The organism is Campylobacter sp. JMF_11 EL3, assembly GCF_027736965.1.
Taxonomy (GTDB): Bacteria; Campylobacterota; Campylobacteria; order Campylobacterales; family Campylobacteraceae; genus Campylobacter_B.
Genome location: NZ_JAOVTJ010000001.1, coordinates 1 through 57277 on the forward strand (window position 1 = coordinate 1; position 57277 = coordinate 57277).

The 57277-nt window shown below is 40.9% G+C and carries 60 protein-coding genes and 1 tRNA gene (1 of these 61 cut by a window edge); 42 read left to right on the forward strand and 19 right to left on the reverse strand.

From position 1 onward, the window contains the following. Positions 1 to 354: 354 nt before the first annotated feature. The 9 genes from OFN67_RS00005 (at position 355) to OFN67_RS00045 (ending at position 6916) form a co-directional block, all read left to right on the forward strand. On the forward strand, positions 355 to 642 hold the full coding sequence (locus tag OFN67_RS00005) for a type II toxin-antitoxin system RelB/DinJ family antitoxin (RefSeq protein ID WP_270868419.1): 288 nt from the start codon (positions 355 to 357) through the stop codon (positions 640 to 642). A gap of 1 nt (position 643) precedes the next feature. Continuing rightward, positions 644 to 826, forward strand: a complete 183-nt coding sequence (locus tag OFN67_RS00010) for a type II toxin-antitoxin system RelE family toxin (protein WP_270868418.1) — start codon at positions 644 to 646, stop codon at positions 824 to 826. Beyond that, complete coding sequence (locus tag OFN67_RS00015) at positions 790 to 918, forward strand: type II toxin-antitoxin system RelE family toxin (RefSeq protein ID WP_270868417.1); 129 nt, start codon at positions 790 to 792, stop codon at positions 916 to 918. The genes OFN67_RS00010 and OFN67_RS00015 overlap by 37 nt, the downstream gene beginning before the upstream one ends. 102 nt (positions 919 to 1020) lie before the next feature. Continuing rightward, positions 1021 to 1440 carry a hypothetical protein gene (locus tag OFN67_RS00020; RefSeq protein WP_270868416.1) on the forward strand — a complete coding sequence of 140 codons (420 nt, stop codon included), beginning with the start codon at positions 1021 to 1023 and terminating at the stop codon, positions 1438 to 1440. Beyond that, positions 1403 to 2827, forward strand: a complete 1425-nt coding sequence (locus tag OFN67_RS00025) for an AIPR family protein (RefSeq protein ID WP_270868415.1) — start codon at positions 1403 to 1405, stop codon at positions 2825 to 2827. The genes OFN67_RS00020 and OFN67_RS00025 overlap by 38 nt, the downstream gene beginning before the upstream one ends. 351 nt (positions 2828 to 3178) lie before the next feature. After that, positions 3179 to 3553 (forward strand): 30S ribosomal protein S12, encoded by a 375-nt coding sequence (rpsL, locus tag OFN67_RS00030; RefSeq protein WP_270859212.1) that lies wholly within the window; start codon positions 3179 to 3181, stop codon positions 3551 to 3553. Positions 3554 to 3627: 74 nt separating this feature from the next. Beyond that, a complete protein-coding gene (gene rpsG / locus OFN67_RS00035) occupies positions 3628 to 4098 on the forward strand; it encodes a 30S ribosomal protein S7 (protein ID WP_270859211.1) in 471 nt (156 codons plus the stop codon). 9 nt (positions 4099 to 4107) lie between these two features. Next, entirely contained in the window at positions 4108 to 6183 is a 2076-nt protein-coding gene (gene fusA, locus OFN67_RS00040) for an elongation factor G (protein WP_270868414.1), read from the forward strand. A 205-nt stretch (positions 6184 to 6388) separates the two neighbouring features. After that, positions 6389 to 6916 carry a hypothetical protein gene (locus OFN67_RS00045; protein WP_270868413.1) on the forward strand — a complete coding sequence of 176 codons (528 nt, stop codon included), beginning with the start codon at positions 6389 to 6391 and terminating at the stop codon, positions 6914 to 6916. A gap of 140 nt (positions 6917 to 7056) precedes the next feature. On the opposite strand, the gene fldA is transcribed toward OFN67_RS00045, so the two are convergent. The 8 genes from fldA to OFN67_RS00085 form a co-directional block, all read right to left on the reverse strand. Then, positions 7057 to 7548, reverse strand: a complete 492-nt coding sequence (gene fldA, locus OFN67_RS00050) for a flavodoxin FldA (protein WP_270868412.1) — start codon at positions 7546 to 7548, stop codon at positions 7057 to 7059. 3 nt (positions 7549 to 7551) lie between these two features. Next, complete coding sequence (locus OFN67_RS00055) at positions 7552 to 8298, reverse strand: hypothetical protein (protein WP_270868411.1); 747 nt, start codon at positions 8296 to 8298, stop codon at positions 7552 to 7554. 121 nt (positions 8299 to 8419) lie between these two features. Further along, positions 8420 to 10630, reverse strand: coding sequence for an endonuclease MutS2 (locus OFN67_RS00060; protein ID WP_270868410.1), 2211 nt, complete (start codon positions 10628 to 10630; stop codon positions 8420 to 8422). Beyond that, positions 10627 to 10968: a hypothetical protein gene (locus OFN67_RS00065; RefSeq protein ID WP_270859204.1), complete on the reverse strand. Its 342-nt coding sequence runs from the start codon at positions 10966 to 10968 to the stop codon at positions 10627 to 10629. The genes OFN67_RS00060 and OFN67_RS00065 overlap by 4 nt, the downstream gene beginning before the upstream one ends. 9 nt (positions 10969 to 10977) lie before the next feature. Then, positions 10978 to 12285, reverse strand: a complete 1308-nt coding sequence (murC, locus tag OFN67_RS00070; RefSeq protein WP_270868409.1) for a UDP-N-acetylmuramate--L-alanine ligase — start codon at positions 12283 to 12285, stop codon at positions 10978 to 10980. A 17-nt stretch (positions 12286 to 12302) separates the two neighbouring features. Further along, complete coding sequence (gene recR / locus OFN67_RS00075; protein ID WP_270859202.1) at positions 12303 to 12872, reverse strand: recombination mediator RecR; 570 nt, start codon at positions 12870 to 12872, stop codon at positions 12303 to 12305. Then, positions 12869 to 14113 carry an ArsS family sensor histidine kinase gene (locus tag OFN67_RS00080; protein ID WP_270859201.1) on the reverse strand — a complete coding sequence of 415 codons (1245 nt, stop codon included), beginning with the start codon at positions 14111 to 14113 and terminating at the stop codon, positions 12869 to 12871. The genes recR and OFN67_RS00080 overlap by 4 nt, the downstream gene beginning before the upstream one ends. Further along, positions 14110 to 14781 (reverse strand): response regulator transcription factor, encoded by a 672-nt coding sequence (locus OFN67_RS00085; RefSeq protein WP_270859200.1) that lies wholly within the window; start codon positions 14779 to 14781, stop codon positions 14110 to 14112. The genes OFN67_RS00080 and OFN67_RS00085 overlap by 4 nt, the downstream gene beginning before the upstream one ends. A 115-nt stretch (positions 14782 to 14896) precedes the next feature. Between OFN67_RS00085 and dnaJ the strand changes: the two genes are divergently transcribed. The 6 genes from dnaJ to OFN67_RS00115 all read left to right on the forward strand — a co-directional run bounded on the left by dnaJ (position 14897) and on the right by OFN67_RS00115 (position 20025). Further along, positions 14897 to 15991, forward strand: a complete 1095-nt coding sequence (gene dnaJ / locus OFN67_RS00090; RefSeq protein ID WP_270868408.1) for a molecular chaperone DnaJ — start codon at positions 14897 to 14899, stop codon at positions 15989 to 15991. 19 nt (positions 15992 to 16010) lie between these two features. Further along, positions 16011 to 16238: a FeoA family protein gene (locus tag OFN67_RS00095; protein WP_270859198.1), complete on the forward strand. Its 228-nt coding sequence runs from the start codon at positions 16011 to 16013 to the stop codon at positions 16236 to 16238. Positions 16239 to 16262: 24 nt separating this feature from the next. Then, entirely contained in the window at positions 16263 to 18641 is a 2379-nt protein-coding gene (feoB, locus tag OFN67_RS00100) for a ferrous iron transporter B (protein ID WP_270868407.1), read from the forward strand. 1 nt (position 18642) lies between these two features. Then, positions 18643 to 18804, forward strand: a complete 162-nt coding sequence (locus OFN67_RS00105; protein WP_270868406.1) for a FeoB-associated Cys-rich membrane protein — start codon at positions 18643 to 18645, stop codon at positions 18802 to 18804. Positions 18805 to 18844: 40 nt separating this feature from the next. Further along, positions 18845 to 19132: a hypothetical protein gene (locus tag OFN67_RS00110; RefSeq protein ID WP_270873909.1), complete on the forward strand. Its 288-nt coding sequence runs from the start codon at positions 18845 to 18847 to the stop codon at positions 19130 to 19132. A 137-nt stretch (positions 19133 to 19269) separates the two neighbouring features. Beyond that, a complete protein-coding gene (locus OFN67_RS00115) occupies positions 19270 to 20025 on the forward strand; it encodes a hypothetical protein (RefSeq protein WP_270866781.1) in 756 nt (251 codons plus the stop codon). 113 nt (positions 20026 to 20138) lie between these two features. Here OFN67_RS00115 and OFN67_RS00120 read toward each other — a convergent pair whose 3' ends face one another. Next, the gene (locus OFN67_RS00120; RefSeq protein WP_270873910.1) at positions 20139 to 21095 is read right to left on the reverse strand and encodes a M48 family metallopeptidase; all 957 of its coding nucleotides are present in this window, start codon (positions 21093 to 21095) and stop codon (positions 20139 to 20141) included. Then, a complete protein-coding gene (locus OFN67_RS00125) occupies positions 21071 to 22393 on the reverse strand; it encodes an MATE family efflux transporter (RefSeq protein ID WP_270868404.1) in 1323 nt (440 codons plus the stop codon). Before OFN67_RS00125 ends, OFN67_RS00120 begins: the two co-directional genes overlap by 25 nt. Before the next feature lie 124 nt (positions 22394 to 22517). Between OFN67_RS00125 and abc-f the strand changes: the two genes are divergently transcribed. Genes abc-f through OFN67_RS00155 form a run of 6 tightly spaced genes read left to right on the forward strand, consistent with a single transcriptional unit; the run spans position 22518 to position 29145 of the window. Further along, positions 22518 to 24470 carry a ribosomal protection-like ABC-F family protein gene (gene abc-f / locus OFN67_RS00130; RefSeq protein WP_270868403.1) on the forward strand — a complete coding sequence of 651 codons (1953 nt, stop codon included), beginning with the start codon at positions 22518 to 22520 and terminating at the stop codon, positions 24468 to 24470. An 8-nt stretch (positions 24471 to 24478) separates the two neighbouring features. Continuing rightward, complete coding sequence (locus OFN67_RS00135; protein ID WP_270868402.1) at positions 24479 to 25708, forward strand: M48 family metallopeptidase; 1230 nt, start codon at positions 24479 to 24481, stop codon at positions 25706 to 25708. After that, entirely contained in the window at positions 25705 to 26499 is a 795-nt protein-coding gene (gene prmC, locus OFN67_RS00140) for a peptide chain release factor N(5)-glutamine methyltransferase (protein ID WP_270868401.1), read from the forward strand. Before OFN67_RS00135 ends, prmC begins: the two co-directional genes overlap by 4 nt. Beyond that, complete coding sequence (locus OFN67_RS00145; RefSeq protein WP_270868400.1) at positions 26499 to 27143, forward strand: uracil-DNA glycosylase; 645 nt, start codon at positions 26499 to 26501, stop codon at positions 27141 to 27143. Before prmC ends, OFN67_RS00145 begins: the two co-directional genes overlap by 1 nt. Next, positions 27140 to 28312 carry a hypothetical protein gene (locus tag OFN67_RS00150; protein ID WP_270868399.1) on the forward strand — a complete coding sequence of 391 codons (1173 nt, stop codon included), beginning with the start codon at positions 27140 to 27142 and terminating at the stop codon, positions 28310 to 28312. The genes OFN67_RS00145 and OFN67_RS00150 overlap by 4 nt, the downstream gene beginning before the upstream one ends. Before the next feature lie 29 nt (positions 28313 to 28341). Continuing rightward, positions 28342 to 29145, forward strand: a complete 804-nt coding sequence (locus OFN67_RS00155; RefSeq protein WP_270868398.1) for a transporter substrate-binding domain-containing protein — start codon at positions 28342 to 28344, stop codon at positions 29143 to 29145. 169 nt (positions 29146 to 29314) lie between these two features. Here OFN67_RS00155 and OFN67_RS00160 read toward each other — a convergent pair whose 3' ends face one another. The 6 genes from OFN67_RS00160 to OFN67_RS00185 form a co-directional block, all read right to left on the reverse strand. Continuing rightward, positions 29315 to 29704 (reverse strand): hypothetical protein, encoded by a 390-nt coding sequence (locus tag OFN67_RS00160; RefSeq protein WP_270868397.1) that lies wholly within the window; start codon positions 29702 to 29704, stop codon positions 29315 to 29317. Positions 29705 to 29713: 9 nt separating this feature from the next. After that, positions 29714 to 29980 carry a colicin immunity domain-containing protein gene (locus OFN67_RS00165; protein ID WP_270868396.1) on the reverse strand — a complete coding sequence of 89 codons (267 nt, stop codon included), beginning with the start codon at positions 29978 to 29980 and terminating at the stop codon, positions 29714 to 29716. Then, complete coding sequence (locus OFN67_RS00170) at positions 29977 to 30135, reverse strand: hypothetical protein (protein ID WP_270868395.1); 159 nt, start codon at positions 30133 to 30135, stop codon at positions 29977 to 29979. The genes OFN67_RS00165 and OFN67_RS00170 overlap by 4 nt, the downstream gene beginning before the upstream one ends. A gap of 53 nt (positions 30136 to 30188) precedes the next feature. Continuing rightward, complete coding sequence (locus tag OFN67_RS00175; protein ID WP_270868394.1) at positions 30189 to 30581, reverse strand: adenylate kinase; 393 nt, start codon at positions 30579 to 30581, stop codon at positions 30189 to 30191. A 186-nt stretch (positions 30582 to 30767) separates the two neighbouring features. After that, positions 30768 to 31160, reverse strand: coding sequence for a YbgC/FadM family acyl-CoA thioesterase (locus tag OFN67_RS00180; RefSeq protein WP_270868393.1), 393 nt, complete (start codon positions 31158 to 31160; stop codon positions 30768 to 30770). Continuing rightward, positions 31150 to 31653 carry a DUF4149 domain-containing protein gene (locus tag OFN67_RS00185; RefSeq protein WP_270868392.1) on the reverse strand — a complete coding sequence of 168 codons (504 nt, stop codon included), beginning with the start codon at positions 31651 to 31653 and terminating at the stop codon, positions 31150 to 31152. The genes OFN67_RS00180 and OFN67_RS00185 overlap by 11 nt, the downstream gene beginning before the upstream one ends. A 170-nt stretch (positions 31654 to 31823) precedes the next feature. On the opposite strand from OFN67_RS00185, the gene OFN67_RS00190 reads away from it, so the two are divergent. Next, positions 31824 to 31899: transfer RNA gene (locus tag OFN67_RS00190), tRNA-Phe, on the forward strand. 29 nt (positions 31900 to 31928) lie between these two features. Further along, entirely contained in the window at positions 31929 to 32222 is a 294-nt protein-coding gene (locus tag OFN67_RS00195) for a hypothetical protein (protein WP_270868391.1), read from the forward strand. A gap of 113 nt (positions 32223 to 32335) precedes the next feature. Here OFN67_RS00195 and uvrA read toward each other — a convergent pair whose 3' ends face one another. After that, positions 32336 to 35152 (reverse strand): excinuclease ABC subunit UvrA, encoded by a 2817-nt coding sequence (gene uvrA, locus OFN67_RS00200; RefSeq protein WP_270868390.1) that lies wholly within the window; start codon positions 35150 to 35152, stop codon positions 32336 to 32338. A gap of 128 nt (positions 35153 to 35280) precedes the next feature. On the opposite strand from uvrA, the gene OFN67_RS00205 reads away from it, so the two are divergent. The 13 genes from OFN67_RS00205 (at position 35281) to tgt (ending at position 48162) form a co-directional block, all read left to right on the forward strand. Further along, positions 35281 to 36702, forward strand: a complete 1422-nt coding sequence (locus OFN67_RS00205) for a TrkA C-terminal domain-containing protein (protein WP_270868389.1) — start codon at positions 35281 to 35283, stop codon at positions 36700 to 36702. A 48-nt stretch (positions 36703 to 36750) separates the two neighbouring features. Next, positions 36751 to 37785, forward strand: coding sequence for a 3-dehydroquinate synthase (gene aroB / locus OFN67_RS00210; RefSeq protein ID WP_270868388.1), 1035 nt, complete (start codon positions 36751 to 36753; stop codon positions 37783 to 37785). Beyond that, positions 37782 to 39449 (forward strand): mechanosensitive ion channel family protein, encoded by a 1668-nt coding sequence (locus OFN67_RS00215; protein ID WP_270868387.1) that lies wholly within the window; start codon positions 37782 to 37784, stop codon positions 39447 to 39449. The genes aroB and OFN67_RS00215 overlap by 4 nt, the downstream gene beginning before the upstream one ends. Further along, on the forward strand, positions 39450 to 40688 hold the full coding sequence (gene mtaB, locus OFN67_RS00220; RefSeq protein ID WP_270868386.1) for a tRNA (N(6)-L-threonylcarbamoyladenosine(37)-C(2))-methylthiotransferase MtaB: 1239 nt from the start codon (positions 39450 to 39452) through the stop codon (positions 40686 to 40688). Next, complete coding sequence (locus tag OFN67_RS00225; RefSeq protein WP_270868385.1) at positions 40651 to 42441, forward strand: AAA family ATPase; 1791 nt, start codon at positions 40651 to 40653, stop codon at positions 42439 to 42441. Before mtaB ends, OFN67_RS00225 begins: the two co-directional genes overlap by 38 nt. Before the next feature lie 7 nt (positions 42442 to 42448). Further along, the gene (mog, locus tag OFN67_RS00230; RefSeq protein WP_270868384.1) at positions 42449 to 42979 is read left to right on the forward strand and encodes a molybdopterin adenylyltransferase; all 531 of its coding nucleotides are present in this window, start codon (positions 42449 to 42451) and stop codon (positions 42977 to 42979) included. 1 nt (position 42980) lies between these two features. Beyond that, a complete protein-coding gene (locus OFN67_RS00235) occupies positions 42981 to 43298 on the forward strand; it encodes an HMA2 domain-containing protein (protein WP_270868383.1) in 318 nt (105 codons plus the stop codon). Positions 43299 to 43516: 218 nt separating this feature from the next. Further along, positions 43517 to 43891, forward strand: a complete 375-nt coding sequence (locus OFN67_RS00240; RefSeq protein WP_270868382.1) for a hypothetical protein — start codon at positions 43517 to 43519, stop codon at positions 43889 to 43891. 9 nt (positions 43892 to 43900) lie between these two features. Continuing rightward, positions 43901 to 44200, forward strand: a complete 300-nt coding sequence (locus tag OFN67_RS00245; RefSeq protein ID WP_270859170.1) for a Cys/Met metabolism pyridoxal-phosphate-dependent enzyme — start codon at positions 43901 to 43903, stop codon at positions 44198 to 44200. Then, complete coding sequence (locus OFN67_RS00250) at positions 44197 to 44565, forward strand: hypothetical protein (RefSeq protein WP_270868381.1); 369 nt, start codon at positions 44197 to 44199, stop codon at positions 44563 to 44565. Before OFN67_RS00245 ends, OFN67_RS00250 begins: the two co-directional genes overlap by 4 nt. Further along, on the forward strand, positions 44555 to 46729 hold the full coding sequence (locus OFN67_RS00255) for a heavy metal translocating P-type ATPase (RefSeq protein WP_270868380.1): 2175 nt from the start codon (positions 44555 to 44557) through the stop codon (positions 46727 to 46729). The genes OFN67_RS00250 and OFN67_RS00255 overlap by 11 nt, the downstream gene beginning before the upstream one ends. Further along, the gene (locus OFN67_RS00260; protein ID WP_270868379.1) at positions 46719 to 47015 is read left to right on the forward strand and encodes a hypothetical protein; all 297 of its coding nucleotides are present in this window, start codon (positions 46719 to 46721) and stop codon (positions 47013 to 47015) included. Before OFN67_RS00255 ends, OFN67_RS00260 begins: the two co-directional genes overlap by 11 nt. Then, positions 47005 to 48162, forward strand: a complete 1158-nt coding sequence (gene tgt / locus OFN67_RS00265) for a tRNA guanosine(34) transglycosylase Tgt (RefSeq protein ID WP_270866759.1) — start codon at positions 47005 to 47007, stop codon at positions 48160 to 48162. The genes OFN67_RS00260 and tgt overlap by 11 nt, the downstream gene beginning before the upstream one ends. Positions 48163 to 48167: 5 nt before the next feature. Here the strand turns inward: tgt and OFN67_RS00270 are convergent, their stop codons facing one another. Together OFN67_RS00270 and glmS are read right to left on the reverse strand one after the other, a co-directional pair. Beyond that, entirely contained in the window at positions 48168 to 49064 is an 897-nt protein-coding gene (locus OFN67_RS00270; protein WP_270868378.1) for a hypothetical protein, read from the reverse strand. Positions 49065 to 49129: 65 nt separating this feature from the next. Continuing rightward, a complete protein-coding gene (gene glmS / locus OFN67_RS00275) occupies positions 49130 to 50953 on the reverse strand; it encodes a glutamine--fructose-6-phosphate transaminase (isomerizing) (protein WP_270868377.1) in 1824 nt (607 codons plus the stop codon). A 134-nt stretch (positions 50954 to 51087) separates the two neighbouring features. Between glmS and mqnE the strand changes: the two genes are divergently transcribed. The 6 genes in view from mqnE to OFN67_RS00305 are tightly spaced (at most 23 nt apart) and all read left to right on the forward strand, a layout consistent with a single transcriptional unit that may run on beyond the window. Beyond that, entirely contained in the window at positions 51088 to 52176 is a 1089-nt protein-coding gene (gene mqnE / locus OFN67_RS00280) for an aminofutalosine synthase MqnE (protein ID WP_270868376.1), read from the forward strand. Positions 52177 to 52178: 2 nt separating this feature from the next. After that, entirely contained in the window at positions 52179 to 53399 is a 1221-nt protein-coding gene (locus tag OFN67_RS00285) for a potassium/proton antiporter (RefSeq protein ID WP_270859162.1), read from the forward strand. Then, a complete protein-coding gene (locus OFN67_RS00290; protein ID WP_270866754.1) occupies positions 53383 to 54678 on the forward strand; it encodes an NCS2 family permease in 1296 nt (431 codons plus the stop codon). The genes OFN67_RS00285 and OFN67_RS00290 overlap by 17 nt, the downstream gene beginning before the upstream one ends. A gap of 12 nt (positions 54679 to 54690) precedes the next feature. After that, complete coding sequence (locus OFN67_RS00295; RefSeq protein WP_270859160.1) at positions 54691 to 55140, forward strand: phosphoribosyltransferase; 450 nt, start codon at positions 54691 to 54693, stop codon at positions 55138 to 55140. Between the two features lie 23 nt (positions 55141 to 55163). Beyond that, positions 55164 to 56318, forward strand: coding sequence for an MFS transporter (locus OFN67_RS00300; protein ID WP_270868374.1), 1155 nt, complete (start codon positions 55164 to 55166; stop codon positions 56316 to 56318). Continuing rightward, positions 56296 to 57277, forward strand: partial view of a hypothetical protein gene (locus OFN67_RS00305; protein ID WP_270868373.1) — the 5' portion only. Its footprint extends 227 nt past the window's final position; 982 of the gene's 1209 nt are visible here — the first part of the coding sequence; its start codon is at positions 56296 to 56298; its stop codon lies beyond the right edge, outside the window. Before OFN67_RS00300 ends, OFN67_RS00305 begins: the two co-directional genes overlap by 23 nt.

Genomic DNA, 57277 nt, shown 5'->3' on the forward strand with positions numbered 1-57277 from the left:
AGCGAATAAGAATTTAGAATTTATAAATTCTGCAAAATTCTCAAATTTCCAAATTTAAGCTATGGGTTAAATTTTAAATTTAGCCCGTAGCTTGAAATTTGAATTTTAAAATTTCACATATTTTGTTATTGTAAGGAGCTATGCAATGGGCGTGGTAATCCAATGTGGCGGTTTTTGTAGCCGAAATTCTATATCTTTATATCGGAATTTCGCTTTGTCTTTTAGCCACTGGCGGCGGACGCTTTGCGATTGTTAAAGACTGAATTTATAATTTATTTTGACATTTCTTATTTGTATAAATTAAAAATATGATATAATATAAAATCAATCAAATTTCATACAAAAGGATTTAAAATGGCTACAAGTTTAATACAATTAAGAGTAGATGAAAAATTAAAAAAACAAGCAGATGAGTTGTTTGCTGATTTGGGACTTGATACCACGACGGCTCTTAGAATATTTTTAAAACAAGCCTTAAAAGTAGGCGGTTTGCCGTTTAAGGTTTTGAAAGAGAAACAAGATGGCTATTCGCTAGATGAAGCCCCGAGTATCAAAGAAATAAGAGCCGAAATTCAAAAAATGCCAATATCGGAGCAAGAAGCATTAAGAGCAGAAGTTAGAGCTCAAATGTTTGGTGAATAAAATGTATAAAATCAGACTTGTAAAAAAAGCAGACAAACAACTTACAAAAATTAAAATTGGCGATAAAAAAAGTGCAGAGCGAATTGTGATATTTTTGGAAGAGCTTGAAAAAATAGAAAATCCATTTGCGTTGAAAACTGTGGCAAAATGGAAGGATACGAAAATCGCTGGAAATGGTATGTAGGAATTCATTACCGAGTAATCGGCGAAAAGCACGATGATATACTGATAATCGAAGTTATCGAAATCACAACAAGAGAAAATGCGTATAAGTAAATTTGTATCGATAAATTGACTTATGTATAGTATGTTAAATTTGTGATTTTAAAGATTAAATTTGTTAGAATAATGGTAATAAGAATTTGAAAGGAATTTTTTATGGATAAAATTGATAATTTTTTGGAACAAATTAAAGAAGATATATGTATATTGCAAGACAATTTTAAAGATAAAGATCCAAGAATTAATGATGAAGCATACGCATTTAATTATTGGATTTTATCTAGAATATATTCAATGGATGAAGAGCTGGTTGGCTCTAATATAACAGAAGGAAATGATAAAAATATTGATTGTTTTGTTTTTTATAAAAATAATAAAGAGTTATATATTGTTCAAAATAAATATTATGCAAAAAATGATCCAATTAAGCGAAATGATGTTTCTGATTTTCTTATTACCCCTTTAACACAATTGTTAGACGGAAAATATAAATCAAAAGAATTGCAAGAAGCATTCAATTCTATCGTTGATGATGAAGATGCAAAAAATTTTCTTGCATTTCAACGCTGCAAATGATAAGAAAAATACTGATAGCCAAAAGAATATTGATAGTTTTAATATTACTACTCACCCAAAAATAAAAGCTCACATAAATGCAAAATATCATACTATAAGTGATATTTATGATCTTTACTATGGAAAAAATTATAAAAACAATACAAAATTTACTTATAATTTAAAAACATTCAATAAAGGCACTTTTGCCGCATTAAAAGAAGAATATGGTATAGGAAATGGTATATGTGAACCATATTATATTATAGCCCCTATTACAGAAATTTATAAAATGTATAAAGAAGCTGGCGATTATCCATTATTTGAAGAAAATATTAGAGAATATTTAGGCGTAGGTTCAAAAACATCCGTTAATAATGGAATTATACGCACACTTCAAGATCCAGAAGAAAGAAAAAATTTTTTATATTACAATAATGGAATAACTATAACTTGTTCGGAAATAAAAACTGATAAAATGGAAAAATCTAAAAGAATTTTGCCATTAATCCAACCGCAAATTGTTAATGGGTGTCAAACGGTAAATTCAATAGTGCAAGTATTAGATAATTATAATGAAGAAGAAATAGAAAATGAATTTTCATCAACTTACATTATGGTTAAAGCATTGGTTATACCTAATTTGGAAGATGAAGTAAATAATAATTTTGCTAAAAATGTTGTTAGATATACAAATAGACAAAATGCAGTTTCCGATAAAGCTTTTGCCACAAATCATGATAAATTTTATAGATTACAGGACGAATTTAAAAAACGAGGATTTGTTCTGCTTGTTAAACCAAGTGATAAAATAAAATACAAAGATTTTTTAAAGAACAACAAAGATAAATTAATAAATAAAGCTAAAAAATATGCAGATGAAGTAGGTTATATAAATTTTAAATTTGCAGATTTATCAATTGATTTAGAAAAATTATTACAAGTTTATCTTGCTTTGCGAGAAGATGGATACAAAGCGTATGTATATAAGCCAGAAATTTTAAAACAAAGTAGCGAAATTTATAATAAATATTCTATTAATATTGATAGCGATTTATCTATTGATAATATGATTAAATTATACTTATTTTATAAAAAAGCCGAATTTGATCAAAAACAAAATGGTTTAGAAAAAACACCTATACCGTATTATGTAATAGGATTTTTAAATTATTTTCTTTCAAAGCAAAGTGTTTCATATAAAGATTTTTTTGAACAGGATGTAGAAATAATTAATATAGCTTATGATTGTTTAGCTTCAATAACAAGCGAATACAAAGAAGAATGTCGCAAAGCAGGCATTGAATATAATAATATGATAAAAACTGCAATAAAAATAGATGTTTTAGAAAAAGTTATATCGACTGGCGAAAGGTTTGGTAAAAGATTTCCGAAAATAGAAAAATGAAATTTTTTAAATAAATAAATATTTTTTAAATTTTCCATTTTTGATTGTGTATAATATACACAATCAAGAAGTTCTGCTTTGATATTAATTTTTTAAAAAAATTAAAAATAAATATAAGGCAAATTTTTCTTATATTTAACCATATTTAAAATGAGTAGGGTGGGGCATCCTTGCCCACCGAAAAATTTGGCAACCTTAATGGTGGGCGAAACGCCCACCCTACATTTAAATTTAATAAGTAAAATATCTACATTTCTTAGAAAAAGCATAAATTCATAGTAGTTTAAGTAATTTTTTTGTAAAATCAATCTCTTTTTTATTTAATAAATTTTTTGATGAAAGGAATTTACTGTGCCAACCATAAATCAATTGGTCAGAAAAGAGCGCAAAAAAGTGACTGTAAAGTCAAAATCACCTGCGCTAAAAGAGTGTCCTCAAAGACGCGGAGTTTGCACCAGAGTTTATACAACAACTCCTAAAAAACCAAACTCAGCTTTGAGAAAAGTTGCCAAAGTAAGGCTAACAAGCGGTTTTGAAGTCATCAGCTATATCGGCGGTGAAGGTCATAACCTACAAGAACACAGCATTGTTCTAGTTCGCGGCGGTCGTGTAAAAGACTTACCGGGTGTTAAATATCACATTGTTCGTGGTGCGCTTGATACCGCAGGTGTCGCAAAAAGAACAGTTTCTAGATCTAAATACGGTGCTAAACGCCCTAAAAAATAGTTTAGCTAAGACAGATTTAACCCTTAGTTTTGGTTAAATTTGAGTAAAATTTTCAAATTTGAAGGAATAATAAAATGAGAAGAAGAAAAGCTCCCGTAAGGGAAGTTATGCCTGACCCAATTTATGGCAACAAAGTAATCACTAAATTTATTAATTCACTTATGTATGACGGCAAAAAAAGCGTTGCAACTGAGATTATGTATGGTGCGCTTGATTTGATCGACAAAAAAGGCGGCGAAGCCAAAGGTATCGATGTTTTTAACGACGCTATCGAAAATGTAAAACCACTTATGGAAGTTAAATCTCGCCGCGTGGGTGGTGCAACTTATCAAGTTCCAATCGAAGTTCGCCCAGCTCGCCAACAAGCTTTGGCAATCCGCTGGATAATCACTTTTGCTAGAAAAAGAAGCGAAAGAACTATGATCGAGCGATTAGCTTACGAGCTACTTGATGCAGCGAATTCAAAAGGTTCTTCATTTAAGAAAAAAGAAGATACTTACAAAATGGCAGAAGCTAATAAAGCATTTGCTCACTATCGCTGGTAGGAGAAAACTATGGCAAGAAAAACTCCACTTAATCGTGTTAGAAATATCGGAATTGCCGCTCATATCGACGCTGGTAAAACTACAACAAGCGAAAGAATTCTATTTTTCACAGGTATGAGCCACAAAATCGGCGAGGTGCATGAGGGTGCTGCTACTATGGACTGGATGGAGCAAGAGAGAGAAAGAGGTATTACTATTACTTCTGCTGCGACTACTTGCTTTTGGAACGATCACCAAATCAATCTAATCGACACCCCGGGACACGTTGATTTTACTATCGAAGTTGAACGCTCTATGCGTGTTCTAGACGGCGCTGTTTCTGTATTTTGTTCAGTCGGTGGCGTGCAACCACAAAGTGAGACTGTTTGGAGACAAGCGAACAAATACCAAGTTCCAAGAATTATTTTCGTAAATAAAATGGACCGCGTAGGCGCAAATTTCTTCAATGTCGAGCAGCAAGTCCGCGATAGATTAAAAGCTACACCAGTTCCGATTCAAATTCCAATCGGCGCAGAAGACAACTTCAAAGGCGTAGTTGATTTAATCACTATGAAAGCCCTTACTTGGGACGATGCAAAAGGTCCAAGCGCACCAGAAGTAGGCGAAATTCCAGCTGAATTAAAAGAAAAAGCACAAGAATATCGCGACAAAATGATCGAAGCAGTTGCTGAGACTGATGAAGCTTTAATGGAAAAATATTTCGCAGGCGAAGAGCTAAGCGAGGCAGAGATTAAAGCTGGTATCAAAAAAGGCTGCCTAAGCCTAGCATTTTTCCCTATGATGTGCGGAACAGCTTTCAAAAACAAAGGTGTTCAACCACTACTTGACGCTGTCGTAGCCTATCTACCAGCTCCAAACGAAGTTCCAGCTATCAAAGGCGTTTATGAGGACGGAAGCGAAGCAGAAGTTCTATCTACTGACGACGGCGAATTCGCAGGTCTTGGATTTAAGATTATGACTGACCCATTTGTCGGCCAGCTAACTTTCGTTAGAATTTACCGCGGTATGTTAGAGAGCGGAAGCTATGTAATCAACTCTGGTAAAAACAAAAAAGAGCGTATCGGTCGTTTGCTTAGAATGCACTCAAACAAACGCGAGGAAGTCAAAGAGCTTTACGCTGGCGAAATCGGCGCGATTGTCGGCCTAAAAGATACACTTACTGGTGATACACTAGCTAGCGAAAAAGACAAAGTTATCTTAGAGCGTATGGAATTCCCAGATCCAGTTATCAGCGTCGCAGTTGAGCCAAAAACAAAAGCAGACCAAGAGAAAATGGGTATCGCACTTCAAAAACTTGCACAAGAAGATCCAAGCTTCCGTGTAGCAACTGACGAAGAGAGCGGTCAAACAATCATTAGCGGTATGGGTGAGCTTCACCTTGAAATCATTGTCGATCGTATGCTTCGCGAATTTAAAGTCGATGCAGAGGTTGGCCAACCACAAGTTGCTTACCGCGAGACTATCCGCAAATCTGTCGAGCAAGAATACAAATATGCTAAACAATCAGGCGGTCGCGGTCAATACGGCCATGTATATTTGCGCTTAGAGCCATTAGAGCCAGGTAGCGGATATGAGTTTGTTAATGATATCAAAGGTGGTGCGATTCCAAAAGAATATATCCCAGCTGTCGATAAAGGTTGCCAAGAAGCTATGCAAAGTGGTGTTTTGGCTGGATACCCTGTCGAAGATGTCAAAGTTACAGTATTTGACGGAAGCTACCACGAAGTCGATAGCTCTGAAATGGCGTTTAAACTAGCCGCTTCAATGGGCTTTAAAGAGGGCGCACGCAAAGCTGGCGCAGTTATCTTAGAGCCTATGATGAAAGTCGAAGTAGAAACTCCTGAGGAGTATATGGGCGATGTAATCGGCGATCTAAACAAACGCCGCGGCCAAGTAAATAACATGGGCGAACGCGGTGGAAATAAAATCATCGACGCTTTCTGCCCACTTTCAGAGATGTTTGGTTACTCTACTGACCTTCGTTCTCAAACACAAGGTAGAGCTACTTACTCAATGGAATTTGACCACTACGATGAAGTTCCAAAAAATGTAAGCGAAGAGATTATCAAAAAACGCAACGGCTAAAATTTAGCCCGTTTGATACTTCACACAGGGATTTGGCGAATTTGCCAAATCCCTTTTTTTTATTTCTGGAAATTTACCCTTTGAAATTTTAAACTCGTAGATTGACTTCGTTGCTTTGCTCCTTGCAATGATAATACTGCGTGAAATTTGCAAATTTAAACAAAAAACAGGTAAAATTCGGCGAATTTTAAAAAAAGGAAATTTTATGAGTTTTAAATTTAACGAGCCAGATATAAAAGCCCTAGATAGCGTTTTAAAGCCGTTTAGTAGCGTAGGAAAAGAGTGGATGCTAGTTAGTAGTGGCACTAGCGAAAAATATCCGCAGTATAACACAATGACCGCTTCATGGGGCGGTTTTGGCTATCTTTGGGAAAAGCCAGTGGCGCACATTTACATCCGCCCGCAACGCCACACCTTCAAATTCAGCGAAAAAGGCGAGCTTATGAGCCTTTCGTTTTTTGAGCCTGGACACAAAAAGGCTCTGGCATATTGTGGCAAAATCAGTGGAAAAGACGAGGACAAGGCTGCAAATTGCGGGCTAAATTCGGTTTTGTTAGAGCGGGATTTAATCGGTTTTGAAGAGGCAAATTTGATATTAAAATGCAAAAAACTCTACACTTCGTATTTTAAAGAAGAGAATTTCGTAAGCTCGCAAGAGCCTGAAATGTGGTACTCTAACAAGGATTTTCATAGAATTTACATTTGCGAAATTTTGGGATTTTACACAAAATAAATTTTAAAATTTAAAGCTAAAAGTGGCGAGATTTCGCCACTTTGGTTAAAATTGCGCCACTAAATTTCGCGGCGCAGTATTTAAAAAGGCGCGCAAAATTTTAAAATTTCGCGGCGCAGTATCCCACAAACCAGATAAATTTACGCCAAATTTGGCTTTATTTGCTCCACCCACGCGCTAATTCTAGAATCCGTCAAATCGCTTTGGTTGTCGTTATCTAGGGCAAGGCCCACGAATTTGCCCTCTTTGACAGCGTTGCTAGCGTCAAACTCATACCCCTCAGTGCTCACCGCACCCACGATTACGGCGCCTTTTGCGACGAAATTTTCGTATAATTCCGCCATTGCGTTGCAGTAGGCGTCCGAGTAGCTAGCGCTATCGCCCATGCCAAAGATCGCCACGGTTTTGCCCGTAACTTCAAGAGCGCTAAAATCGAAGCTCGCCCAATCGTCCTGCAACTCGCCGTCGTTCCAAGTCGAGCTTCCTACGATGAGCGAGCTGTATTTGTCAAGCTCGCTAGGGGCGATGTCGGCGACATTTATGACCTCGTTTTCAATGCCAAGTTGCGCTGAAATCGCCTTTGCAGCGTCCTCTGTGTTGCCCATAGAGCTACCAAAAATAATTCCTACCATGTTTTATCCTTTCAAAAAAATTTTATTATTTATGCTGTAAGGGACGAGTTTGAGAGTGAAATCCGGCGCGAAAGAGTGGGATTTGACCTCGATATGACGGCGAAAATGCTCGCTTCTAGGATAGACTAGATATAGCGTGTCTAGATTTAGGTGCGAATTTTGCGAGATTGCAAGGGCGATGTCGCTTTGAATACCTGCGCCGTTTGTGTCGCCAACCTGCCTAAAAAATGGCAAAATTCCAAGGCGAAATTCACCCCTTTGTATGACGATAACCTCGCCATTTAGCGAGATTTGGCAGTTTTTGTTTTTGTATGAAATTTTGTCAAACACGAAATTTTTAAAACCGCTTGAAGCGTCGAAATTAATGCCAAATTCGCCGTTGTTTTGGAGTAGGGCGATGATTTTGGCGACTTTGAGTTTTGGCAAACTCGCGCAAAGTGGAGCCTTTTTGCCCTGTAAAAATGAGTAAATGATTAAATTTGAAGTAAGGCAAAATTTGGTTGTTTTTTTGAAATTTAGGCTGTTTTTGGCGAGTGAAAATTTGATAAATTTATCAAAAATTTGGCGAATTTTGGTGCAATTACGGCTAAATTTATGCGGGATTTGATAAGCACTACCAAGATTTGCGTTATACAGCGTCAAAAAAATTTGGCAAACCTGCTCTTTGCAAAACGGCTTAAAAATATCTGGCACGAAATCTTTGTTTCCAGCAAAGCCGAAAATTTCGCTATTTGGTGTGAAATTTTTCATCGCTAACCTTTTATATTTTGATATTTGATATTATTATAGTGGATTGTAGATTAAATTTAACTGATACCAAATATCATAAAAGCAAAAATTTCACACTAAATTTTGAAATTTCACGCAAATTTTAGAGTTTGACGACCTTGCTTCCAAAACCCCCTTCGTTCGGGGCTCCGTCGCGGAAATCTTTCACGCTTGGGTGGGATTTGAGAAACTCTTTTACGGCGTAGGCTAGTTTGCCAGTGCCGATTCCATGCTTTACGATAACCTCGTCAAAGCCCATTACAAGGCTTTGGCTGATGAATTTATCAAGGCGCGTTATCGCCTCATCGGCGCGCAGTCCGTGCAAATCTAGCACGAGCGAGGCTTCGCGCGGTTTTTCGACCTTTATGCTGATTTTATTTGGCGCTGGGGCTGGCTGATTTCCGCTTAGTTTTAGCATATCGCGTGGCACACGAAGCCTTATTCCGTCGCTTTCAATCATCGCCATAGTTTTGTTTAGGCTTACGATTTCGCCCTTAATTTTACCGTATTTTACGCGATCGCCGACCTTGAAATCCACAGGCTCGCTGGCACTAAATTCCGGTTTAGAAATCGCCTTAACTAGCTCGTTTGCGTGGTTTATAGCGCGTTGCTTTTCTTTGGTATCGTTTAGCCTGATAGTGCGTTTGGCCTCGTTTATAGCGTGGTAATACTCGTTTTCTAGCCTAGAAATCGTGGCGGCTAGCTCGTTTTGCGCGTTTTCTTTTTGCTCTTTTAGCGTGGCAGTAAGGGCGTCTAGTTTGCGTTCTTTTTGCTCGGTGGCGATTAGTTTTTGCTTTAATTCTAGCTCTAAATTTATCGCTTTTGAGATTGCTTCGTTTAAATTCTCTTTATTTTCGCCGTAATTTTGGCGCGCGGCTGCGACTAAATTTTGCGCTATACCATATCGAAGTGCCGTCTCAAAAGCGTATGATTTGCCGATAATTCCCTTTAAAAACTCGTATTTTGGGACGCTGTTTTTCTCATCATACAGCGCGGCGATTAGCTCGACATTGGCGTCTTTTGCCAAAAGCATTGCGAGGCGTTTGTGGTGGGTGGTGATGATCATTTTGATATCGTTTTGCATGAGGCGCTCTATCATCGCGCTATACAGGCTCGCAGCCTCCTCGAAATCGGTGCCAAGCTCGATTTCATCGACACCTACAATCATCTCCTTGCGCCCAAAAAGCTTGCTAAATGCGACCATACGCCCAGCAAATGTGGAGATATCGTTTTTGGCATTTTGCGGATCTTCCATGATTAGCTCAAATTCCTTAAACGAGCCAATCTTGCTCTTTTGGGCGCAAATTCGCATAGGAAGCAGGTATTTGCCTAGCAGGCACGCACTCATTATGCTTTTTAAAAGCATTGACTTTCCGCCGGCATTTACGCCAGTAATCAGCAAAATTTTTCCCCTAAATTCCACGCTGATTTTTTTAGGATTTTTTAGCGCAGGGTGTGCAAATTCGCTAATTACTATATCTTTTGAACTATCAGCTAGCACGATTTCATAGTCATTGACTCTCATCATTTGCGCTCTTGCGATAAGTCCGTCGATTTCATCGAAAGCCGAGTTTATAAATTTCAAAAAGAGCAAATTTTTGGTGAAATTTGAACTAATCGTTTTACAATGCTCGAAAATGATTTCTTCTTTTTTGTCCAAAATCGCACTTTGAGCTGATTTGAGCGCGGTTACAGCATCGGGTGCGACATAAAAATACCCGTTTGCTGAGCGTGCTAGCACTGCGCCTTTTAGCGCGTGGTTAAATCCGCCACGCACCAAAAGCGTCTCGCTGTCGTTGATATAGTGAATCTGCGTGTCGGCTAGGTAGGGCGAAATGGATTTTGTATAGATTAGCTTTTTTAGGGTTTGATTAATCTCTTCGCGCTTGATTTTGTATGCCTCATTTAGCGCGATGAAACGCTCATCGACGCTGTCTTTGAAGGCGCCGTTTTCGTCAAAATAGTCTTTTATGGCTTTTATGCTATCTGGAATTTCGATTTTATCGAGGTATGCGCGCAGTTTTCCTTCGAAGTTTTGTCTTTTTAGATACAAAAAATATCGGATAATCTTGCTAAATTCGTAAATTTCGCTTATGTGAAGCACGGCGTGTTTGCCAAGGCGCATTAGCGCGTCATCGAGATTTGCGATAGTTTCGCAAGGATTTATGTCAAATTTGGCGAATTCATTTATTTTTTCGAAATTTATCTTGCTATCGCCGTGCAAAAATAGTGGTTTTTCGCGCGCCAAATATGAGTTAAATTTCGCCAAATACTCGCTTAAATCGAGTTTTTTAAACAGCTCGTCTATGTTCATAATTCGCACTCTTTAATCTCGTAAATTTTGCCGTTGTATGGGTGTGGGGCGTCTTTTTTGGCGATGAAGGAATTTAGCGAAAACGAGTAGGTAAAATGCGCGCTCTCCACGCTCTCGCCACGGCATTTCACGCTTTTTCCAGCGTTAAAGGCATTTACGATTTGCTGGGAATTTTTAGCAAAATTTGCGCTAAAATTTTCGTAAAAATATGCGCTACCTCCCACGCATAAAATAATTGCAGTAAGCAAAATTTTAAATTTTGCATTTAAAATTTTATTATCCACGAAAAAAATCGCCACTATGAATAAAAAAGCAAAAATAAAAATCAAAAATCGCACAACTTTTCCTTAAAATTCTCCACGCAACTGATATGTGATATCACCTGCGCCAAAGCCGATTACTAGGCCGTCATTGATGATATGGCGCACGCCAAAAATATCGCTGAATTCGATCTTTTCGCCGTTTCTAAATACTCTCTCGGCAAAAAGCGGATTAAGAGCTTTAAACTCTTCTTTTAAATCCACTCCGTTCGGGTTCTCGCCGGCTGCATACACAGGCAAAATCACCAAATCCACACCCTCGCCAAAGCACTCTTTAAACCCGGCTAAATTTGCCTTTAACCTGCTGTATCTATGTGGCTGAAAAATCGCCGTAATCTTGCTAATGCCTAGCAAGGCGGCGTATTCTTTCGCACTTTTTAGCGTAGCGGCGATCTCTGTGGGGTGATGACCATAGTCGTCGATTAGGACAAAATTTGGATTAGCGCAGAGTATGTCGAAACGCTTTTTAATGCCTTTGTAGTTTAATAAATTTTGGCGTATGTTTTCTAGCCCTGTCTCGCACGCAGCGGCTAAAATCGCAAGCGATGCGTCGATTGCGATATGCTCGCCAATCCCAAAAACCTCGAATCTGCCAAGCTCTTTGAGATTGAAGCTAAGATAGGGTTGATTATCGCGTAAAACCATTTTGAGATCCGTAATATCGCGCGAAGGGTAGAGTTTGATCGCGCTTAAATTTAACGAGCCTAAAAATTCGTCCTCGGCGTTGATAACGCGAATTTTAGCCCTTTCTAAAAATCCGCGATATGCGGCGTGAAATTTGTCTAAATCATTATCATAATAATCCATGTGTTCTGGCTCGGCGTTGGTTACCACGGCGACATAAGGGTTGGAGTTAAGAAAGCTAGAATCGCTCTCGTCGGCTTCGAAAATGATATTTTCGCTGTTTTCGTATTTCATATTTGAGCCAAACTGCTTGCTGATTGCGCCGATGATTACTGAGCCCTCGATTAGTGATGAAGCGATTGCGCTTGTTGTGCTTTTGCCATGCGCTCCTGCTACGGCAAATACATGCTTGTCTTTTAGCACATAAGGCAAGGCTTCTTTGCGTGATAGGCATTTGATACCGCGCCTTTTGGCTTCGACTAGCTCGATATTATCCTCTTTGATAGCGGCTGAATACACCACGACCTCTTGGTCTTTTATCGCCTCTGCGCTGTGCGGGGTGTTGATATCCATACCGCTTTCGCGTAGTTTTATCGTAGTGGGGCTTTCTGAAATATCAGAGCCTGAAATCGTGTAGTTTCGCTCCTGCAAAAATCTAGCTAGTGCGCTAATTCCTATACCGCCAATGCCTATGAAATGAACTTTTTTCACTATTTTTCCTTTTAAATTTATATATTCGTGCGCCCGTTGATTGCCTTCATAAGCGAAAGCATGTCTATATTATCCAAACTTACGCCAGTTGGCACGCCTTGGGCAAGCTTGCTAAAACGCAAATTTAAATCAGAGAGTTTATCCTCGACATAGAGCATAATCCCGTCTGAATTTATACTAGGCGTTAGCGCAAAAATCAGCTCATTTGCGCCATTTTGGATTATCATGGCGCGAAGTTTGTCGATGATTTCTTCGCTAGCGTCTTCTAAGACAAAATATTTGCCATTAAAAATTTTATTACTCTCAAAGATAAAAATATCTTTCGGGCTCTCTACAATGGCGATTTTCTCGCTCTCTCGCTCCTCATCGGCGCAGTATTCGCAGATCTCGTCCTCGCAAATCGCACCGCAAATTTCGCATTTTTTCAGTCCCCGCACAGCTTCTTCGATATTGTGAGCTAAATTTAGCCCCAAAGTTGAGTTTTGTACGCTGACATAATACGCAAAACGCAAAGCCGACTTTTTGCCCACGCCCGGGAGCTTTTCGAAGCTAGCAACTAGCTCTTCAAATTTATCATTTGCACTCATTTTTTACTGCCTGGATTGTTGAAAATTATAGAAAAATAATGTGTATTATCTGAATAATTATAAGTAAAGCTAAATTTGTGAAGTTCGCAAATTTTATCTATGATATACAGCCCAAGCCCCATGCCAGTGGCCTTTTCGTTTTTGTTGCGAATAAAGGCTTGTTTGTAGTGCTCGAAGGATTTTTCAAGCGCGGCTCCGTGGTTGGCTACACTGATTTTATTTTCGTCGCAAATCACGCTGACATGGTGATCGCTCGAATATTTTAGGCCATTGTCGATTAAATTTTTAATCGCCAAGGCAAAAAGCCCAAAATCGACATTGATAATAGCGTCATCTTCGATATTTTCAGCCACAAGGCTATCCCATTTATCTAGCATTGACATATCGCGAACCTGCTCTAAAATCAGGCTGAAATGGTATTTTTGGTAATTTAGCGTGTAGCTTTTCGATAGAAGTTGCTCGATTTTTGCAAATTCATTAATCAAAATTTCAAGCCGCTCAAAAACAGCCACAAGGCGCGTCTTTTGCGTCTCGTCATCGAGCATTTCAGTGATTAGTCTGCCCTTGCCAATCGGGGTTTTTAGCTCGTGCATTATGGTGCGTAAAAACAGCTGTCGAGAGCGGATAAGCTCTTGAATTTTAATAATCGCGTTGTTAAATTCATGCGCTACTTGGCCGATTTCGTCCTCACGGCGAATTTGTTTTAAATCAATCTCCAAATTTCCAAGTGAGAATTGTTTTATGTTTTTGCTAAGCTTTTTTAGTGGCGCAAAACTGCGTAAAATTGACAAATACAGCGAAAACAAAACCACAATAGTAATCAAAAATCCCACCCAGAGCGGATCGTTTAAATTTTTGGTGCCAATGCTCTCAAAAACCACGACCATTGAGTTGTTTTTGATATTTAAAAACAGAGTGTTGTTATACTCGATCGAGCTAATCTCGCCTATGGCAGTTTCTTGCGCGAAGTATTTTTTGCCTGAAATTAGGACATTTTGGACTAAATTTTTATCCTTGACAAGCTCCAAGCCAAAATTTGAAAAATAGCTTTCGATATCTTGTGGCGGGTTGTTTCGTTTGTAGGATTCTAGCAGGTAATTTACGGCGTTGATTTGGTTTGCTTGCATGCTACCTAGGGCTTTGTTCATTTGAATTCGCCCAAATGTGATAAACAGCACGCAAACCAAAATTATCGCAGTTACGAAAAATATCGTAATTTTCGTGATTAAAGAGTGCTTCATCCGATGAGCTTATATCCGATTCCGCGAACTGAAAAAATATGTTTTGGTGATTTTGAGTTGTCTCCGATTTTGGTGCGAAGGCGACCGATGATGACATCAAGGCTCTTTGAGTCTTTGTCTTTTAGGCTCTTGCAGTGATATACTAGCTGCTCGCGAGAAACAGAAAAGCTGTGTTGTTTGATGAGATATTCTAAAATTTCATATTCAGCCGGAGTTAGCACGAGTGCCTCTTCGCCAAAGTAAATTTCATGGCGTTTTTCATCTATGCGAAATACGCTATCAGCGACGGTTTCTTCTTTTTCGATTGTTTTTTTGTAACGGCGAATTAGGCTCATAATGCGCGCGTGCATTTCCTTTGGATCGTAAGGTTTAGGTAGATAATCATCTGCTCCGATTTGCAGTCCCACGACCTTGTCGCTGACATCAGATCTGGCCGAGCTAATGATGATTGGAATATCGTATTTTTCGCGGATTTCTTTGCATACTTCCAGTCCGTCCATGCCAGGAAGAGTTAAATCCAAAATTAGCAAATCATAGTTTTTGATTCCGGCACTTAGTCCGATATATGGGTCTTCGAAATTTGTAACATTGATATTAAATTTAGCCAAATATTCACTTAGCAAAGTAGCAAATTCGCTATCGTCTTCGATCATAAGCACATTTACCATGACGCGTCCTTTATAAAAATTTTGAAATTTTGCATTATATTGTAAAATAGTTAAATCTTAACTTGCATTTTAGCAAATTTAGATAAAATTGAGCCTTTTTAGTTTAGGAGAGATAATGGAAGAAGATTATTATGATATTTTAGGCGTGGCACGCGACGCGGACGCTGAAACGATAAAAAAGGCATTTCGCAAACTAGCCTTGCAGCACCACCCAGACCGCAACCAAGGTAACAAAGAGAGCGAAGAGCAGTTTAAGAAAATAAACGAAGCTTACCAAGTCCTAGGCGATGAAGAAAAACGCAAAATGTATGATAGATACGGTAAAGAGGGCTTATCTGGCGGATTTGGCGGTGGCGGTAGCGCAGGAGATGCCTTTGGGTTTGGTTCGATGTTTAGTGACTTTTTCGAGCAAGCCTTTGGTGGTGGCGGTAGCAGAGCCAAACGAAGCGTTGATCCGTATGGCATAGATACAGAATTAGCCGTTACTTTGGAATTTAAAGAAGCTCTACGCGGTGTGCATAAAGATGTCAAATACAAAATCAAAAAACCATGCCCTACCTGCGACGCAACCGGCTCAAAAGACAAGAAAAAACACACCTGCCAAACATGCGGTGGTTCTGGGCGAATCATGGCAAGGCGCGGATATATGAGTTTTATTCAGACATGTTCTGCGTGCGGTGGAAGTGGCGAAAGCATAAAAGAAAAATGCAAAGATTGCGGTGGCAAGGCATATATCGAGGAGGAAATCAGCGTCAAATTTGACATACCAGCAGGAATTGATGATGGACAAAGAATCCGCCTAGGGGGCAAAGGAAATGTCTCTAAGACAGGCGAGGTCGGCGATGTGTATGTGCTAGTAAGAGTGCGCGCTGATAGCCATTTCGAGCGCGACGGCGATGATTTGTATATCGAAGTGCCTGTCTTTTTCACCCAAGCGATTTTGGGCGAGAGTATCGAAGTGCCGACGCTTGATGGCAAGACCGAGTTAAAATTAAAAGTAGGAAGCAAAGACAAAGATAGATTTGTAATCCATGGCGAGGGTGCGCCAAATATCAGAACGAAGCAAAAAGGCGATTTAATCGTGCAAATCAGCGTCCAAACTCCAAAGAAACTAAACGACAAACAAACCGAGCTTTTGCGCGAGTTGCAAACTAGCTTTGGCGAAAATGACGAGGGAATTTTAAGCAAAATCAAAAATTTCTTTAAATAATGAAATTTATGGAGAATTTATGCAAAGGCTAAACGAGGTAAAAATCGGCGCAAGTGTCAAGGTGGTCAAAATCCACGGAGACGGCGCACTTAGGCGCCGTATTATGGATATGGGGATTACAAAAGGCATTGAGATAAAGCTAAAAAAAGCAGCCCCCTTAGGCGATCCTTTGGAGCTAGGCGTGAGAGGATACGAGCTCTCGCTACGCAAGGCCGACGCGTCATTGATAGAGGTCGAAAATTTATAAAATTTGCAAATTTAAAGAGTAAAAATGATAAAAATCGCACTTGTAGGAAATCCAAATTGCGGCAAAACGACATTTTTTAACGCCCTAACTGGCGCAAATGCCTTTGTCGGCAACTGGCCGGGCGTAACGGTCGAGAAAAAAGAGGGCTGTTTAATCGGCAAAGAAAATATCATAATCACCGATTTGCCGGGCATTTACTCGCTCTCGCCATACACGCCAGAAGAGATTGTGGCGCGCAACTACCTTTTGCACGAAAATCCAGATGTGATTTTAAATATCATCGACGGCACGAATTTAGAGCGAAATTTATACCTTAGCACGCAACTTTTGGAGCTTGAAATTCCAATGGTAATCGCTGTGAATATGACCGATATTTTGCGCAAAAGAGGCGATAAAATTGATTTAAAACTTCTTAGCAAAACCCTTGGCGCGCCGTGTGTGGAGATTTCTGCGCTTAAAAATATCGGCACGAATTTATGCGTGGAGCTAGCAATCGAGGCTAGCAAAAACCCTGCCCCGCACCCAAAACACGATTTTTGTGGCCCAGCCGAACACGCGCTAGCGCATATCGAAGACGCTGTTTTAAAGGGCGAAAAGGGCGATAGGTGGTATGCGGTTAAAATTTTCGAGCGCGATGAGAGCGTGCTAAAAGAGCTAAAAATCGAAAAAGCCAAATTTGGCCTAATCGAGGAAAAAATCAAATCCTGTGAAACCGAGCTCGATGACGATAGCGTGGGGATTATCGCAAACGAGCGATACAACTATATCGCGCGCGTAAAAGACGCCTGTTTTATCAAAAACACAGATTTTGTCGCCAATGCTAGCGAAAATATCGACAAGGTTTTGACGCATAGAATTTTCGCTTTGCCGATTTTTGCGGTGATTATGTTTATCGTGTATTACACTTCGGTTACGGGCGTGGGCGGGCTGATGACGGACACCGTAAATGACGGGATTTTTGGCGACGGATTTTTCGTAGGAAGTAGCGAAAAATACGAGCAAGCGCTTAGCGAGCATTTGCAAAGCAAAATTTGCACGAGCGAATTTGTGGGCGCGCTAGATATGATAAATCCTGAATTTAGCGCAGCCTCAGAAAATCTCAAAACTGCTTGCAATGAAGGCGATTTTGGCGCATTTAGCGAAAATTTTGACGCACTAAGCGGTGAAATTTCGCAAATTTCAAACGAAAATTTAAAAGAGCAAATTTCACTAGCTAGTGCGAATTTAGAGGCCCAAATTTTACCAAATCCTAGCGAGTATGGGCTGTATCTACGCGGTCTGCCTGTGGTAATGGACGAGTTTTTGGAGCGCATAAACTGCGCACAGTGGCTAAAAAGCCTCATCATCGACGGCGTTATTAGTGGCGTGGGAGCGGTGCTTGGCTTCGTGCCACAAATGGCGGTGCTTTTTATCTTTTTAGCGTTTTTGGAGGCGTGCGGATATATGACGCGCGTGGCTTTTGTCTTAGACCGCGCATTTCGCAAATTTGGGCTTAGCGGCAAGTCCTTTATCCCTATGCTAATCGGCACGGGCTGTGGCGTGCCTGGCGTGCTAGCCACGCGCACAATCGAGAGCGAAAAAGACCGCAAAATGGGCATTATGACGACCACATTTATGCCGTGTTCGGCGAAAATGCCGATGATTGCGCTCATTTCCGCTGCGCTTTTTGGCGGAGTGTGGTGGGTGGCACCTAGTGCGTATTTTCTGGGGATTTGCGCGATTGTGATTTCAGGGCTAATGCTTAAAAAAACGCCGATGTTTGCGGGCAAACCTGCGCCTTTTGTCTTGGAGCTTCCGCCATATCACATGCCAACCCTCAAAAATATTTACCGAAGCGTCAAAGAGCGCGTTAGCTCGTTTATCAAAAATGCTGGAACGATAATTTTCATCTCATCGGTGCTGATTTGGTGCGGATCGAGGTTTGGCTTCGCCGAGGGGGGCTTTGTCTTTGACATAGAGCTTGATTTAAACGATAGCTTTATCGGTAAAATCGGCGCGTTTGTGGCGCCAATATTTGCGCCACTGGGCTTTGGCGACGCAAAATCTGCAATCGCTACGCTTATGGGCTTAGTAGCCAAAGAAGAGGTTGTGGCGGTCTTTGGGATACTCGATTTTTCGGGGCTTGACACGCTTAGCGGATATGCGTTTTTGGCTTTTAACCTGCTTTGCGCGCCTTGCATAGCGGCAATGGCGACAATCGCAAAAGAGATGAGAAGTGCGCGCTGGACGGCGTTTGCGCTTGTGTATCAGACGCTGTTTTCTTACGCGGTCGCGCTTATGATTTATCAATTCGGCAGATTTTTTAGTGGCGCGCAAGGCGCGGGAGTGTGGCTTTTCGTGGCGTGCGCGTGCGCTGCGCTGATGATTTTAATGCTAGCAAAACCTTATAAAGAGAAAATTTGATATGCAAACTTTAACACAAAATATCGGAACAATCGCGGTTTTAGTGGTGCTTGGCGGGCTTTTGTTTTTGGCGGCAAGAAGCTTTGTGAAAAACAAAAATTCCTGCAACAAATGCGAGGGCTGCGGCTGCAACAACCCGCAAGAGTGCAAAAAAGACGAGTGAGGGTGATTTTGCCTTTGCAAGGCGCGCTTGGCGCGAACCTATGAACCCTGCGCCGATTTGCCGTTGCGCGGTAATCAAAGCGCAAATTTTGCCAAATCTGTCATTGCGAGAATTTTTGCGAAGCAAAAATTCGTGGCAATCTACGATTTTAAAATTCCAAAACGCAAATTTCGTGTTATTGCGAAATTTTAGTAATAAAATTGAAGCGATAAACTCGCTAATTGCTACCATAGAAGCAAAATCAGAGCTACAAGCTCACATACTAAAATCAAATTTCACACTTAAAAAACTTGGCTTAATCGCAGAACAGAGTAAGAAGTGTGAGTGAGGGAGAGATGATTAAAAATGCAAATTTAAATTTTACTAGTTGCTTGAATTTCAAAATTCAGAAGTAAGTTTAAATTTGTGAATTTAAAAATTTTAGTATCACAGATACTGACCGAGATTTTATAAAAAGGATTGAATTTGGAAAACAGAAATTTTAAAAACGATATTTTTAATAAAAATAAGAATTTGAGGGATTACGATAAAGAGCCGTTGATTTTGCGTGATTATAGCAAAGGAATAAAATTACACGGTGTTTTAAATTTAATATTTTTCTTTATTGCTTTTCTTTTCATTTCGGCAATACAAAGTCATATTGAATTTGGCGAATTTGATGAATTGATAAAAAAAATTTTTATTTTATGTTTTATTTTTGTAGGATTTTTAACTATCTCCTATATGATAACTATAAATTCAAAAGAACGCTATGTCTCACTAACATCTGACATGAAAGCAATATATTATGATAATGATTTACAAATACGCAAAATTTACAGCTTGTTGGGAAATAAAGAATTTTCATCGTTTTTATATCAAATAAATAGGCTTAAAAATATTTTTGGCTTTATATTGATAGGAATTTTTTTATTTACATTAGATGCAGAAATTATTTTTATTTTTATATTTGTTTCATTTTTAGCGGTCATATATGATATTTTATTTCGTATGTTTGTTTATAGAAAATCTAATAAAAATCTTACGAATTTTTGGAAATATTCGCAAAAATTTGTAATTGATATAGGTTGGATTGACGATATAAGATTTGTTACCGCTGGTGCAACAATTTGCTTTTTTAATCAAAAAGACCATGATTTGTTAAAAGAATATTTTCTTTCACTTTTTCATATAAATTTAGATACAGATATAAAAGGTATTGAAGCTATAAAAATTTTCTAATTTTGCACGCGTAGATTGCTTCGCTTTCTACGAAAGCTCGCAATGACAAATCAGAGATTAGTGAATTTCCCTGGATTGCTTCGCTACGCTCGCAATGACAACAGGGGTGCAAATTATCTATTTTTCACCAGCTTAATTCGCTCTTTGAAATCAGGCATAATCCCAGCTATGAAGTCGTAAAATTCGCGCCTGTGGTGCGCAAAGATGAGGTGAGTTAGCTCGTGAAGCACGACATAATGGACAAAGCGCAAATCTTTTTCGACCAATTTTAGCGACAAATTTATATAGCCCTTCGCGCTGTTGCAGCTGCCCCAGCGCGTCTTCATATCGCGCACGACTAGGCGATTGACGCTCTTTTGCACGAACGGCAAATAGAGTTTAATCAAATCTTTGTATAAATTTAACGCCAAAAATTTTTTAAATTTCGCAAATTCTATCTCGTTTGCGCAGTAAATTTTACTCTCCAAAACGGTGATTTTGCCGTTAAATTTCGCCAAATTTTGCGCCAAAATTTCGTTTGGCGTGGCTGGCGTGGCTGGCGTGGCTGGCGTGGCTGGCGTGGCTGGCGTGGCTGGCGTGGCTGGCGTGGCTGGCGTGGCGGACTGGGCGTTCGTGGAGTTCGTGGAGTTCGTGGCGTTCGTGGCGTTCGTGGCGTTCGTGGCGTTCGTGGCGTTCGTGGCGTTCGTGTTTGGCGTGGCGCTAGGCGCAGTATCACTTACAAAATTTGCGTCAAATTTTAGCGCACTATCACTCGCGCCACTCTCACTAAATTTCGGCGCAGTATTCCACAAATCCGCAAATTTCTCGCCAAATTTCAGCTCATAAATTTGCCCTAAAATTTCACTCTCGTTTTCTTTCAACGCCAAATTTTCGTATTTTTCTAAGGTTTTTTCAATCCATGCTTTGTGCGAGGCGATAAACTCTCTGGCTCGCTCCACGCTCCAAAACCACGGCACGCTAGCGCGCACAGCGCAATCAGGGCTAATGCGAATCCTAGCGTATTTTACGCGCTTGAAACTAGCCAAAACGCAAATTTTGCCCAAATTTAGACTAATCGTTTGCTCTGCCATTTTTTGCTAATCCACCGCCAAGTATTCGCCCCGCCTCTGAGCCACTCATCGCACAAAAACCCAATCCAAACGCCCAAAATCCCGATTCCAAGCGAAATGCCTAAAAAATACCCCACCGGAAGCGACACGCCCCACATAAAAATTAGCCCCATTAAAAACGGAAATCTCGCATCCCCGCTGGCGCGTAGAGCATTTACGAAAACGATATTAAAGGTGCGCCCAAGCTCCAAGATTATCGTTAGATAAAACAGCGGCCGCATGATTTCTTTGTGCGCCCCGCCCAGATTTAGCGCGCTCATGATTAGTTCGCGCGCGAAAAATACAACTGCGATAAAAAACGCCGTGACGATTAGACCGATTTTTAGCGCGTGAAAGGTGTGCGAATACGCGCGTTCTGGCTCTTTTGCGCCCACTAGGCGACCGACGATGACCTCGTTTGCCATGCTAATGGCACTTCCGCCAAAGAAAATAAAGCTTGAAATCTGAAAATAAATCGTCTGCACCGTAAGACTTGCCTCGCCCATACTCGCCACAAAGGCAAAAGCGACTAGATATTGCGTGATCCAAAGCAGATTTTCCCCCGCACTTGGCAGCCCCACGGATAAAATTTTGCGTAAAATTTCAAATTTTATTTTTAAAAACATTGAAAAGTAAAATTTCAGTTTTATGATTTTGACGGCAATTAGCGCGAAAAGTATCACGCCCACAATTCGCCCGATAATCGTGCTAATTCCCACGCCAAAAAGCCCATAAAATGGCAGTCCAAAGGGCTGGAAAAGTGCGATAAAATTACCCACTAGCGTGATGATATTCATCGTTACTGAGATGATGATTATGTAGTTTGCATAGCCATACACGCGGATTATCGCGCTAAAAACTATCGCCACAGCGTCGATTGCAAAGACAATGCTAATGATTTTTAGATAAATCGTGCTATCAGCGAGAAGTTCGCTTGGCACTTGTAAGGCACGGAGCAAAAGCGTGGCGCACGAAAATACAAAAACCCCGCTAAGTCCGCCGATTAGGGCGTTAAAGGTAATGCTAGTATGTATTGCGCGCAGGGCTAAAATTTTATTCCTTGCCCCCAGAGCTTGGGCGACCACGACCGAGCAACCCACAGCCAAAAACCCAAAAACCGTGATAAAAAGCAAAAATACCTGATTGCCAGCGCCCAGCGCGCCCACGAGCCTGACATCGACAAGGCTTATCATGTAGGTGTTAATCAGCGCGGTAACTAGGCGCAAAAACATATCCGCATAGATTGCTAGGCTTAGTTTTGTTAGTGAAATTTCCTTCATTAATTCTCTTTTTTTAAAATAAGAAGCGCATTTTAGCGAAAAATTCATAGATTAAATTTAGAAATTATTCAAATTTAATATTTTTTTTACTACAATCGACAAATTTTATCTATAAAGGCAAATTTTGGCATTAGTTGATTTGATTGATGTAGTTAAAAAATTCGGTTCAAACACTGTCCTTGACGGCGTGAATTTCAGCCTGAGCTCTGGCGAGAGAGTCGCAATCATCGGCAAAAACGGCGGCGGAAAATCTACGCTGATGAAAATCATCGCTGGTGAGTATGAAATCGACGGCGGTCGCGTCATCACGCAAAACGGCATAAATATCCAAATGCTAGAACAAAGCCCGAAATTTGACGATAATCTCTCTGTCAAAGACGCCCTAAAACGCGAACTCAAAGAAATCTACGATGCCATTGATGAATACAACCAAATTTTAGAACAAATCTCAAACGACCCCCAAAATGAAGCACTTCTAACCCGCCAAAATGAGCTAAATAAATTTATCGACGCCAAAGACGGCTGGAATATCGACAATAAAATCGAGCGAATTTTGGAGCATTTTGGGCTTAAAATTTATGAAAACCGCTCGGCTTGCACGCTAAGCGGGGGCGAAATTCGCCGCGTCGCCCTTGGTGCGTTGGTGCTAAAAAAGCCAGATATTTTGCTACTTGATGAGCCGACAAACCACCTTGATGTCTATATGGTGAGATTTTTGGAGGATATGCTTTTAAATTCGAAGCAAACCATACTTTTCATCTCGCACGATCGCTATTTCATCGACAAACTTGCGACCAGAAGTATCGAGATAGAGGAGGGCAAACTAAGCTTTTTTGATGGCGGATACGAAAACTATCTAAGGCGCAAACAAGAAATTTTAGCTAGCTTGCAAAAATCCCACGAAACGCTTTTAAAACAGCTAAAATATGAAGAAGAGTGGCTTCATCGTGGCGTAAAAGCTAGGCTCAAACGCGACGAGGGTCGCAAAGCCCGCGTGCTAGCCATGAGAGAAGAAGCCAAAAAAAATCCGGGCGTGATAAGGCGCGTGAAATTGGAGCTTGAACGCGCTAGTAGGAATTTCAACGGCACAGGTGGCGAGAACCGCAAAAAAATGCTTTTCGAGTGCAAAAATGTAAGCAAAATTTTAAACGGCAAGGACCTATTTAAGGGCTTTTCGGCTAGGGTTTTGCAAGGCGAGAGGATTGGCATAGTCGGCGCAAACGGCGCAGGTAAATCCACGCTAATAAAAATGCTGATTGGCAAAACCCGCATTGACGGGGGCGAAATCAAAAGAGGCGATATTAAAATCGGCTATTTCGATCAGGCTAGGTCTGAAATTTCAGGCGATAAGAGTTTGATTGAGATTTTTTGCCCAAACGGCGGAGATCACATTATGGTGCGCGGACATTATATGCATGTTTATGGCTATCTTAAAAATTTCTTATTCCCAAAAGAATTTTTGGATAAACCAGTAAGCGTGCTAAGCGGCGGCGAAAAAAACCGCGTCGCCCTTGCCAAGCTTTTTACCGAGCAATACGACTGCCTTATTTTAGACGAGCCGACAAACGACCTAGATATCGCTACAATCAACATTTTGGAAGATTATTTGCTAAGTTTTGAGGGGGCTGTCATCATTGTAAGCCACGATAGATATTTCATCGACAAAATCACAAACAAGCTCTGGGCGTTTGAAAAGGGCAAAATCGAGCAGATTTACATACCATACAGCGAGTATTTGGAGTATGAAGACGAGATAAAAGACCTTGAAATTTATGAAAGCGAAGTCGCTTCTAGCGTGGGAAATACTGCGCCCGAAATCAAAGAAAATAAAAAAGAAAAAACCGCCACGACTAAACTTAGTTATAAACAAAATAAAATTTTAGAAGAATACCCAGCCAAAATCGAAGAGCTTGAAGCTCGCATTAAGGAGCTAAATCATGCGCTTTCGACCCCTGAAATTTACCAGCAAATCGGGCTTCAACCGCTTTTTGAAGAGCTCGAAGAGAAAAAGGGCGCACTAAATCAAATGGAAAACGAATATTTCGAGGTGCTCTCGCTGGCTGAAAATTTAAAATAGGAAAATTTATGCTTTATTTTTTGATAATCATTTATATAATTTACACGATTTATAAAATTTCATTAGCCCTTTTACAGCTAAATTTCATCAAGGAAAACGCCAAAAAACCAGCCGTGATTTTAAGCGAAGCAGACTATCAAAAGGCTGGAATTGTTAGCATTACAAATCTGAAATTTGAAATTTTTAGCCTTGCGTTTGGGCTTTTGGTCGCGATTTTTTGGATTTGTTATGGTGCGGGTGCGTTGCAGGAATTTATCTATGCTAAATTTGGAGTGGGCGGCGCAAATTTGGAGGGCGGCGCGAGTATCTTTATCCAAAGCGTTTTTGTTTTGGCTTTCATTATACTTGGCGGGGTGATTGATTTGCCGTTTGAAATTTACGCCACTTTTGTCAAAGACAAAAAATTAGGATTTTCCACAATCACGCCTAAAATTTTCATCGCTGATAAGCTAAAAGCCCTTGCGCTAACGCTAATTTTTGGCTTTTTAGTGGTTTTTGCGCTAGTTTTTTGCGTGCAAAATTTGGGGCAGTTTTGGTGGATTTATGGATTTGTTTTTTCTTTTGGATTGATTTTGCTTATAAATTTAATCTACCCGACTATCATTGCGCCACTTTTTAACAAAATGTCGCCACTAGCTGAGGGCGAGTTAAAATCGCAAATCGAGATTTTACTCGCAAAATGCGGTTTTAAAAGTAGCGGGGTTTTCGTCATCGACGCAGGCAAGCGCGATAATCGCTTAAATGCGTATTTTGGCGGACTTGGGGCGAGCAAAAAGGTCGTGCTTTTTGACACCCTGATAAAAAAGCTAAGCCAGAGTGAAATTTTGGCAGTTTTGGGACACGAACTAGGCCATTTCAAACACGGCGACATACTCAAAAATATCGCGCTTGGGGCGTTTATGCTGATTGTGATTTTTGGCGTGTTTGGAAATCTGGCTACAAATGGGGTTTTTGACGCGCTAAATTTGGTGCGCGACGGCGGTGCGACGCTGATTTTTATCATGCTGTTTTTGCCGATTTTACAGAGTTTTTTAGAGCCAGTGATGTCGAAATTTAGCCGTATGCACGAGTTTGGCGCGGACAGGTTCGGCGCAGATAATGCGAGTAAAAATGATATGATTAGCGCACTTAAAAAACTTGGTAGCGAAAACAAAACTTTTCCGATTTCTCACCCGCTTTACAGCGCGATTTACCACTCGCACCCGAGCCTGTATGAGCGTATCAAGGAGCTAGAATGAAAATTTTCGAGGCGTTAAAATGGGCGCACGGCAGGACAAATTCTAGGTATGTTTCAAGGGAGCTTTTGAAATTTAGCGAAAATTTAAGCAACGAAGAGTTTGTAATGCTTTTTAACCACGCTATGCGAAATGAGGAAAAATTTCGCCAAAGTGTCGAAATTTACGCTTCTGGCGTGCCGCTTGAATACATCACAAACAAGTGCAAATTTTTCGATTTTGAGTTTTTCGTCGATGAGCGGGTGCTGATACCGCGCTTTGAGACTGAAATTTTGGTCGATAAGGCTTTTAGCGTGGCTCATCTTTTCAAAACTCCGCGCATTTGTGAGGTCGGCACTGGAAGTGGAATAATCTCGATTTGCCTTAAAAAATTTTTCCCAGACGCGCAAATTACTGCCACTGATATCAGTGAAAGTGCGCTTGAAGTAGCGCGCAAAAACGCCCAAAATTTGGGTGTGGATATTGAATTTGTGCATTGCGAATACCTAAGCGGGGTGCAGGGGGATTTCGATATCGTAGTATCAAATCCGCCATATATCGCCTCCTCGTATAAGCTCGATGAGCGGGTGCTAAAAGAGCCAAATTTGGCGCTAATCGGTGGCGAGAGGGGCGATGAGAAGCTAAAAAAACTAATCTTTTTAAGCGAAAATCGCACGAAATATCTGCTTTGCGAAATGGGGTATGACCAAAAGCAAAGCATGCAAGAAACGCTAAGCGAGCATGGATTTGCCTTTGAATTTTACAAAGATTTAGCTGGGTTTGATCGCGGCTTTGTCGCAAGGAAAATGAATTAATGCAGGGCTCGAAACTTCATAGATTGCTTTGCTACAAGGCGTTTGGTTACAGGTATATCGACGCTGGAATCCTTGCTAGTGGCGAGAGATTTTTTAGCGATATTGATAGCCTTTCGCATAGCGTGCAAAACTGCGCGCTGTGCGAACTATCCAAAACACGCACCCACGCTATGGTGCCTTATGGCGATAAAAACGCCAAAATAATGGTAATCTCTCAGTGCCCAACGCACGCAGAAGATGAGAGCGGTGAGCCATTTAACGGGAATTTGGGCGAGAAATTTAGGGCTAGTTTAAAGGAACTTTGTGGTTTGGAAATCGGCGAAATTTACGCGTCGTATCTGATAAAATGCGCCCTAAATTTAAATAAAAAACTCACCTCTGAAATCATACTCAAATGCGCTCCCTACGCTATCGACGAGATTAAAATAATCCGCCCCAAAGTCGTGCTATGCCTTGGCGAGCTGTGCGCTAAAATTTTGCTTAAAAACAACAACCTCCCAGATATCAGGCTGATTCACGGCACGCCATTTCGCGAGGGCGGGATTACCTTTATACCGACATTTGATCTAAATTTTCTAAGCCAAAACCCAAGCCAAATTCCACTTTTTCACGATGATTTGCGCAAGATAAAGGAATTTTTGTGAGAGCGATTTTTGCGCTTTTAATCGCTGTTTTTTGCCTGGCGCACGATGACGAAAATATTTCGCTAAAAGATCTAAATTTTACGATAAGCGATGATGAAAATTCTAGCACCCAGATTTTGTTTGAGAGCGAGGATTTTATCCAAAAAAGCCTAGATGAGGGATACACGCTCTGGGATCCAGACAGCGAGAAAGGCGAGGTGTATAATCTCGTGGCAAATGCGATGAGTGCGACGATTGAAAACTCGCAAAATTCGGGCTTTAAAGTGGGTGTTTTAATGGCGCAAAATATCCTTGGCTCGCGCGCAGATAGCATTGCAAATGCGCTTTTGGCATTTGTGAGTGAGAGAAATTTGCAGGCGAATTTGCGCTTTTATTACATAGGAAATGAGAGCGAAGAGGGCATTATAGCCTCACTTGAAGCTATGGAGCGCGATAATGTCGCCCTCATAATCGCTCCCTTAAATAGATCTGGCGTGGATATGGTAGATGAAAACTTGCAGTATAGTAGTATGGTTTTTGTGCCGACGCTAAATCAAAATTTAAGCGGGTTCGTGTCGAATAATATATATTTTGGCGGTATTGATTATAGCGAGCAAATGCAGTATCTGTTGGGGCGTTTCGCTGAAAATTTATACGCTATCGGCGATGAGAGCGCGCTGTCGCAGGTGCTAAACGATATGGCGTTTGATAGTCGCAATATCGAGGAGTTTTACACGATTAAAAGCAACCGAAATGCGGTCTTTGATTTTGAGGGCGAACTGCCACAAAATGCGAATTTTATCCTAAATTTGCCTAGTTCTAAAATACTCTCAGTAATCGGCGAAATTTCGCACAAAAAGCTAAACACGCAAAACCTGCTTGCCACGCAAGTGGGCTTTGACGGCGAGATTATCGGCGCGCTTCCAAGCGCGATTGGCGGGAAATTTTACCTTGCAAACTCCATTTCGCCGGTTTCAAACTCGCTTCTTCATCGCGCGCTTAGCCTTGGCGTGGATTTGCGCTACGAGTGGATTGCATACAGCGCGCTTAGCGGGTTTGACTATTTTTATTCAAATTTTGCATTAAACCGCTATGAGCGAGCATTTAGCGAGGAATTTTACGATAACGGCCTTAGGTTTGATACCAAAATTTACGAGGTCGGCGAGGGTAAATTTCAAAAATTAAATTAAAATTTCAAATTTTTTTAGAAAGGAATTGCATGAAAAAGTATTTCAAAACACTTTTTTTAGGGCTTTCGTTTTTGTTTTTGCTCGCTGGTTGTGCGAGTAATCAACCCGCGTTAAACCAACCTACGCTAGATCAAATCAAATCTCGCGGAACTATCCTAGTGGGCGCCACTGGGGATTATAAACCACTAAGTGTGCGCGAGCAAAACGGCACGCTATGGGGATTTGACATCGATATCGCAAAAGCTATCGCCGAGAAGCTTGGCGTGGAGCCTGAGTTCGTCGCTACTAGCTGGCCGACACTTAGCGATGATACGCAAGCAGAGCGCTTTGATATCGCTACTACCGGCATTACGATTAACGAAACACGCAAAAAAACTATGCTAATGAGCGATGGCTACCTTGCTAGCGGTAAGACGATTTTGTGCCGCAAGGGCGACGCAGCGAAATTTACAAGCTTAGAGAGTATCGATAAAAAGGGCGTTCGCGTGATGATAAATCCTGGCGGAACGAACGAGAAATTTGCGAGGGCAAATTTTAAAAACGCTAAAATCATCGTCCATAAGAAAAACGCCGAAATCCCAGCGCAAATCGCAAAAGGCGCAGCCGATGTGATGATCACAGAGACCACCGAAGCGCCGTATTATGTGGCAAACAACCCTAAACTAGCCGCTCCGCTGCTAGAAAGTCCATTTACGCGCGATGAAATCGGGGCTTTGATGTCGCAAAACAAGGGCGATTTGCAAAGCTTCGTAAATAAGGTAATCGCTGAAATGAAGGCAAACGGCGAGTTGAAAAAAATCACTGAAAAATATGGATTAGTTTATTCGTATTAAAATTTTAAAATTTCGGTTGTGAGGACTGCTTTTGCTTTTCGCAACCGCTTCTAAAATTCCACGCTGAGGCAATCTTGGATACTGCGCCGAAATTTTAGTTGCAGTGTGGTAAGTTGCCTAGCGAAAATTTTGGTAACATTATGGTGGGCAAGGATGCCCACATTACAAACTACGAACTCAAAAATTCAATGTTATCAAAATTTTCTAATTCCAAATAATTTTCACCGGCTGCATTAAAAATTTCAAGTTCTCGCACTTGGTTATCAGCAACATGCAATAAAAAGTCAGTAGGGTAATGGTTTTTACTATTTACATACATTTCCACAACTATTCTAGTTTGAAATTTGTTTATATCAAGCGGTGCAACATTTTCATCTTTTTCAAATATATATGCCAAAAAACCATCGTATTTTTCTATACATTTTAGCGAAAGAGCATTTAAATGTGCAATAAGTTCATCTTTATAGGCAATATCTTTTTTTAACATTACATTTAATATTCTATTTAAAATATCGGGAAACTTATCGTTGTTTATAAAATTATTTTGTTTCTGGCACATAGTAAGTTCTTATATTGATAACTCAGTGATTATTTTTAGTGCATTTGCTGTGTTATTTTTCAATCCAATCTCATCAATTTCTCTGACACTCCTTAATTTTGCATCGCAACAATATTCTTCCACATCATAAAACAAATTTTGCATAATATCATAGTATTTATCAAAAAATTCATTATCCTTATGTAGTAACTTAAAAAAATAAGTCTGATAGGTATCGGCATTTATTTTACTATCAACAAAATCTTTCATTAAAGCTAAAAAATTATTATATATCATAAACTACCCCTATTTATAACATTTTTCAATTGACTATCATTTAATTTCCAACCGCTTAAAAATTCTCCATTATTATCTATAATTACATTTAAACCAGCACCGTAGGGTGGGTATCCTTGCCCACAGAATTTTATATTTTTATCAAATTTCATCATTTTTAATCCTTTATTTAACCTTTGTGGTGGGCAAGGCGCTCACCCTACGATACTTATTTCTTTTTCCTTTCTTCTTTGATTTGTTTAATCCACTCATCTTGGAATTTCTCAGCTTCTTTAAATTCGTCTTGTTTTTCTTTTTCTTGTTCTTTTTCAAATTCGGCATAATCTTGGAGTTTGCCACCACATTTAGGGCAAATCATATCTTTTGTGTCGGAAAAATTATAAACTTTTTTGCATTTTTTGCAACGAGTGAATTCGGGATATTTTGTTTTGCATTTGAAACCAAAAAATACAAAAAACAAACCTACAATTAAATAAAATAAAGATAATTCACTAGATGGCTCACGCCAACCGCTCATTTTTGTATGGGTTTTAAAACCAAGTGATGAAAATATTCCAAGAATTAATAATATTATTCCGCCAAATATCATTTGAAATTTCATTTAGATTTTTTATCCTTATTTGTTTCAATCTCAATTAGCGCCGTAGCACCGTATGGTGGGTATCCTTGCCCACCGAATTTTATATTTTTATCAAATTTTATTTTAGCCCCTTTAATTTTTTAAAATTTCGGTAGATAAAAGCAAGTTTTTATATTTTAAATTTGCAAAATTTAGCCCTGCTAAACCTCACAACCCCTTGAAAAACTCCACGATTTCGTCTCTAAATTTCACTGGTTTGCCGTTTTGCAGGTATGCGACTCTGACATCTTGGGCGAAGATTAACTCGTCAAATTCGCGCCCATTTATATCTTTTAGTTTGTAGATTTTTTGCGTCAGCACTGCGCTTGCGTTTTTTAGCTCTTTGAGCGTGGTTTTGATTTCTAGTTCGTCGCCTAGCACCGCAGAGCGCAGGAATTTCGCCTGCAAATCGCTCACCACGAAATGCGAGTGCTCGCCAAAAAACCTCACGCCCGCGCGCATTAGCGCCTCGCTTCTAGCCCGCTCGCAAAATTTTATGTAGTTTGCGTGATAGACGATACCCTGCGCGTCGGTATCGTCGTAATAAATCCTAAATTTCATTGCCTCTGCCTATGCGCAAGTTTGGCACCATTTTTAGGAAAAACAGCACCGTTTGCGCGATTATCATTAGCTTGGCGCACCACTCGCTGGCTTTGTGGATTTGGGCGAATTCGGCTGTTTGCGTGCCTGCTTCGCCTAGCTTTTGCGCGTCAAGGATAAATTCCGTGAAATACAGCACGAAAAGTGTCGCTAAAATGAGGTTTATGAGCGCTAACATAAGGGTTGAAAATTTGAGATTAAACGGCTGGGATTTGTTGTTGTTGAAATTTACCATTTCAAAAATTAGGCAAATTATCGAAAACGGCATTAAAATGGCGTTGTATTTGACAAAAATCGCACTCATCATCTGACCGCTTTGGAAGTGGCTAAGCACGCCCTCGCCAATGAGGCTTTGCGGGTAAAAAATCGTCGGAGCAGTGAGTGCGCCAAGGCTAAGCTCGATACCGATGAGCGCGCCAAGAGCGAGGATATAAATCGAAAAAATCGCTTTCATAAAAATCCTTAAATTTGTAAATTTCGTAAATTTTGTAATTTCGCGCCATTATACCCTAAAATTTGTCTTTATTTGGAAATTTTGTGTAAATTCGGCTGAAATTTAGCCGAATTTCTCAAATTTTATCATTATTTAAGCAATGTTTAAATAAAATATTCTTTCTTTTTCGTGGTTGGATAGCTCAGTCGGTAGAGCAGCAGACTGAAAATCTGCGTGTCGGCAGTTCGATTCTGCCTCTAACCACCACTTTTATTCAAATTTAAATCCCAAAATCAGTGAAATTTAGAAAGTGGTATTTCGGACACTTTCACACAAATCGCAAGATAAACCAAAAATTTAGCTGTTTTTATAATAAAATCGAAAAGATAAATTTGAAGCCAAGGGCGAATTTTGTGCCGAAATTTGCGAATTTGCCAGGCAGGGTTACAGAGGCGATAGCGAAATTTTATGACGAGCCAAAATTTGCGGGTGAGTTTTTGCAAATTTTAGATAATGCCTGCAAAAACGGCGAAATTTCACGCGCGTGCAAAGATGAAATTTATCGTAGATTTTTAGCCGAGGAATTTTAGGCTAAATTTGAAAATTTGGGAAAATTTGCGCAAATTTCATGCAAATTTTAAACTAAATTTGTCAAATTTAACTCCAAAATTCACGCTAAATTTTCCCCAAATTCACCCGAATTTTACCCTGCAAATTCCTCGTTTAAAAACTCCCCAGTATAAGAGTGCGTTTTTTTGTAGTTTTTCGCCAGCTGTTTTGGTGAGCCTTGCGCTACGATTTTTCCGCCACCATCGCCACCCTCTGGCCCCATGTCGATGAGATAGTCGCAGTTTTTGATGATGTCCATATTATGCTCGATGACAAAGACCGAATTGCCCAAATCCACGAGGTGATGAAGCACCTGCACCAGCCTATCGACATCGGCGAAGTGCAGACCTGTGGTCGGCTCATCGAGGATATAAAGTGTGTTGCCAGTGTCTGTGCGACTAAGCTCTTTTGCGAGTTTGACGCGCTGAGCCTCGCCCCCGCTTAGCGTGGTCGCAGGCTGACCTAGCGCGATATAGCCTAGGCCTACATCTTGGAGGGTTTTTAGCTTTTGGTGTATTTTTGGCACAGCTTTGAAAAACTCCAACGCCTCGTCGATACTCATCGCCAAAACCTCGGCGATATTTTTGTTTTTGTAGTAAATTTCAAGCGTCTGGGCGTTGTAGCGCGAACCACCGCATGCGTCGCAAACTACGCTAATATCGGGCAAAAAGTGCATTTCGATTTTGATTTCGCCCTCTCCTGCGCATTTTTCGCAACGCCCGCCCTTGACATTGAAGCTAAATCGCCCGATTTTATACCCCCTCATCATCGCCTCTTTTGTCTGCGCAAAGAGCGCGCGGATCTCGTCCATGACGCCAGTGTAAGTGGCTGGATTGGAGCGTGGGGTGCGACCAATTGGGCTTTGGTCTAGGTAGATGACCTTGTCTAAATTTTGCAGACCTGAAATTTTGGCATTTTTTATAATTTTTACATTTCTGGCGCGGTTAAGTTCCTCCAATGCTGCTGGCAGGATTGTTTGAAGCACGAGTGAGCTTTTGCCACTGCCACTAACTCCGGTAATTCCGACTAAATTTCGCAAAGGAAATTTTGCGCTTAGGCCGTGGATATTGTTGATTTCGACATTTTTTATACTTAGCCACTCTTTTTGCGGGCGGTTTTTTTGGTAATCAATCGTTTTGTGATTGTTCATATACAGCGCGGTTTGCGTGTCGCTTTTAAGCAGATTTTCCACGCTTCCGCTAAATACGACCTCGCCGCCGTATTTACCAGCCCCTGGTCCGATATCTACGACGAAATCCGCTTGTTGTATGGTTTTTTTGTCGTGTTCGACGACGATTACGGAATTTCCCTTTTGCTGTAAATTTCTAAGTGTATTGATTAACTTTTGTGTATCGCGCTCGTGAAGCCCGATACTAGGCTCATCTAGGACATACATTACCCCGCTTAGTCCGCTTCCAATCTGGCTTGCGATGCGGATTCGTTGCGCTTCGCCACCGCTGATTGTGCGCGCATCGCGCCCGAGGGTCAGGTATCCAAGACCTACATCGTTTAAGAAAAATAGCCTTTCGTTGATTTCTTTTAAAATCGGTGCTGCGATTTGCGCCTCTTGCGGGCTAAAATGGGCGAAATTTTTCTCATCGCCAAAGAATTTGACATTTTCTTCTATGCTTGTCTTCACCACTTCGCCAAGGCCTTTGCTAGCGACTTTTACAGCTAAGCTTTGGGGTTTTAGACGCAGTCCGCCACAAGCAGAGCAGGTTTTTTCGCTCATATATTCGTCTAAATCGTTTTCGTTTTTTAGCAAATCATAGGCGTATTTGATTGCGCCCTCGAATTTACGCATTAGTTTGTGTGATTTCCAATAAAACGGCACTTCTTTCGCGCTTCCGTATAAAATGAGCTGTTTTTGCGCCTCGTCAAGCTCGGCGTATGGGACATCTGTGGGGATATCGTTTGAGGCGCAAAATCCGAGCAAAAATTTATAATAATAGCTTTTGTTAAACCCCGACATTACCTTAATCGCGCCGTTTTCGATAGAATTTGCCTCGTTTATGATTTTAGCTAAATCTAGGCTAAATTTAATTCCAAGCCCGTCGCACTCCTCGCACGCACCTTTTGGGCTGTTGAAGCTAAAAGTTAGCGGTTCGAGTGGAGTAAATGAAATTTTACAATCAAAGCACGCCATGTGCTCGCTGTAATGGATATGATCGTGCGCAAGCCCGAATTCATCGGCATTTGCGATATCTATTTCGACTTCGCCAAAGCTAAGTTTTAAGGAATTTTCGATGTCGCTTGCGATTCTAGTGGCGTTTTCTTCGCTGATACTCACACGGTCGATGACGACTTTGATTGTGTGTTTTTTGGTTTTGGCTAGTTCGATTTCTTCGTCAAGCCTAACCAAAACGCCGTCAATCTGGGCTCTGACATAGCCTTTGTTTCGCATATCTTCGATCAAATCGGCAAAAGTGCCCTTTTTTTCGCGCACGAGCGGGGCAGAAATTGAAATTTTCGCGCCGTTTGGGAGTTTCATAACCTCGGCGATGATATCAGATGAGCTCATTTTTGAGATTGGTTTGCCGCATTGGTGGCAGTGTTGCACGCCCGTTCTAGCGTAAAGCAAGCGCAAATAATCGTAAATTTCAGTTATCGTGCCCACGGTCGAGCGCGGGTTTTTGGAAGTGGTTTTTTGATCTATCGCGATCGCTGGGGTTAGGCCGTCGATTTTGTCGATATCTGGCTTGCCAACCCTGTCTAAAAACTGCCTAGCATACGCCGAAAGGCTCTCTACATAGCGTCTTTGCCCCTCGGCATAGAGTGTATCAAAAGCCAGCGTGGATTTGCCAGAGCCCGAAAGCCCCGTAAAAACGACTAATTTATTTTTTGGAATTTTCAAATTTATATTTTTTAGGTTGTGTTCTCTTGCGCCGATAATTGTGATTTTATCGTTCATTTTAGCCTCTTTTTTGTGAAAATTAACCTTTAATTATATCTTAAAATTCTTTGAAAGAGTTTGCAAAAACGCTTAAATTTCAGCCATGTTTGATATAATTTTGAAAAATCAAAATTTAATGGATAAAAATGAAAAAAGTTTTAATCATAGCAAGTGGCGATTTCGCGCGCCATTTTTTAAATAGAATTTACAAATCCAAAGATGTTATCCACGAATACTTTATCATCGCAAAAGACAGCTCCTGCGTGCCTGAGGGGATTTTGGGTATGCAAAATTTCAGCGTGGAGATTTTCGATCCTACAAGCATAGAAAGGCTAAAATTAGTAGTAAATCAGGGCGAATTCGATAGGTGCATAATGATAATGGACATTGAATTTGACGCTAGGGTGAGCCTGAATAATCTCAAAGAAATTGCGCCGAATTTGGAAATTTATCTCGCTGATTTTTGGGATTTGGTGCAAGAGTATAAAGAAGAAAAGCATATTAAAATTTTAAATGTTTTATCGCTAAATTCATCTCGTTTTATGGGTTGTTTGCCAGATAGCCCGGTTTTTGCGCAGTATGTAGGACTTGGCAGGGGCGAGATAATGGAGGTAAAAATCCCTGTGGGAAGCTCGTTTGCGTATCGCAAGGTAGGCACTCTAAGTTCGAAGCGATACAAAATCCCGATGATTTATCGCCACAACACCTACATAATCACCACGAAAAGCACGGTGATTTATCCAAACGATACGATTTTGGTCGTGGGCGAGCCAAGTGCCTTGCGCGCGGTTTTTGCGCAGGTCAAACAGCAAAACGGCCAGTTTCCATCGCCATTTGGGATAAATATTTATGCGCTAATTGATATGAAGGAAATGAACGAGAGCTCGATTTATAAGACGCTAAGAGCGGTGGAGTATCTAGATAGCAGGCTCCAAAATCACAAAATTTGCATTAGGGTGGTAAATCCCAAAATTGCGCCTAGTTTCGAGGAGATTAAGGCCAAAAGCGATGATGAAAAATTTGAAATTTTAATTGATTATAAAGAGAAAAATATATCGAATTTAAACGGCGATGTGAGCGAAAATAAGGCTGGTTTGGTCGTGTGTGTGAGGGAGATTTTCGAAAAAAATAAAGCCTATTTGCAAAGTCTTGGCGTGCCGATTTTAAGCCTAGGGCAGAGCGAGTTAGAGGCGATAAAACGCAGTGTGGTGGTAAATGGCGGAGTGAATATGGACGAGGAGTCAAGCGTGGTTTTTGATATCAGCTCGCAGCTTGGTATGAATATTCACCTGTATATTTTTAACGAAAACGGCGGCAAAGGTGGCGAGTTTGTGCAAAATTATCTAAATTTGTCAAAGCTTTTCTCAAAAGAGCTCATAATCCACGATGATATGAGCAAAAACCCATTAATCGAGCTTAGCGGAGAGAGTGATTTCTTGCAGTTTGTGCCATTTAGTGATAAAATTTTAGCTCCGAAATCGACAGCAATTTTCAAAAAAGACCTTGACAAAATGTATTTCAAACTAAGCCACAATCACCAAATTTTCCTTCCATGCGATATGGGGTAAAAAAATGCAAAATTTATGCTACAATAAGGCAAATAAAGGGGTTAGAATATGAAAATTGATATTGATTTGAAAGAGAAAAGTTACAGCGTTTTTATCGACGAATTAGCCAAAATTTCACTTCCTGGCAAGGTCGCAATCATCACAAACCCCAAGGTTAGCGGGCTTTGGCTCTCGTATTTGTTGGAGAGATTGGAGTGCGAGCAGAAATTTATCATCACAATTCCTGATGGCGAAGAGTATAAAAATCTATCCAGCGTCGAGCAAATTTTAGAGCAACTTTTTAGCTCCAAACTAGATCGCAAAAGCACGCTAATAGCACTTGGCGGTGGCGTGATTAGCGATATTACGGGATTTTGCGCGAGTATTTATGAAAGAGGGATAAATTTTATAAATATCCCAACCACGCTTTTAGCCCAAGTAGATGCTAGCGTGGGCGGGAAAACAGGCGTGAATAACCGCTTCGGCAAAAATTTAATCGGCTCATTTTATCAACCACGCGCCGTGTATTGTGAGAGTAAATTTCTCTCAACCCTGCCAGCGCGCGAATTTGGCGCAGGTGTGGCAGAAGCTGTGAAAATGGCGGTAACATTTGATAAAGAGCTGTTTGAGTATTTTTGCGAGCATGATTTGAAGAGCGATAGCGAAGTGGCCCATATCATCGCAAAATGCGTGGAAATAAAAGCCGGTGTCGTGGCGAGAGATGAGCGCGAAAACGGCGTGAGAGCGGTGCTAAACTACGGACACACCTTCGCGCATGTGATTGAGAATTTGACGAATTATTCTGTGTATTTACACGGTGAGGCTGTGGCGATTGGCATGGTTATGGCAAATGATTTGGCTGTAAGACTTGGCAAACTAAGCGCAAATGAGGCGGAGAAAATTCGCGCGCTGCTCGCTAAATTTGGACTTCCGCTAAGCTACAAAATCCAAAATGTAGATAAATTTTACGAAATGTTTTATCTGGATAAAAAAAGTGCCTCAGGCAAGATAAAATTCATCATGCCAAAGGGAATTGGTGATTTTTTCGTATCTGATGATATCGATGAAAATCTCGTAAAATCGACATTAAGAGCGTTTCAATGAATAGATTTTTAACTCTTTTTTTATTTTTTGTTTTTGCTTTTGGCGAGGGAAATTTAAGCGAAAATTTAGCAGAGCAAAATTTAAGCTTATCAGAGCAAAACAGCTCCGCCACTAGATTAAATAAAGAATATGTTTATTCGAGCGAAAGTGCCGATGTAGCGATGATTGCTCCGCTTGGCGAGCAGATTAGGGCGATTGATGAGGAGATCAAAAACAATCTTTGGGTTAGCAGATTTGCGAATTTCATCGGTTACCAAGAGCTTTTAAAACAGCAAAAAATCTTGCAAGATGAGCAAAAATCCCTAAGCGACGCGGACGAGATCAACGAAATAGGCAAAAAACTTCGCGCTGTAAATGAGCAACTCTCGCTTTTAAAAGAGTATGAAAAAAGCCCATTTTTGGACATTGTCGCTATGCCAGAGACCCCAGAACCAGAGCGTGTGAGCAATCCTTTTTCGATAATCACGGGCTTTTCGACGATTCGAAATCTGCAAGAGCAAAAATTAGAGCAAAAACGAAAAATCGAAAATTTAAAGGTTTTGATAGAAAAACTCGAAACCAAAGCCGAATTATACGCCAAAGTGGAGAAAATTTCCCCAGATGATAAACTCATCAAAGATTACGAAAATTTAAAATATGAAATCGGTGAATTTAGCTCTGCTTACGAGCTTGCAGGCACTACTTATGATGTGTATGAGAAAAAAATCAACTCCCAAATCACCGCGCTAACTGCCGATATCACGGCGCAAATCAAGCGCGCTGGAAATATCCTTATATGGATTGGTATAGTTTTGGCGTTGGCGTTTTTAGCCAAATTTATCGCCAAACGATATGTCATAAATGACGAAAATTTCTACCTTGTAAATAAAATCATAAATGTCATAAATTTCACCATTATCGTGCTGATTTTGCTATTTTCGTATATTGATAATATGACGCATTTTGTTACCGTGCTGGGCTTTGCTTCGGCTGGTTTGGCGATTGCGATGAAGGATATGTTTATGAGCTCGCTTGGCTGGCTTGTAATCGTATTTGGCGGCACATTTAGGGTAGGGGATCGCGTCAAAGTCTGCAAAAATGGCGTCGTGTATGTGGGCGATATCATCGATATTTCCGTGCTTAGAATGACAATTTTCGAAGATGTTACGATGACTACATGGCGAGAAAACAAACGCGCCGGCAGGGTTGTATTTATACCGAATAACTACATTTTTACAGATTTGCTGGCTAATTATACGCACTCTGGGTTAAAGACCGTTTGGGACGGCATCGATATCTTACTCACATTTGATAGCAATCACAAAAAAGCTATGTATATCATAAAAAACATAGTCAGGAAGTATTCGAAAGGCTACACCGATATCGCCAAAAAGCAAATGTCAAAACTCCGCTCTCAATACAGCATAAAAAACCCAAATGTGGAGCCTAGAATTTTTAGCTTTTTTGAGCCTTATGGTATCCAAATTTCGGTTTGGTATATGACGAATTCATACGCTACTTTGGGGCTTAGAAGCAATATTTCAAGTGAAATTTTAGAAAGCTTACAAAAAGAAGATGATATCAAAATCGCTTACCCGGCTTACACGCTTTACAACGGCAAAACTTATGGCGCAAACAAAGCGCCAAATTTCGAGTCAAACGAGCCACCTATGGGGGAAGTATAGGTGAGGGTGTATTTTAAGACCTTTGGGTGTCGCACGAACATTTACGATACTGAATTAATCAAAAAAATGGTGCAAAACGCGCAGATTGTGGGCAATGAGAGCGAAGCAGATATCGTTGTGGTAAATTCATGCACCGTTACAAACGGCGCAGATAGCGATGTCAGAGGCTATATCTCGCGTATGAATAGGGCTGGAAAAAGGGTGATTTTAACAGGCTGTGGAGCCAAATCTCAGGGGCAAAATTTGCTAGCAAAAAATCAAATTTTTGGCGTTTTTGGTATGAGCCAAAAAGCCAAAATCGATGAGTATTTGCGCGCAGATACGAAATTTTACGATATCGGAGATTTGGAATATAAAGAAAGTAGCGTGCTTGGCGATTTTGAGAATCACACGAAAGCCTTTATCAAAATCCAAGAGGGTTGCGATTTTTCGTGTGCTTACTGCATAATCCCCTCTGTAAGGGGGCGCGCGCGCTCTATCGATGAGAATTTGATTATAAATGAGGCGCGAAATTTAGCCCAAAATGGTTTTAGTGAAATCGTCCTAACTGGCACGAATATCGGAAGTTATGGCAAGGATAGTGCCACATCTCTTGGGGCTTTGTTGCAAAGGCTTGGCAGCCTTTCAGGCATAAAGCGCATTAGGCTAGGTTCAATCGAGCCAAGTCAGATTGATGAGAGTTTTCGCGAAATTTTGGGCGAGAGCTTTTTGGAGCGACATTTGCATATCGCTTTGCAGCACACTTCGCAGACTATGCTTAGCATTATGCGTCGCAGAAACACGGCGTTTAGGGATTTGGAGCTGTTTTTGGAGCTAGGCGAGAGGGGTTTTGCACTAGGCACTGATTTCATCGTCGCTCACCCTGGCGAGAGCGAGGAAGTATGGGGCGAGGCGGTTGAGAATTTCAAAAAATTCCCGCTTACGCACCTGCACGCCTTTATTTTCTCTCCACGCCGGGGCACAGCTTCTGCTTCGATGAGTGGGAGGATTAATGGCGAAGTGGCGAAAGCTAGGCTTAAAATGCTTAAAAATATCGTAGCGTTAAATAATTTCGAGTTTCGCAAAGCTCACAAATCGCCACTTTCGGTGCTAGTAGAGCGCAAAAACGGCGAATTTTTCGAAGGATACGATGAGTTTTATAATAAAATTTTGATAAAAAGCGAAAAAGATTTATCTAAAAAATGGGTAAGGATAGAAGATTATGAAGTCAAATTTGAGTCAAATGTGGCAGAAATTTAAGGCAAACAAGCTAAATTTAATCCTTGTGTTTTTGGGATTGCTTATCGTTTTGCTTAGTATTGTGTATTTCAAAGATGACGCGCAATACATCAGCGAGCGCGAATTTAGCGAGCTTATGCAAAGGGATTTGATCAAGCGAGCCCATATCGAGGACGGCGCGCTAAATTTCATTTACGAGGGCAAAAGATACCGCATTTTAGCCGATATCGTCGATCTTAAAGAGCTGGCAAATCACGCAGTTATCAGCAAATCGCACGGCAATAGTGGCGAAATGACAATCAGCGCGATTTTGGTGATTTTCACTTTTGCATTTTTTCTTTTTGTCTATTATTTCGAAACCGTGCTTTCGCGCCGTAAAAAAGGGCAAAATTTAGCTTCGCAAGCCCAAAATACTGCGCCGCAAAATTTCGCACCAAACTCATTTGAACCAGTTAAAAGCGATGTGAAATTTAGCGATATCGCAGGTATTAGCGAGGTCAAAGACGAGCTAATCCAAATCGTAGATTTTCTAAAAAATCCGCTCAAATACCAAAAATTTGGCATAAAACTTCCAAAAGGCGTTTTGATGATTGGGGCTCCTGGTGTGGGAAAAACGCTAATTGCAAAGGCCGTAGCCGGCGAGGCTGGCGTGCCGTTTTTTTACCAAAGTGGGGCGAGTTTTGCTGAGATGTTTGTCGGAGTGGGCGCAAAGCGCGTCAGGGAGCTCTTTGCTAAGGCAAAATCCTGCGCGCCTGCGATTATTTTCATCGACGAAATCGACGCTGTGGGCGGTAAAAGGGGCGTTGGGCGAAATGACGAGAGAGAGGCTACGCTCAATCAGCTTCTAACAGAAATGGACGGATTTGAAGAAAATAGCGGTGTAATGGTTATCGCCGCGACGAATAAAATTGATTTGATCGACGAGGCTCTGCTTCGCTCTGGCAGGTTTGATAGGCGCATTTTTATCTCGCTACCAAACTACAAAGACAGGATTGAAATTTTAAAAATTTATCTTGCGGATAAAAAATTTGATTTAAATATAACCAAAGTAAGTCGCCTTTGCGTGGGATTTAGCGGGGCAGGCGTGGCGACATTTGTCAATGAGGCTGCTATGAAGGCATTAGAGAGAGGAAGCGATAAAATCGAGCTAATAGACTTCGAAAATGTGCGCACAAAGGTCTTTTATGGCGTGCAAAAAAGCCAAATTTTAACCGAAAACGAAAAAGAAATCCAAGCCTTTTATCAGGCTGCAAAGGCGCTAATCGCGTATTGGTATTCGATGAATTTCGATAAAATCGAGCTTTTAAACGATAAATTTTTAAACGATGATTTCGAAATCCGCTCTAAAACCCAAATGCTAAATCAAATCAAAGTCTTACTCAGTGGCACAGCAGCCCTTGCGATACACAAAAACGACGCTTTTACGAACGGCTCAAACGATGTCAAAGAGGCCACCGAGCTGGCGCAAAAAATGGTCTATGAATACGCTATGGGGGATAGTTTCGTGCCAAATCCAGCCAGCGTCAATGAGATACTAAATTCGTGCTTTGAGGATGTGGGCGAGACGCTTCGCACTATGCAAGAGGCGCTAAATTTGATAGCGAAGCAAATTTTTGTTTATGAGTATATCACTCACTCTGGCGTGCGCTCGATCTTGCAACCAGAACTTGATGAGGACGAGGAAAATTTGGGCGAAGAGCAGGGAGAAAATCACAGCGAAATTCAGAGTGAAACACCTGCGCCTAGAAGTGATAGATTAAATTTCGATGATTAGGAAAAATATGCAAAAAAAGGTAAAAATAGGAATTTTAACCATTAGCGATCGCGCTTCAAGCGGGGTTTATGAGGATAGGGGCGGTCCTGAGATTAGGCGCATAATGAGCGAGTGGATAGAGGGCGAGGTGGAATTTGACTACCGCATAATCGCCGATGAGCGCGCGTTAATCGAGAAAAGTTTGCGAGAAATGTGTGGTAATGGGTGCGACGCCGTATTTACCACAGGTGGCACAGGTCCAGCCCCGCGCGATGTCACGCCAGAAGCTACCGAGGCAGTGTGCGAAAAAATGCTACCAGGTTTTGGCGAGTTAATGCGCGCTGTGAGCCTAAAATATGTCCCAACCGCCATTTTATCGAGGCAAACGGCCGGCATTTACAAAAACTCTCTTATCGTAAATTTGCCGGGCAATCCAAAGGCGATTTTGCAGTGTTTAGAGCCGATTTTCCCGGCGATTCCATACTGCATAGATTTAATCGGTGGCGCTTATATCGAGACTACGGAGAAAATCACGGCCTTTCGCCCAAAAAAGAGCTAAAATGCAAATTGAGAAAAACGATATTTTAAATTTTGCCAAATATTTCACCAAAATCGCCCACACAAGGGGGCGTTTGCGAATTCGCGTAAGTCCCAAGATTAGGGAGATTAGTGGGGTTAGCGAGGCGGAATTGAAGGCGAAAATCGCTAGTATTAGCGGGATAAAAGAGTATAAATTTAACCCGCTAATTGGCTCTTTGACGATTTTTTACGACAGCGAAATTTTTAAGCCCCAGCTGTGGGAGGAGTTTTTATCTGGGCAGATTTCGACTGAGTTAATTTCGCTTGTAAATTCTAAGGCTAATGATATTTGCTCTTAAAATTTTCATAATTAAATGAAAATCGTTTTTATAAATTCAGCTAATTTTATACAAAAATATTCTATTATTTCACACAAAAAATTTGATAAATTTATCGTTTAAAACGCCTTGAAAATTTGATTTTAAGGCGTTTTTGCGTAAAATCAAATTTTACTTTTTCTAATTATGATAGCAAAAATCATAAGTATGTAAATTTCAAAATTTTAAAAGGAGAAATTATGCCGATTAGATTTTTTTTAGGTTTAGTTTTTGGTGGGGCTAGTGTCTATGCGCTCACAAATCGCAAAAAAATCGCACAAGGTCTTAGCGAGCTTGCCAAAAGCGAGGGCGCAAAAAAGCTAAAAGATAAGGTAAAAAGTGCGAGCGAGGGCGTCAAAACCACGCTAAATAGGGCAGGCGATGAGATTAGCGAGAAATTTAAAAACGCAAAAGGCGAACTAGAAAAAACTGCTAATGAGCCGAAAAAATCCGCGAACAAAAAAAGCAACGAAAAATCAGTCGAAAAACCAGCGAAAAAACCGCGGGCGAAAAAATCAACCACCCCTAAACCACGCGCCAAACGCGCAGACACCTCGACTGAGACGCAAATTTAAGGTTAGAGTATGAATACCAAACTAACTTTGTCGCGCTCGCCAATCGATAACGCCCTAAGTGGCGCGCTAGCTGGGGCGATTGCTGGGGCTGCGAGCGAGATTGCAAATGTCAAAAAAGGCAAAAACAAAAAGCAGGCCATGCGCGACGGGCTAAATTCGGCGCTTCGTGGAGGCATCATCGCAGGCGGGGCGATTTATAGCGCAAACAAACTTGTCCAGGGCGAGTATTTGGGGGCGCTTGTGGGCGCAGTTTTGGCGACATGCGCGCTAGAAATGAGCGAAAATTTAATCACAAAGGAAGCAAAATGAGCAAAAAAAAGATTTCTAAAAAAGAGTTAAAACAAATTTTAAAATATTGCGAAAGTAGCGCAAATGGCGAGCTTGGCGAGCTATCAAAATGGATAAATAGCGCACTTGGTGGCAAAAAATCAAAAAGCCTTTCAAAATTTGCTGGGCTAAATCAATTAGGTAAAAGCAAATTTTTTAAGAAAAATTCATTTCTAAATGGTGCAATTTTGGGCGCTGCGGTCGTGTATTTTTTCACTAACGAAAATGCGCAAACAAACCTTTTTAAATTTATCGCAAAGGGCTCGGAGCTCTTTGAAATGGGGATTGAGGAGATGAAGGAGCGTTTTTTGGACGCAAAAGCGCAAATGAGCGAAAATGAAATTTGAGATAAAACACGAGTGTGCGGGGCGAATCAGGCTTAAAATTTGCGCTTTTAAAAATTTAAATGAGGGAGAATTTTTAAAAGAAATTTCAAAATTTAGTGGCGTTAAAGAGTGCAGATTTAACGCTAAAATCGGTGCTTTGGTTATAAATTATGACAAAAATTTTACTAGCTCAGCTTTCAAAAATACTGCCCGCAAAGGTAAGGGCGAGAGTGAGGGCTTCCACAATAGCGCAAACTCCCGCAAGAGCGCAAATACTGGAACTCGCGACGAGCTGATAAAGCACCTAGCGAATTTAGACTTGGCCAAATTTAAGCGCGCCAAAAAGCGCGAACGCTCACATGCCCCTAGCAAAAACGCTTTGATTGTCTCAGCCGCTGCGCTTGGGGCGAATTTTTTCTTTCGAAATTCGGCGTTTGTGCGACTTTTTAGCTTGATTGCTTGTTTGCCGCTGCTTAAAGAGGGGGCAAAAGAGAGTCTAGCGCATGGACTAACTTCTAAAACGCTTGAAGCTTTGGCTGTGGGGATTTCCTTTGGCAGGGCTGATACTTTCGCGGCAAATAGCACAAATACAATGCTGGCCCTTGGCGAGTATATGGAAGAAAGCACCGTTTATAAAAGCGATGATTTGATAAAAGAGCTAGCCAAGCCTGATATTAGCGAGGCGTGGGTTGAGGTAGAGCAAAACGGCGAAAAAATCGAGATGAAAATCCCAGCCAGCAAGCTTAAAACAGGCGATATCGTCGTGGTAAGATCTGGCGATATCATCGGCGTAGATGGCCATATTTTAAGCGGAGAAGCACTCATCAATCAATCCTCCATGACAGGCGAAGCCTTGCCGGCGCGCAAAAGCAGGGGCGATATGGTGCTTAGTGGGACGATAGTCGCCGAGGGGGCGATTAGGATTTATGCCCAAAGCGTGGGCGATGAAACATCTGCGCACAGTATCAAAAAATACATCGCAAACGCACTCAAAGAGCGCTCGCAAATCGGCGCGCGTGCGATGAGGCTGGGCGATAAGCTAGTGCCTATTACCTTTGGGCTAGCTGGGGTTTCGTATCTGATAAATCGAAATTTCACTAGCGTTGCCTCTGTTTTGCAGGCTGATTATTCCTGTGCGCTCAAACTCCCAACGCCAGTTGCCTTTAAATCGAGCATTTCAAAGGCTGGCAAGGCTGGAATTCTCATAAAAGGGGCGAAAGCCTTAGAGAGCCTTGGAGCTAGCGATACCTTTGTCTTCGATAAAACAGGCACGCTCACACACGGGAATTTAGAGGTCGTAAAAATCATATCCTTTGATAAAAATTTCAGCGATAAAGACATTTTAAATTTGACAGCGAGCGCAGAGGAGCACTATTTCCACCCAGTCGCCCAGGCTATCGTAGAGGCAGCCAAAAAGCGCGGATTTATCCATGTCAGCCACGATGAGGTCGAATTTGTCGTAGCGCACGGGGTGAAGACAAACATAGAGGGCAAAATTTTAATCATCGGCTCGAAGCATTTTTTACAAGATGATGAGATGATAGATTTCTCGCCGTTTAAAAAACGGATTGAAAACTTAGAAAATCGCGGTCTTTCGCTACTTTTCATCGCATTTGACGGCAAACTTTTGGGCGTGATTGGACTGCGTGATAGGCTTCGTGATAATGCTAAATTTGTGATTTCCCAGCTTCGCAAAATAGGGGTCAAACAAATCATAATGCTAAGTGGCGATGTGAAGCGAAAAGCCGATGAAGTGGCGCGCGAGTTGGGGCTTGACGCGGCGTATGGGGAGCTTTTGCCGACGCAAAAAACCGAGATTATCAAAGATTTGCAATCGCGCGGGCATAAGGTTACATTTATAGGCGACGGCATAAACGACGCTCCTAGCCTAATGGCGGCAGATGTGGGGATAGGTATGCCTAGCTCAGCGCACATCGCAAAGGCAAGCGCGCAAATTTTGCTTTTGAAAAACGATATCGAGGGCGTGGCGAAAATCAAAGCCGCAGCAGATGATACGCTAAGGCTGATTAGGCGGAATTTTAACGCCACCGTTGGGGTAAATTCGGCGATTTTGCTTTTGGCTACGCTTGGGATTTTAAGCCCGATATCCACGGCGATTTTGCATAACGGCACGACGATTGCTCTGCTTTTAAATTCGATAAAAGGGGCTAAATTTGAAAAATAAGGATAAAATTTTAGATTTGCAATTTCAGCGAAAACTAGCCAAAAATAGCCTTGCAGTGAGTATGGGAATCTGCGCGTTTAGCGGGTTTAAAAAGGGCAAGGCGTGGCGCAAAATCCACAAAATAAGCGGAATTAGTATGCTTGGCTTTGCGATTTGGCACGCAAGTCTGTATGGCACGAGATACAGCGAGTATTTAAGCGGACGCAAAAATTTCAAAAACTCTAAAAAAGGCAAAAACTTTGGTAAAATAGCGCAAAATTTACCAAAGGAAAATAATGAAATTTAAAATAGACGCAAAAGACGGCGCAGCGCGCGCCTGCACCCTAGAAATGGCGCACGGCGTGGTGCAAACGCCGATTTTTATGCCTGTTGGCACAGTGGGTGCTATCAAAGGCCTAGACGCGCACGATGCGAGCGAAATACTAGGCGCAAAGATAATTCTAGCAAACACCTATCACATGTATCTAAGACCAGGAGCTGGGGTCGTAGAAGAGTTTGGTGGGTTGCATGGATTTAGCAAATTTGGCGGAAATTTTCTAACAGATAGTGGCGGTTTTCAGGCATTTTCACTGCGTGCAAATACCAAAAACGACGAAAACGGCATAAAATTTAAAAGCCATATTGACGGAAGCACACATTATTTCACACCCCGCTCTGTGATACAGACGCAATACGCGCTAAATTCGGACATTATGATGATTTTAGATGATTTGGTCGATTTGCCACGCAATCCAAACGAGCTTGAAAGCGAGGCTAAAATCAGACTTAAAAAGCGCATTGATTTGAGCGTGAAACGCACGATAAAATGGGCAAAGGAAGCGGTGGAATTTCACTGCGAAAATAAATCGCGCGGATCTCACACTCACCAAAATATCTTTGGCATTATCCAAGGCGGCACGGATTATGAGGCGCGAAAAGAGTGCGCGCTCGCACTTTGCGAAATGGGCTTCGACGGGCTTGCAATCGGCGGATTGAGCGTAGGCGAGACAAACGAGCTAATGTATGATACGGTCGAGGGGGTAATGCCTTTTATTGATGAAAACAGACCGCGCTATTTAATGGGCGTGGGCACGCCGGAGGATTTGGTCGAAAATGTCGCGCGTGGCGTGGATATGTTTGATTGCGTAATGCCTACGCGAAATGCGCGCAATGGCACGATATTTACAAGCAGGGGTAAATTTAGCATTAAAAACGCCTGTTTCGTCCATGACCATGGACCACTTGATGATGAGTGCGATTGCTACACTTGCAAAAACTTTTCGCGCGGGTATTTAAACCACCTATTTCGCGCGCACGAGCTGACATTTTACCGCCTTGCAAGTATTCATAATCTGCATTATTATTTAAATTTGGTAAAACAAATGCGAGAAGCGATAATGCGGGGCGAATTTGCTAAATTTAGGCTAAATTTTTATGCCAAAAGAGCCAAATAAAACGCCTAAACAAGGCGTTTTATCAGCAAAAACGAAAGTATATAAAGTGGCGCGATAACCGCACAGATTGCGACATACTGCCACCAAATCAAATCAGGGTTAATAAAGCCAAAAAATCTGTTTAGCACATTTGCGCTAAATACAGCCACGAAATCCACAATCAGGGCTAAAATAAAGAGTTTGACCCCTGTTTTTTTGCTTAGGTAGAAAAATGCCTTGGCTTTGTAAAAATATCCGCAAAACCCCAGCACACCTAGCGCGCACAGCACGCCAAGGCCGTATTTTTGCAGTCCAAAGAAATTTTCCATTTCTGCAAGTGCGACAATCAAAGTTAGGATAAAAAATAGATTAAATGAGTTGATTTGGCGTTTGGCGTATAGATCGTGCGTGGCGACTGCAAGGCCGTTAAACGCCAAATTTAGCGGTATTAAATAGGCAAGTAACCAGATAAAAACTATGGCTAAATCTACGCAAATTCCAACCGAAGCTGAATTTACAAAGCCTAAATTTGCGCTATTAGCGAGCAAAAATGAGATTATTTCGCCTTTGAAAAACATTAATCCCCCAGCGAAAATCAGTGGCAAAATGCACGAGAGAATTCCGTGTTTGCGTATGAAATTTGAATAAATTTTGCTCTCTAAATTTTCGTTTTGTTTAGGCTCGATTTCGACGAATTCGAAATTTACCTCTTTTTTGAGAAATGAAGTCTCGTCCTGTGGCTCTGGGCTTACGCCGTCTTTTATGTATTTGATAAAAACTGCCTTGTCTTTTTCGGCGATGAAGCTTACAAAATCGCCGATTTTTAAATTTTCGTCGTGGAAATCAAAGGTAGAGTAGGTGTATCTTTTGCCGTCATCACCCAAGATTACAGATTTGTTTAGAATTTGTCCTGCAAGTTTCATAAAAACCCCGTGAAAGTGAAATTTCACGGAATTTTATAAATTTAAAGTAAATAAATATTTAAAATTTATTCCACGGTTACACTTTTTGCCAAATTTCGTGGCATATCCACATCGTTGCCAAGGCGCACAGAAATTTCAAGGGCTAGAAGTTGTAAGATTATCATCATTTCGAAAAATTCAGCCATTGGGCTGGTTTGGTCGCTGGTTTTGATAAAATCATCTGCTAGGTCAAATTCTTTTGGACTAATGGCTAAAATATATGAATCCCTAGCGGCAAGCTCTTCGACATTGCTTTTGGTTTTCTCATACAGCAGGGATTGTGGCATTAGCGCGATTGTGAAAAGATGCTCGTCTGCTAGCGCGATTGGGCCGTGTTTCATCTCGCCACTTGGGTATCCTTCGGCGTGTAGGTATGAAATTTCTTTTAGTTTGAGCGCGCCTTCAAGTGCAAGCGGATAGAAAATATCCCGCCCGATAAAGAAAAATCCATGTCCGTGCAAATAATGCTTGCTGAGGCGGTAAATTCGCTCTTGTAGGCGTGGATTGATTTTTAAAATTTGCGGAATTTTAAGCATTGTTGAAATTTGCTCGTTTTGCTCGTCCTCACTGATAGTTTTACGCAACCTTGCAGCATAGACGCTTAGCATCCATAGCACCATAACTTGCGTTGCAAAGGCTTTTGTGCTCGCCACACCCTTTTCGATACCGGCGCGAGTTAGGATTACACTGCCTGCCATGCGCACGATTGAGCTGTTATCGACATTGCAGATTGCTAGGGTTTTTAATCCTACTTCTTTGGCGATTTTTAGGGCTTCAAGAGTGTCTGCTGTCTCGCCACTTTGGCTAATTACGATAAAAAGCGCGTTTGGGTTTAAAAACGGCTCTTTGTAGCGAAATTCGCTAGCGATTTCGATTTTGGTGCGAATTTTGGCTAGTCTTTCGAAAAGATACGCGCTAACTAGCGCAGCATGATAGCTCGTGCCACACGCACAAATCATAATCTCATCTACACCCTTAAACAAATCAGGCGAAATTTCATCAAATTTAATATCCCCAGCCTTTATCACGCGCCCCATCATGGTCTCTGTGATGACTTGGGATTGCTCATAAATCTCTTTTTCCATGAAAAATCTATAACCCTCTTTTTGCGCGTAACCCTTGTCTTTCGGAAGTTCGCCGTAGTTTGGAGAGATTTTTTTGCCGTTTTGATATACGCTGATTTCATCGCTATTAGCCACGCCATATACGCCGTCATCTAGGTAGGTAACCTTGCTAGCTAGTCCGATTAATGGCGCGTCTGATGAGCTAAACAAAACTTCACCACTCTCGCCAAATCCCACGATTAGTGGGGCTGCGTTTTTGGCGAAAAATATCTTCCCTGGTGCTGCTTTTGTGATTAAAAGTGTCGCATAAGCCCCATGCAAGCGCGCAATCGTAGCCTCGTAAGCCTTAAATGCGTCGGCGTGAATTTTATAGTATTTTTCAAACAAATGCACGATGACCTCAGTGTCTGTTTGGCTTAAAAACACCACGCCCTCGCTGCTAAGCTCATCTTTTAGCTCTTGGTAATTTTCGATAATTCCATTATGCACCACAAAGCTAAATTCGCCAAAATGCGGGTGAGCGTTTAGCTCGGTCGGTTTGCCGTGCGTCGCCCACCTAGTATGCCCGATTGACACTCCAAAACACTCGCTGCTAAAATCAGCCATTTTTTCATCTAAATTTTTTAGTTTTCCAACAGCCTTAAAATATGTAATATTCGCATTTTCCATGCCCTCCATAATAGCGATTCCAGCGCTATCATAGCCTCTGTATTCAAGCTCTCTTAGACCATTTAGGACGATATTTTTTTTCTCTTTATTTCCGATATATCCTACGATTCCGCACATTTTTAAATTTTATTCCTTTCAGCAAAATTCGCAAAATTATAGTAATTTTTCGTAAATCGTTAGAAAATTTTTAAAAAATTAGCTAGATTAAATTTTAAAACTATATAATTACGATTTAAATTTTAGGAAGTTTTATGGAAATATTAAAAAAAATAGAAAATAATGAAAGATTAAATTTCGATGAAGCGACCAAATTGTGGGACTTAGACCTTTTCGACCTAGCTAAATTTGCAAACGCAATCCGCGAGCAAAAAAACGGCAAAAAGGTGTTTTTCAACTCAAATCGTCATATAAATCCTTCAAATTTGTGCGCTGATACCTGTAAATTTTGCGCTTTTTCGGCTCATCGCAAAAACGAGAAGCAATCTTACACAATGAGCAAAGATGAAATTTTGGGCATAGTGGCTGATACTGTGGCGCGAGGCACCAAAGAGGTGCATATCGTAAGCTCGCATAATCCAAATTTAAAGCCTGAGTGGTTTTTCGATTTATTTAGCTCGATAAAAGCCAAATTTCCAAATTTGCATATCAAAGCAATGACCGCAGCTGAGGTGGATTTTTTCTGGCGAAAATGGAAAATGCCTTACGAAGAAACGCTAAAAAATATGATTGCTAGTGGCGTAGATAGCATGCCTGGTGGCGGTGCTGAGATATTTGACGAGGGCGTGAGGGAGCAGATTTGCAAAGGAAAGGTAAGCTCGGCAAACTGGCTTGAAATTCACAGAATTTGGCATAAAATGGGTCGCCAAAGCAACGCAACTATGCTTTTTGGCCATATTGAAAATTTCGCTCACCGCACAGATCACATTTTGCGAATTCGCGCTTTGCAAGATGAGGCCCTTAAAAACGGCAATGGTGGCGGATTTAACGCGTTTATCCCGCTTGTGTATCAAAGAGAAAATAACTATTTGCAGACGCCTAAGGCTATGGGTTCGGCTGAGGTTTTAAAAACAATCGCAATCGCTCGAATTTTGCTAGATAATGTTACGCATATCAAGGCGTATTGGGCGACTTCGACGCTAAATTTAGCCTTAGTGGCGCAAGAATTTGGCGCAGATGATATCGACGGCACGATAGAGAACGAAAGTATCCAAAGCAGCGCAGGCGCGCAGAGCAAAAAGGGTGTGAATAAAAAAGATTTTATCGATTTAATTCAAACTGCCGGATTAATCCCAGTCGAGCGCGATAGTTTGTATAACGAACTTCAAATTTATGCGAGTTAAAAATGGAAATTTTACTAAGTAGCCTGAATTTATATATCATCGGTATCGGTGTTATACTTTTTATCAGTGTTTATGCTAGTAAAATTTCAGAAAAAATCGGGCTTCCGCTTCTGCTTGTGTTTTTGGGTTTTGGTATGCTACTTGGTAGTGAGGGCATTGTGGGCATCGAATTTGACAATCCGCATTTGGCACAAGCTGTGGGGACAATCGCCCTTGTTTTCATACTTTATAGTGGCGGATTAAATACCAAATTTGAACACATTAAAAGCGTTATGGTAAGCGGGGTTTTGCTTGCGACCATTGGTGTTTTGCTGACTGCTTTGATAATGGCGGTTTTTATACATTTGGTTTTGGGTTTTGCGCCACTTCATGCACTTTTACTTGGCTCGATTATATCTTCGACGGACGCAGCGGCTGTGTTTATGATTTTGCGAAGCCAAAAAATCAAGCTCAAAAATGGCTTAAATGAACTTTTGGAGCTAGAAAGCGGTAGCAACGACCCTATGGCGATTTTTTTGACAATCGCTATTTTAAATTTGATAGTTTTAGCCCAAGATACAACGATAGAAAAAATGATAATGCACTTTTTCTTGCAGTTTGCAGTGGGCGGAGTTTTGGGCATTGCGTTTGGGTATTTGTTCCCTAGAATTTGCATAAATTTACGCCTTATGCAAACAGGACTTTACCCGCTAATTAGCATTGCGTGGTTGCTTATAATGTTTGGGCTAAGCTCGCATTTGGGCGGTAATGGATATTTAAGCGTCTATATGGCTGGGGTTTTGGCGAACAAATACGCATTTCCAAACAAAGAAAATATCATAGCATTTCACGAAGTGATTGCGTGGATGATGCAAATCGTCGTATTTTTGACCCTTGGGCTTTTGGTTTTTCCATCAGACCTGCCTCAAATCGCGCACAATGCGATTATTTTGTCGCTGGTTTTGATTTTTATAGCTAGACCAGCTAGCGTTTTTATCTCACTTATCAAAAGCAAATACTCCAAATTTGAAAAATTTTATATTTCGTGGGTAGGGCTAAGGGGTGCAGTTCCTATCATACTTGCGACATATCCTTATGTTTATCATTTAGAGGAATCTCATATTATTTTTAATATCGTTTTCTTTATGGTTTTAATCTCGGTTTTAATCCAAGGAACGACTATAAATTTTGCAGCAAAAAAACTAAATATCACTGAAAAGGACGGCGATGACTTCGTTATTTAAGTTAGAAGAGAACAAAACTTCTATCAAGCAAGAGTTGAATGCGGGAATTACCACATTTTTGGCTATGATTTACATAGTGCCTGTAAATGCTATCATTATGAGCCAAACAGGCATGCCATACGAGGCGCTAGTTACTGCAACTGCGTTAATTACGATATTAGCGACGCTTTTTAATGGCTTTTTTGCAAATACGCCTGTCGCACTTAGTGTGGGTATGGGCTTAAATGCGTATTTTACATTTGGGCTTTGTATGGGGGCGCAAATTCCATGGCAAACAGCCCTTGGAATCGTATTTTTGAGCGGATTTTTATTTACTGTTCTTTCATTTACAAATTTCCGAATTTGGGTTATTAAATCAATTCCGCTTGATTTGCGTCGCGCCATAAGTGCCGGTATTGGCGCATTTATCTGCTTTATCGGGCTTAAACAAATGGGCATTATCGTAGCCGATCAAGCTACCCTTGTCGCTCTTGGCAATTTACGCGATCCGCTTGTTTTGCTTGGTCTTGGCGGACTTACTATCATGATTTTGCTTTTTGTTTTGCAGGTAAAAGCTTCGTTTATTTTGGCGATTTTGATTACCTCTGTGATTGCGTGGGTGTTTGGAATCTCGCCTAAACCAGAGGGTATCGTCTCGCTTCCTGCTTCAATTTCGCCGATTTTTGGACAGCTTGATATCATGGGCGCGCTAAAACTCGCGTTTTTGCCATTTATCATCACATTTTTTGTAACTCACCTTTTCGATAGTATCGGCACGCTAACTGGTGTCGGAAATAGGGCAAAAATTTTTAGCGACGAAGATCCTGAGGGCATGAAAAAACTAGCGCGAAATTTAACTGCCGATGCTGTTGGCTCAGTAGGTGGCGCGATAGTGGGCACTAGCACGGTTACAGCATTTGCAGAAAGCGCAAGTGGTGTCGAGGCTGGTGGTCGCACTGGTCTAACTGCTGTGTTTGCGGCGGTTTGCTTTATTTTGACGCTATTTATGCTTCCGCTTTTTAAAGCGATTCCAAGCAACGCAATTTATCCAGTTTTGGTAATGGTTGGAATTTTGATGTTTAGCGAGCTTGGCAAGCTTGATTACAGCGATATTGGAATTTTAATTCCGGCGTTTTTTATCGTTATGCTTATGCCTTTTACATATTCGATTACAAATGGTCTAAGCTTCGGATTTATTAGCTATTTGCTTGTGCGCTTGGTGCAAAGAAGGTTTAGCGATATAAATTTGGGCGTTTTGGTGCTAGCAGGAATTAGCGCGCTGGTATTTATTTTGCATTAATAAGGAGAAAATATGAAATTTTACAGCTTCGAAGAACTTGATAAAGATAGTAGAATCATCGCCAAGCAGGTGCGCGATAGCTTCGCGCCTGACGCGATTGTAGCGATTGCGCGTGGCGGGCTGACATTTGGTCATGCGCTAGCAAACGCACTTGATATGAGGACGATTTTTTCGATTAACTCAATCCACTACGCAGATACGCAAAAGCTCGATACAATCGATGTTTTCAATATCCCTGATTTGGAACTTTATAAAAGAATTTTGCTAGTCGATGATATCATCGATAGTGGCGATAGTATGGTCGAAATCAAGCGTGTTTTGGAGGAAAAATACCCTAATGCTGAGATTAAAACAGCGGTGATTTTTTACAAAAGTAAGGCGCTAATCCAGCCTGATTTTAAAATCAAAGAGACCGATGAGTGGATTAACTTTTTCTGGGAAAATTACAAAATAGAAGAGTAAATTTTAAAATTTAGAAGTGGGCTGTGAAGAATTTTAATTTTTTGATTTTATATTTTTGTGCGGTTTTAGCAATGTGCATTATGTATGCGCCACAGCCCCTGCAACCGCATTTCGAGCAAATTTTAGAAATTTCAAAATTTAAAGCCTCGCTTTTTACCACTGCGATTTTAGCCCCGCTTGCATTTGCTTCGATAATTTATGGCTATATTTTAGAAAAAGTTTCGATTAAAAATGTCCTAGTGGGGGTGTTTTTTGTATTTGGCGCGAGCGAAATTTGCTTTGCTTTTGCAGATAGTTATGAAATTTTGCTTACTATTCGCATAATCCAAGGCTTCATCGTCCCAGCGGCCCTGACTGGGATAATGAGCTACATCTCCCAAAGCGCAAACAAACAAAACCTAGCCAGCGCAATCGGCGCGTATGTGGGTATGACGATAGCTGGGGGATTTATCGGGCGATTTTTGAGCGGATTTTTTACCGATTTGTTTGGGTGGAGATTTTTCTTTTTTGTGCTTGGGGTGCTTGCATTTGGCGTGAGCGCGCTACTTTATAAAATTTTGCCTGTGATTAAAATCAGCCTTGTAAAGCCTAAAATTCGCAACATAGCCCAAATTTTATCAATTCCGCGAAATATTTATATTTTTTGCGCGATTTTTGGCATGTGCTTTGTCTTTCAAGCTACGCTAAATGTTTTGCCATTTGAGCTAAAAAGGCTTCTTGGCGAATTTAACGGCTCGAAAATCGGCTTTATGTATTTTGGCTATATCGTGGGGGTTTTTATTTCCTTTAATGTCGCGCGAATTGCAAATTTTTGCAATGGTCCGACAAATGCGATTATGGCAGGGTTTTTGATATATTTCATCGCGCTTTTGCTTTTGCATGTGGAGAGTTTCGGCGTGATTTTTGGTTCGATGATAGTGTTTTATTTCGGCTCGTTTATGGCGCACTCGGTCGCCACTGCGCATGTTAATAAAAAGGCCACCGCTCACAAGGGCATTACAAACGGACTTTACATTAGTTTTTATTATTGTGGCGGGGCTTTGGGGAGTTTCGTGCCGGGGTTTTTGTATGATAGCTTTGGCTGGGGAGCTTTTTTAAGCGCGCTTTGCGTGGTGGTTATGGCGTCGATATTTTTTATATGGAAACTAAAACGATATGAGCTTAGAAAAATTCATTAAAAACGAAATTTTAATCCTAGCGATTTTGTTTTGTGCTGACGCGCTTTTTTTGATTTACGCCATATCAAATTTAAGCATAAGCTACTACGAGGCTGAAATTTTTTATAACCAAAACAGCCTAACTTCGCTCATAGCAAATGTTTCGTGCAAAATTTTCTCTCAAAATGATTACGCGCTAAGGGCGCCTTTTTTGATTTTGCATTTCATAAACTGCGCCTTGATTTATAAAAATTCAAAATTTACCCTAAAACGCAGATTTGATAGACTTGTAGCAACTGCGCTATTTATGGGGCTTCCTGCCTCGATGAGTAGCGCGATTTTGCTAAATCCAGCCGGTATTATTATCTTTGCTACGCTTTTGGCATACTATTTTGCCAAAATCAAAAACTGGGGCGCACTTATCGCTGTTTTGGTGCTTAGCGCCTTTATCGATAGGGCGTTTTTTATGCTTTATATCGGTTTTGGAATTTGGGCTTTGAGATCTGGGAAGCGAGAAATTTTCGTGCTAAATTTAGCGCTTTTTGTATTTAGCATAATCTTTTACGATATCGGCACGCAGGGCAAACCGCGCGGGTATTTCCTAGACGCTCTTGGCGTATTTGCGGGGGCGTTTTCGCCTTTTGTTTTTTTGTTTTTTGTCTATGCGATTTATCGAATTTGGATTAAAGAAAACAAAGATTTGCTTTGGTATATCGCTACTAGCGCATTTTGTTTGGCACTGATTTTTTCGCTTAGACAGCGTGTGGCTATGGAAATGATGCTACCATACTGCGTGATTGCGACGCCACTAATCGTGCGGGTCGTGTTTAATTCATACAGAGTGAGGCTCCCTCGATTTCGCTCTTTTCACAAATTTGCGCTTGGCGTGAGTTTGTTTAGCCTAGTTTTTAGCTATTTTTCTGTGATTTTTAGCGACGCGATGTATGTGGTGTTTTTCCAAAATCGCCCTAGCAAACATT

What these genes read in the sequence shown, in the direction of transcription:
- OFN67_RS00170 (WP_270868395.1), bottom strand. Translation starts at nt 30,135, where the DNA reads ATGATGAAATTTGATAAAAATATAAAATTCTGTGGGCAAGGATACCCA.
- OFN67_RS00270 (WP_270868378.1), bottom strand. Translation starts at nt 49,064, where the DNA reads ATGAAACTTGCAGGACAAATTCTAAACAAATCTGTAATCTTGGGTGAT.
- fldA (WP_270868412.1), bottom strand. Translation starts at nt 7,548, where the DNA reads ATGGTAGGAATTATTTTTGGTAGCTCTATGGGCAACACAGAGGACGCT.
- OFN67_RS00290 (WP_270866754.1), top strand. Translation starts at nt 53,383, where the DNA reads ATGACTTCGTTATTTAAGTTAGAAGAGAACAAAACTTCTATCAAGCAA.
- OFN67_RS00015 (WP_270868417.1), top strand. Translation starts at nt 790, where the DNA reads ATGGAAGGATACGAAAATCGCTGGAAATGGTATGTAGGAATTCATTAC.
- OFN67_RS00010 (WP_270868418.1), top strand. Translation starts at nt 644, where the DNA reads ATGTATAAAATCAGACTTGTAAAAAAAGCAGACAAACAACTTACAAAA.
- OFN67_RS00155 (WP_270868398.1), top strand. Translation starts at nt 28,342, where the DNA reads ATGAAAAAGTATTTCAAAACACTTTTTTTAGGGCTTTCGTTTTTGTTT.
- OFN67_RS00295 (WP_270859160.1), top strand. Translation starts at nt 54,691, where the DNA reads ATGAAATTTTACAGCTTCGAAGAACTTGATAAAGATAGTAGAATCATC.
- feoB (WP_270868407.1), top strand. Translation starts at nt 16,263, where the DNA reads ATGATAAAAATCGCACTTGTAGGAAATCCAAATTGCGGCAAAACGACA.
- OFN67_RS00080 (WP_270859201.1), bottom strand. Translation starts at nt 14,113, where the DNA reads ATGAAGCACTCTTTAATCACGAAAATTACGATATTTTTCGTAACTGCG.
- OFN67_RS00020 (WP_270868416.1), top strand. Translation starts at nt 1,021, where the DNA reads ATGGATAAAATTGATAATTTTTTGGAACAAATTAAAGAAGATATATGT.
- mog (WP_270868384.1), top strand. Translation starts at nt 42,449, where the DNA reads ATGCAAAAAAAGGTAAAAATAGGAATTTTAACCATTAGCGATCGCGCT.
- OFN67_RS00250 (WP_270868381.1), top strand. Translation starts at nt 44,197, where the DNA reads ATGAGCAAAAAAAAGATTTCTAAAAAAGAGTTAAAACAAATTTTAAAA.
- tgt (WP_270866759.1), top strand. Translation starts at nt 47,005, where the DNA reads ATGAAATTTAAAATAGACGCAAAAGACGGCGCAGCGCGCGCCTGCACC.
- OFN67_RS00180 (WP_270868393.1), bottom strand. Translation starts at nt 31,160, where the DNA reads ATGAAATTTAGGATTTATTACGACGATACCGACGCGCAGGGTATCGTC.
- OFN67_RS00240 (WP_270868382.1), top strand. Translation starts at nt 43,517, where the DNA reads ATGCCGATTAGATTTTTTTTAGGTTTAGTTTTTGGTGGGGCTAGTGTC.
- OFN67_RS00025 (WP_270868415.1), top strand. Translation starts at nt 1,403, where the DNA reads ATGCAAAAAATTTTCTTGCATTTCAACGCTGCAAATGATAAGAAAAAT.
- OFN67_RS00135 (WP_270868402.1), top strand. Translation starts at nt 24,479, where the DNA reads ATGCTTTATTTTTTGATAATCATTTATATAATTTACACGATTTATAAA.
- aroB (WP_270868388.1), top strand. Translation starts at nt 36,751, where the DNA reads ATGAAAATTGATATTGATTTGAAAGAGAAAAGTTACAGCGTTTTTATC.
- OFN67_RS00225 (WP_270868385.1), top strand. Translation starts at nt 40,651, where the DNA reads ATGAAGTCAAATTTGAGTCAAATGTGGCAGAAATTTAAGGCAAACAAG.
- OFN67_RS00110 (WP_270873909.1), top strand. Translation starts at nt 18,845, where the DNA reads ATGAACCCTGCGCCGATTTGCCGTTGCGCGGTAATCAAAGCGCAAATT.
- OFN67_RS00005 (WP_270868419.1), top strand. Translation starts at nt 355, where the DNA reads ATGGCTACAAGTTTAATACAATTAAGAGTAGATGAAAAATTAAAAAAA.
- OFN67_RS00255 (WP_270868380.1), top strand. Translation starts at nt 44,555, where the DNA reads ATGAAATTTGAGATAAAACACGAGTGTGCGGGGCGAATCAGGCTTAAA.
- rpsG (WP_270859211.1), top strand. Translation starts at nt 3,628, where the DNA reads ATGAGAAGAAGAAAAGCTCCCGTAAGGGAAGTTATGCCTGACCCAATT.
- OFN67_RS00165 (WP_270868396.1), bottom strand. Translation starts at nt 29,980, where the DNA reads ATGATATATAATAATTTTTTAGCTTTAATGAAAGATTTTGTTGATAGT.
- OFN67_RS00095 (WP_270859198.1), top strand. Translation starts at nt 16,011, where the DNA reads ATGCAAAGGCTAAACGAGGTAAAAATCGGCGCAAGTGTCAAGGTGGTC.
- OFN67_RS00120 (WP_270873910.1), bottom strand. Translation starts at nt 21,095, where the DNA reads ATGGCAGAGCAAACGATTAGTCTAAATTTGGGCAAAATTTGCGTTTTG.
- OFN67_RS00215 (WP_270868387.1), top strand. Translation starts at nt 37,782, where the DNA reads ATGAATAGATTTTTAACTCTTTTTTTATTTTTTGTTTTTGCTTTTGGC.
- OFN67_RS00105 (WP_270868406.1), top strand. Translation starts at nt 18,643, where the DNA reads ATGCAAACTTTAACACAAAATATCGGAACAATCGCGGTTTTAGTGGTG.
- prmC (WP_270868401.1), top strand. Translation starts at nt 25,705, where the DNA reads ATGAAAATTTTCGAGGCGTTAAAATGGGCGCACGGCAGGACAAATTCT.
- dnaJ (WP_270868408.1), top strand. Translation starts at nt 14,897, where the DNA reads ATGGAAGAAGATTATTATGATATTTTAGGCGTGGCACGCGACGCGGAC.
- OFN67_RS00085 (WP_270859200.1), bottom strand. Translation starts at nt 14,781, where the DNA reads ATGGTAAATGTGCTTATGATCGAAGACGATAGCGAATTTGCTACTTTG.
- uvrA (WP_270868390.1), bottom strand. Translation starts at nt 35,152, where the DNA reads ATGAACGATAAAATCACAATTATCGGCGCAAGAGAACACAACCTAAAA.
- OFN67_RS00045 (WP_270868413.1), top strand. Translation starts at nt 6,389, where the DNA reads ATGAGTTTTAAATTTAACGAGCCAGATATAAAAGCCCTAGATAGCGTT.
- OFN67_RS00235 (WP_270868383.1), top strand. Translation starts at nt 42,981, where the DNA reads ATGCAAATTGAGAAAAACGATATTTTAAATTTTGCCAAATATTTCACC.
- glmS (WP_270868377.1), bottom strand. Translation starts at nt 50,953, where the DNA reads ATGTGCGGAATCGTAGGATATATCGGAAATAAAGAGAAAAAAAATATC.
- OFN67_RS00185 (WP_270868392.1), bottom strand. Translation starts at nt 31,653, where the DNA reads ATGAAAGCGATTTTTTCGATTTATATCCTCGCTCTTGGCGCGCTCATC.
- fusA (WP_270868414.1), top strand. Translation starts at nt 4,108, where the DNA reads ATGGCAAGAAAAACTCCACTTAATCGTGTTAGAAATATCGGAATTGCC.
- OFN67_RS00205 (WP_270868389.1), top strand. Translation starts at nt 35,281, where the DNA reads ATGAAAAAAGTTTTAATCATAGCAAGTGGCGATTTCGCGCGCCATTTT.
- OFN67_RS00055 (WP_270868411.1), bottom strand. Translation starts at nt 8,298, where the DNA reads ATGAAAAATTTCACACCAAATAGCGAAATTTTCGGCTTTGCTGGAAAC.
- OFN67_RS00175 (WP_270868394.1), bottom strand. Translation starts at nt 30,581, where the DNA reads ATGAAATTTCAAATGATATTTGGCGGAATAATATTATTAATTCTTGGA.
- OFN67_RS00145 (WP_270868400.1), top strand. Translation starts at nt 26,499, where the DNA reads ATGCAGGGCTCGAAACTTCATAGATTGCTTTGCTACAAGGCGTTTGGT.
- OFN67_RS00125 (WP_270868404.1), bottom strand. Translation starts at nt 22,393, where the DNA reads ATGAAGGAAATTTCACTAACAAAACTAAGCCTAGCAATCTATGCGGAT.
- OFN67_RS00060 (WP_270868410.1), bottom strand. Translation starts at nt 10,630, where the DNA reads ATGAACATAGACGAGCTGTTTAAAAAACTCGATTTAAGCGAGTATTTG.
- OFN67_RS00285 (WP_270859162.1), top strand. Translation starts at nt 52,179, where the DNA reads ATGGAAATTTTACTAAGTAGCCTGAATTTATATATCATCGGTATCGGT.
- OFN67_RS00245 (WP_270859170.1), top strand. Translation starts at nt 43,901, where the DNA reads ATGAATACCAAACTAACTTTGTCGCGCTCGCCAATCGATAACGCCCTA.
- mqnE (WP_270868376.1), top strand. Translation starts at nt 51,088, where the DNA reads ATGGAAATATTAAAAAAAATAGAAAATAATGAAAGATTAAATTTCGAT.
- OFN67_RS00160 (WP_270868397.1), bottom strand. Translation starts at nt 29,704, where the DNA reads ATGTGCCAGAAACAAAATAATTTTATAAACAACGATAAGTTTCCCGAT.
- recR (WP_270859202.1), bottom strand. Translation starts at nt 12,872, where the DNA reads ATGAGTGCAAATGATAAATTTGAAGAGCTAGTTGCTAGCTTCGAAAAG.